Below are 57,043 nucleotides of genomic sequence, written 5' to 3'. Positions count from 1 at the left end.
GATATCCGCGATGTCGTAGACGAAGCTCAATGGCTTGCCGGTATGCAGAAAGCCAATAGCCGGGGCGTAGCCCGCGGCCAGAATCGCTGCTTCGGTAATGCCGTAGAGGCAGGCGGTGGCGGCCGAGAGGCACTGGTTGGCCACATCGGCAGAGTCCCACTGCTTCGGATCGTAGCGCCGCCCCTGCCATTTCAGGCCGTGCTGTTTGGCCAGCACTTGGTAGGTCTTGCGTACCCGTGCGCCTTCTATGCCGCGCAGCTGTTCGACACTGCGCCGAGAAGGTGGCTCCTCGCCAAAGCGCAGCTCGAACATCTTGCGAACGACCTTGAGCCGCAGGCTTTCGTCAAGTGCTAGCTGGGCCTGATAGAGCAGCTTATCCGAGCGCGCGCCACCTGGCTGCCCGGCGCTGTAAAGCCGCACGCCCGCATCGCCCACCCAAATCAGCAGCGTGCCCACCGTGGCGGCCAGTTTGACCGCCGCATGCGAGACCCGCGTGCCGGGTTCCAAAAGCAGGCAGGCCACCGAGCCCACCGGGATGTGCATACGCTCGCCGTTGACCTCGTCGATGACGACGAACGCGCCGTCGCGCACGTCGATCTGGCCCATGCCGACGAAGATCATCGACATGCGGTCCTTGAGGGGGATAGGCTTGAGGGGAATGAAGCTCATGAGTCACTCCGGTACGCGACGTAGCAGCAGCATTCCGCAGCCAAATGCCCTAGCGCGGCCGATGCCTTGCTGCAGAGCGTGACCGAGACGCTCGGGATCGACCACCTCCAACAGGCCTTCGTAATCCACGCTAGAGTAGCGGATAGGTTGCCCGCCCTCTTTCTTGCTCAGCGCGTGCTGGCGATAAGCACCTACTTCTGGCTTGACCGGCAGCGTGAAACCGAAGCTTTCAGCACGGCTTTTGAGCCACTGGCGCGCCGCAGCGTCCATCGCCTCGACGCAGACCTGGCTCGTGCGCTCCCCTTTGGGGAAGGGGTAGCGCGCATCCATCAACACATCGGCGCGGCGAGAGCGACGGCCCTCGCCCACCGGTTTTGCGATGGTAGGGTTAGCACGCAGACGAAAGGCCAGTCGTTCACCTGCAACGAGCTGAGGCGAGAACGCCTTGCACTGCACCTCAAACCCATCCATGGTTTCCGGAGCTTGGGTCGAATAGACATAAAAGCGCGGCAGCCCGGCACTCTTGCCATTGGCGTCTTCTTCCATTTCCTGACGAAAGATGAACGGCCGCTCGCCTGGGGGCACATCGGGAAACAGCCGCCAGAGCAATTGGTGGGCGGTATAGGCGCCGCCTTCCAGCACGTCGAAAAGCTCGGCGCGGTTAAGACAGTTGAGATCCAGCCTGACACTTGAAAGATACATTAGCGCTCTCCTTTCAGCGTTTCGATGCGCCGGTTTTCCAGGCGAGGGCCGAACTGCCAGCGACGGCGGTGTAGCGGCTCGTCCCATACCTCGCTAGATTCGTTGGCTGTATCGCTGCCATCGAGTGCATCGGCATCGCCTTCCCAGGCGTAAAGCACTTGCTCGGGCAGGCACAATAGTTGCTGATCCTTCTTCTCGTTACCGACCATCGCAAGCCAGGTGCGCTCAGGATCCAATGCGCTTTCAAAGCGGTGATCCAGCGCCTGGCGCCAGTGGCTGGCCTCGACCACTGTGGGTAACAAAGGCGCGGCTAAGGGGCACGCCTTGCGGCCGAGATAGAGCGGAAAACGGGGTTTTTCTAGCGCCGCCTTGAGCTCATCGAGCGACCAGAGGGCGTTAGCGGTGAGACGCACCGCCACGCTCCACAGTCCATCGCAGCGGTAGTCTCTTGAGGAGAGAATGGTATTGAGCGCTTCTTTAGGCACCGCCAACTCCTCGCGGCGGGTGCGGTGGGTTACCTTTGATTGCGAAGAAGGCATCTGCACGGTGTGATAATCGCGCATTAAAAGCCCCGGCGAGCGCTGCTTGACCGCTACCTGAAGGCCTTCGCGCAGGCGGCGCTGACCGTCATCGTCGTCGCGTTTGATACCCAGCGCCGCCCCGATCAGCCCCAGAATGGCGCTACGGCTTGGGTAGGTGGCCGTCGGCCGCGTCTCGCCAACGGCGGCCTCGCCCCAGCTCGCCATGGGCGCATAGAGGCGAAAAACCAGATGGTGTGGCATATCGCCTCCGCTTAGTCGTCGCCCTTGAGGAAGGTCAGCAGCTCTTGGAGGCTGCCTTTGACGACATTGCCTTCCAACTTGGTGCTGTTATATTCCGGCGTCGCCGAGAGGATAAAGCGACGATCTGCCCCCGCACCGTAAGCGTCATCGAACGCCTGGGCTTGGGTTTCTAGTTTGTTGATGGCGCTGACAGCCTGCGCTTCGCCATTGATCGGTTGCAGGAAAGACGCTGACAGTGAGCGCGGTTGCTGATCGCCCTTTTCGGCCAAGACGTAGCTGGCGTGGGCGCGAGAGCCGTAGCTGTTCTGCTTACCCTTGGGCGAGATCTTGACGGCGGATTCCACCAGTGCGCCGATAGCGCGGTCGGCCAGCTCTGTATTGCCTTGGAGGTTCTCGACCAGCAGATCCCGGTCGATACAGAGGTAGAGGTAGAACAGCCCGGCGGCGAACCCGGCCTCGCCGATATGCGCTGCCCCGCGGTCGCTGTCGCCGCTATTGAGGTCATCGACGGCGGTGAAGTAGTCGTCCTCGACTTCGGCGGCGTGGACGGTGATGGCGTGGGCCACCTGGCAGGCGGCTTCGACACTAAATTGGGAAATCTTGTTTTTATCGCCGGTTAGCATGCGTCCAAACAGAGCGATATCAACAGCCGTCGGGCGTCTTGCAAGAACCTCAATAATTTCTTTTTCATTTGGTAAGCGATTCTCGCTTCCCAGCACATCTACCAATTTTTCTAAAGCTGCTAATTCCTCGGGACCAATATGGACTAGCTGCTCGGTCTCATATCCATGACTTTCTTTGCCGCTCGCCTTCCCAAAAACAGCAACGATCTGCTTTACACTATTTTCAGCGGTTTTGTCGTCAGCATTTGCTTTTTTCATACGTTCATACAGCTGCTTGCCCAGGCGCTTGGTACGCGTGCCCTTGTGGCCGTCGACCGCCGATTCGAACAGCTCGGAGGTGCGCCAGTTGCGCTTGAGGCTTTGCGAAGAGATGCGCAGCCGCCGCGCGCCGCCCATGAAAGCCGTTTTGGGACGGCCCAGGTCGTCGCGGTTAAGGTTGGAGGGCGGGTAGGAGGTCAACAGGTGAAGCTGGATAAAGTGGCTCATGGCAAGTTTCCCGAATAAAAGTGTGCTGAATAGTGAAAAGTGACTGTTGTCAGGTAGCGGCCGCCGTTCAGTCGCCCTCGGCCGGTTTCCGAGCGCGCGCCTGAAAGTAGGCGTCGCTCATGACAAAGGCGAAACGCTGAGTGGCCTCGGCGCGGTACTGGCCGCGCTGCTCGCGATCCCAGAGCGCGACCATATCGGCCAGGCGAACCACGCTGACGGCCTCATTGCCTGCCAGTTTGAGCGCGCGGCGAAAGCGGCGAATCAGCTCTTCTGAGGTATGGCAATCAAGCAGCTGCTGAAAGCGCAGATCACTCATTCGCGGGGTATCACCGGTACTGGGGCGCTTCTCGCCCAGGCGTTTGCCCAGCGGGGCATCGAATGTCTCGGCGCGCAGCTCGCTCGCGACGGCGGCGATGACCGCCCAGGTTTCGATGCGCTGAGCACGTGACGTTTTGGGCGGAGTCTCCTGCCAGGCCTTCGATTCGAGCGCCTGCCAAAGATGGCGGAACGCCTCGGTCAGCATGGCAGATTCGATGGTATCGCAGCGGCGCAGTACGGCGCGTACGGCGCGCGGATAGCTCGGTGCCTCGGTGATCTTTTTCAACGCAGGAGGGTCGAGCGTCAGCCGCTGCCACCAGCGACGCAGCACATAGGCCTCATTAGAGGTAAGCGCGTAGCAGTAACCTTCTACCGCATCGCCTTTTATGGCCTTCTCTTCTGGCGCTTGCGACGGCGTTTTTTCTACCTCACTCATGCGGTACTCTCCTCATTACGTTCAATCTTGGGCGCCTTCAGATCGAAACCACCGACGTCGGCAAATGCCTGTATCGTCTTGCCGACTTTCTTGCCACTGCCGTTCAGGTACGCCAGAAGGTAGCGCCGCGCGCTGGTGATGCGTTCGAGCTGCTGCATCTTCATGCCTTCCAGCGGGCCGCTGATGGCTTGGGCATCGAACAGCGCCACTGCTTCACGCTTGAGCGCTAGGTACCACTGGCGATGAGTCTCAGGCGTGAGCGTCGGCGTCGCCGTTTCATCGCGCAGCGCCTCGCCCATCTCGCGCAGGGCGGTGAAAAAGGCAAGCTCGGTTGCCTCGAAAAACTGAGCATCGATCTGGCTCATATCGCCCTTGGCATCTTCCGGGCGCTTGAACCAGGCGCGCTTGAGCTGATTGCGCAGCGTCCAACTGATATCCGAGGCCAGATCGACGAAGCGCTTGGCCCAACCGCGCAGCGTTTCCTGATGCGCTTCGGGCACGCCCACCAGCGGCATTTCCACGCTGTACCAACCGCGCGGCTTCATGTTGTCCATGTCATAGCCGAACACCCAGAGCCGGGCATGTTTGAACAATGCCTCGAATGCTTCGCCGTCTTCTCGCGCAGCCTCCACTTGGCGATACTTTTGCAGGTGGTGAGTGACCACGCGCGCGGGCAGCGCGCCGCTCACGGCTTCATCTTCCAGCACCAATCCCGGCCAGTGACGGTAGCCAAGCCCCCCGGGCTGGCCCTTGCTGGAAAGCGGTAGCTCATCGAGCTTTTTAGGATTAAGGCGGCGATAAGGTGTGAGCGGGTGGCGCCAGGGGCCATCATAGTTGGCGCCCTGCTTTTTGGCGCGCAGGTGGCGCACCGGGTGCGTCGCCTCGCGGCCGCAAAGGTCGCACTCGCCCGGCGTGTCGTCGAATAGCAGCCTATAGCGCCTGGGCATCGACCAAAAAGCGTGCAAGGGGTGCACCTGCTCGGGCAAAACCTCGGTGCCTTTCTTGTCGCTGACGCGGGTATCCTTCATCCAGAAGAACAGATCGCTATCGCAGGCTTCAGGCGCGCGCCATGTCTGCCCCGGCTGGCCCACCGCATCCGCGGGCATGACGTTGGGCCAAAGCCGCGCCCACAGCGGTTTGCTTTCGTCTTCCGGCAGAATCAGCGTGGTTAGCGGCCCGCCGCCACGCAGGCCTACGCGAATGCCCGCGCCACCGGCGGGCGCGTTGATCTGCATGGTATAAAGCGCCAGCGCCGCGCACTCCGGGCAAGCAGTCTCCACCCGGCCGCGTTTGACGAAGAAGTCGGTGTTGTTCTTGATGCCGTTGGCGCCGGGGGAATCGATCAAAAGGCCCGCGACCGGCGCGTCCTTGACGTCGTCCAGCGGGTCCAGGTCCTGCATGAAGCGCGGGCCCTCGCCATCAAGCTCGAAGGCGGAAGCAAAGGGAACCAGCAGATCGTCAAGCTCAGCTACGCTGGGCGGCTTCTGATAACGATCCAGCCAGGCATCAGTATTTCTGGGCGTCATCGCCGTCTGCAGCAGCGCGATCAGGAATTGCCAAGCCGCACCCTGGAAGTCGGCGCGGGGGAGTGCCAGATCGAGCACGTTCGGGTCGGCGAGAGCCGAGGGTGGCCGGTATTCAATTCGGCCGCCTTGATGACGAAAGGGCAGCCATTTCGATATCAGCAGGTTCATTTATTATCCTTCTTTTGAAAAAAAATCGTCCTGAACAGCTGCACGCATGCGCCGCCAGCAAATTTCAACGCAATTCCTGCCCAATCCCAATCATCGATTTTCCAGAACATATCCCGAATCCAATCACGCATGTTTTCTTCCTCGAGCCAATTATTTCCATCAGCTTAGCCGAGAAAAAAAATAAGTTACTAGCGCAAAATGATTGTAGTGATTTTTTTTCTAGATTAGTGGCATAGTTACATTGTTCCTCTAATTCAGAGGATGAACCGTTACTGGCGCAAACAGCCAATCGTTCCCCGCGTCAGCGGGGATTTTATTTTTCAAAACTAACCCCCCACTGCTCATCGTAACCACACTGGTCGTCCTCCTCAGGCAGCCAAGGCTGAACGAAGCGCAGGGCACGGTGGCGCTCCTGCAGCGCTTCCCACTGCTGGGTATAGTGCCCCGGAAGTTGAGCCAGTTTCTTGACCTGGCTCTCCCTCAGGCGACATCGGCTCAGTCGGTCGGCGTGGCGGTGATCTTCTACCCAGAGCACCAGTTCATCTCCCCGGCGCTTGAGCAGCACGACCTCGACACTTTGCTCGTCGCTGAGCCGGGTGCCCATCTCGCGCTCCTCCTGCCACGGGTCGAAGTCGCCGTTGAGGTGGTAGCCGTCTTCCAGATTCAATGCGTTGTGGGTGGCCATCGAGATCGCCTGCTTATCCATACCGGTGCGCTCGAAGTGCGCCAGATCAAACGCTTCGGGGAGGTCATCCGTCGAGGCAGCGTAAACGCCTTCGATCAAGGTACGCGCCTCACCCGGCATGGTGATGGCGCCCTGCTCGCGCAGCACACGCTGGGTCAGCCAGATCAGCGAGGTGTCCTTGTAAACGGCTTGGGTGCCGCGATGCGCCTGGCTCAGCCAATCAGCGCCGGGGGTATCGCTCCACGCGGGGGCGAGTACCTGCAGCACGGGCGCGGGGCGTTCGCCGCGCTGGTGGCGCTGCAGCCGCCCGGCGCGCTGTATCAAGAGGTCGATGGGCGCGATGTCGCTGACCATCTGGTCGGCATCACAGTCCAGGCTTTCCTGGAAGACTTGGGTGGTGACAATCACTTGTCCACTTCTCAAAGGCGGCGTGGAATCCTTGCCGAAGCGACGAATGACCTCGGACTCGATCCGCTGGCGGTCCACCATGGCAAAGCGGGCGTGGAAGAGCAGGCACCGCTCCGGATCGGGGTGGCGCTCGCGTAACGTTTGATAGGCGCGGATCGCATCATCGACGGTGTTGCGCACCCAGACGATGCACTCGTCCGCTTCCACAGCGGCCAGCACGCGCTCGATGGCTTCGTCTTCGCTTTCAAGCCATGCGATGGCCACGCTGCGTGCGACTTCCGGACGCGTCTTGACGGGCACCTCGTGGGTAGCGCCCTTTCCACAGTGGGTCAGCATCGGGTAGTCGTGTGCTTCAAGCGGACGGGGATCAACGCCCAAGCCGTGGCGCCACGCGACTGTCAGCGCCTCGCGCATGGCGTGCGGCAGCGTGGCCGTCAGCAGAATGGCGCTGCCTCCTTGGCGGGCGTGGTGGGCCAGCAACTGGTGCAGCAGGGTCTGCATGTAGTGATCGAAGGCGTGGACTTCGTCGATGATCAGCACCTTGCGCGCCAACCCCAGCAGACGAAGCGACTGGTGGCGAAACGGCAAACCACCCATTAGCGCCTGGTCAATGGTGCCCACACCCACATCGGCCAGCAACGCCTTCTTGTTCGAGTCTGCCAGCCAGCGGTTGCACTGGGTCGAGGCGCTGGCGTCTATCGCGTCATAGTCGTCGTGGTCGGGCTGTACGATGGTTTGCTCAAACGCTTCATTAAGCGCCCGCGCGCCGTGGGCTAGTACCAGCGAGGGCCTTGAGGCAGCGCTGTAGAAGCGGTGATGAAGATCCCCTAGGCGGGTGTACATGGCGTTGGAGGTTGCCATGGTAGGCAGCGCGAAATAGAGCCCTTCGCCGTGGCCATCGGCCAGCAGTCGCTGGGTCAGAATACAGGCGGCTTCAGTCTTGCCCGCGCCGGTCACGTCTTCGAGGATGAACAGCTGCGGCCCAGCTTGAAGCGGCAAGTCTTCCGCCTTCTGCTGCAGCGGGGTCGGCGTCACCTTGCCTGAAAACCACTGTGCCAGCCCGGCGTAGGGCACGGGCTCCGGCGGGCATGCAAAGCCGGTGGCGTTCAGCACCGCTTCGGCCTGCTCGAGCGCTCGCGGCCAGTAATCGCCCAGCGGCATCGCCTTCTGGCAGTAGGGAAAGTAGTCGCGGTGCGAGCCCAGCCAGTCGCTGAGCGTCGCCCACCCGGCTACCGTCCAGCTAAGTGTCTTGAAACGCGCCAGCCACTCTTCATCCAGCAGTTTTTCAACCGGCCAATCGGGCTCGACCAATGCGGCCCAGTCGGCGACGAAATCACCCGCAGCGGCGGCATCATCCAGCTCGCCATCATCGACGAAAAAGTCCGCAAATGTGAGTTGGCCGGTTGCTACGGGGCGGCCATGGTGGCCGAAAAACGGTGCCATCAAACTATCCATCGGCGCCAACAGCTTTCTGGCCGGCGCCTCCCCTTCTGGCCAGTGTAATAGACCCTCCTTGCGCCAAGCTTTCCAACAAGCGTCCCAGAGCAGCACTCCTAAACGGTCGTGACGCTGCTTATAGGGTTTGCCTTGCGGCGGGGCCATACCATCGAGCGCGAGCTTCAGCACTTCCTGAAAGGCGCGGGAGAACTTGCCGAGGTCATGAAGCCCTAATAAAAACACCATTAGCCGCCGCAATGGCTCGGGCTCAATACCCAGCTGCGCCGCCAGCTGCTTCGTCAGCGGGCGCTCCGGCGCAAGCAGGTGCCAACCAACGGCCGCTACATCCAGGCTATGCCAAGCCAACAGATGGCAAGCATCTTCTGTCTGCCCCGGCAGGGCCTTGCCGGCATAACGGTGATAGGCCTGCAGGCGTGAAGATCGAGTCGGCATGGTCAAAACATTCTCCCTTGATCTGGATGGCAGCCACGCCAGCTCAGTAAAATTAGCGAAATAACCAAAACCGACGGTAGCGTGTCTGGAAGTTGAAAGGAAGGTCCAAAACGACCAATGGATGAACGCGTTGCGTCATCATGAAAAAACCCGCTCTTGGTCGAGAGCGGGTTTTCCATTTGGCCGGCGGCTTCAGCGTCGCCACATAAATACGCCTTCCTCTTTGAGCCAAGCTATTCGTTACGTGTGGGTCAGCTTTTCCAATGCCGCCGAGGCAATGAACGCAGAGCGGCTTTTAATACCGTGCGTAGTAACGTATTTGTCGATCTGGCGGATGACGTGACCTGGCAACGTCACATTCACCTTTTCGGTTTTAACCAGGTAGGGCGTGATATTAATCTCGATGATTCCCCAGCCGTTCTCTTTCTTCTACCATGACTTTGGCTAGTGAATAGGCCTCATACGCTATCTGCCCATGGTCGAAATCGATTGCAAGTTCATTGTCGTTCGCCATTATCTAGTTCCCAAGCAAAAAAGCCCAACGGCACGATCCGTTGAGCTTTAGACTGGTGAATTAGTAACTTACCCATTCAAACAACAGCGATTCTTTCAATATGATTTTGCTCTTTATGCTCGGCTTGCCATAGGTCGTAGTTGGTCTGCATGGTCATCCAGTGCTTAGCGTTACCAATACCGCCATGCTCAAGCCTAACCGCAAAATCAGGGGAAATGCTGGCATGCTCATGCAAAACGCGGGATACCGCTGTGCGGGACATACCTAGCTTCTTGGAAAAATCAGTGACATTCAGCCCCAGCGCGGGCACGATCCGGCGGCGTAACAAGCTGCCTGGGTGCGGCGGATTCATCATCGTCATCACGTTATCCTCATCATAATCATCATCGTCATGCACAATATTTTTAATCTGTATATTTAGAGGCTGTGCAATCGTGGCTACCGCTCAAGTGGCGAAACCATCCGGTGGCCCTTGATAACCGTATCGTGTCGGTTATCAAGGAGCGCCGCCGTCAGTGGTAGTCTAAATAGTCAACAAGGTGTGCATCTTCCCCATCAAACGTAAATATCACTACCCAATTACCGTTTACATGCACTGAAAAAAAGCCCTTCTTATCACCTTTCAAGCCATGGAAATCAAAACCTGGTAAATCCATATCGTTTGGCTTGGTTGCGGCATCCAGTGCTGCCAGTATGTCTCTTAAATCGTCTACATGGTTAGGCTGTACTCCTTGGGGCTCCCCCCGCTCATAAAGCCGTTTCAGGCCTTTGTGTTTGATTTTCTTTATCATCGCATCGCTTTGCCTCCCTTGCCGTCGAATCTACACACATTGTAGCGCGTAACGCTACGCGTTACAATGTGTGTAGGCATTATGGGTACACCCCTTATACCCCTCCTTTTTATATATACGGTTCATCCCCACGCCTGTGGGGAACGGATCAAGCACTTCGGACAAATTCCGGGCGCCATCGGTTCATCCCCACGCCTGTGGGGAACGGAGGGTGCATGCATGAACGCAATCAGCAAAAAGCGGTTCATCCCCACGCCTGTGGGGAACGGGTAGGCCTGCTTTCCACGGCATCGCTCCTGTTGCGGTTCATCCCCACGCCTGTGGGGAACGGGGCTTGCATGAGTGATCGGCCAGCCGCCTTCTCGGTTCATCCCCACGCCTGTGGGGAACGGGATTTGTGGGGTGATGCAAAACAGACGCTGGGCGGTTCATCCCCACGCCTGTGGGGAACGGCACATCTGAAAGCCCAGGCTCAACATGCAGGCCGGTTCATCCCCACGCCTGTGGGGAACGGGATCTGTTGGGTCGCCGCTTCCTGCAAGGGTTCGGTTCATCCCCACGCCTGTGGGGAACGGTACGATGACCGTATCACCGTGGCACACCACCTCGGTTCATCCCCACGCCTGTGGGGAACGGCAATTGCTTTGGGTTATATGTGGCTGGCTAGGCGGTTCATCCCCACGCCTGTGGGGAACGGTGATTTAGATCGTGAAAGTAGCTGCGGCGCGTCGGTTCATCCCCACGCCTGTGGGGAACGGTCTGACCAATGCGGCGCTTCGGAATGAGCAGGCGGTTCATCCCCACGCCTGTGGGGAACGGCACACTACACGTGGTAGTAAAATCAATTTCGACGGTTCATCCCCACGCCTGTGGGGAACGGCTGAACTGCGTCTATTCCGCCAACGATCCAGACGGTTCATCCCCACGCCTGTGGGGAACGGATTGACACACATTCCTGCGGATGACCGTGATACGGTTCATCCCCACGCCTGTGGGGAACGGGACCAGCAAAATGCCACCAGCGGCACGCCGGGCGGTTCATCCCCACGCCTGTGGGGAACGGGATCGTCGTTAATGCTGTCGGTCATCGCGTCAAGGTTCATCCCCACGCCTGTGGGGAACGGGGTTACTTCGAGTGCACTAGGTGACAGAACCTCGGTTCATCCCCACGCCTGTGGGGAACGGCGTATCACGCAGGTAGATCTGTATGGGATTATCGGTTCATCCCCACGCCTGTGGGGAACGGGCCTCACAGCAGAAGCTTCAGATAAAACATACCGGTTCATCCCCACGCCTGTGGGGAACGGGCAGGAAGAAGCCCAGCGAGTAGCAGACAGAGCCGGTTCATCCCCACGCCTGTGGGGAACGGTCTAATTGTAGATGACTGTTCTGCAAGATAAAAATAGGCAGTAGAAAATCCACCAGCGATTTAGGTCAATTTTTGATCAGAAAGATATTCTTAAAGAACAGTAAAATCAGAATGTTGCAGGAATCTATAAAAATCGCACCAAGCCTCGGCCAAAGGTATAAGTATGCATCGTTTTTATGAAGAGCGACCTCTCTTATGGCATATACATTCGCCAACGGCGGGTTACTCGTGAAGGGCGCTCGTTAGTAGTGCGTATTGGATGATTCATTGGCTCAGCTACGCTCTCAAATATGCGCCCACCGCGAACGTAGCCGCCGCCAGTTGCTGACACTTGATGACCGGCTGCTAAGAGATATTGGCATCACCCGTGCCCAGGCACAAAGGGAGGGCCGTAAATCCTTTTGGAAACACACAACTTGAAGAGACCAGTATGAAAATCGCTGAATATTACTTACTCGATGTATTTACTCATCAGCCTTTCACGGGCAATCAGCTGGCGGTATTTTTAAACACCGACGGGCTGACAACAGCCACCATGCAGGCAATCGCCAATGAGCTTAATCTTGCCGAAACGGTGTTCTTAAGTGCGCCCATTGAGCCAAACCACTACCCGATGCGGATCTTTACGCCCACCCAAGAGCTACCATTTGCCGGCCACCCGACCGTCGGCACCGCGCAGCTTCTAGCCGAGCTTGGCTTGATTAGCCGTACGCAAACGCTGGTGCTTCACCCGCCGGTAGGCGAGTTACCCATTCGCTACTCAGGTGAGAACGCCGTGTTTACAACCGCAAGGCCCGCCAGCATTACGCCAAGCACACTGGACCAGCAATCGGCGGTGGCATTACTCGGCTTGCAACCCCATCAGGTCATCGGCACGCCGGTTATCTCATCCTGCGGGCTGGCGTTTCATCTGATCGAGCTGAGCGCCCCCGCAGCCCTAAAAAACATACACATTTCAGCAACCATATGGGCAGAGACCGTTGCCCCGAGCGGTGCGGAGCAAATATATCTTTACGCAACAGAAGCGGCTGACCGCTCAAAAGCTACGCTTCGAAGCCGCATGTTCTCCAGAGAACATGGCCTTTGCGAAGACCCCGCAACCGGCAGTGCCGCAGCGGCATTAACCGGGTATTTGGCAGCCCTTAACGAAACGACGCACTGGACACTCTATCAAGGCGTTGAAATGGGCCGCGCCAGCGTTATTGAAACCACCCTGTATAACGGCCTGGTTCAGGTAGGCGGCAGTGCTGTACTGGTGGGCAAGGGGGAGCTTTACTTGAGAGATTAACAAGCGGCTTGAAAGCCAACTAATCGTTCACTGATTGATCCAAGCATCGTTATCCTACCCAGCATTAAGATCAGCAGCGTATCCTCTATAACGCTATGGCAGAGACCCAAAAAGCACAGCGCAAGCGGCATAAGTTTGATACGTCGGTACCGCTCATCGGCCAGCGTCGCGAGTAGCTCCACGGCCAAGACGGTGTGGCTTCAATAGCAGCACCAACGCCACACAACAAAGCAGCGCCACGATTAGATCAAACGTTAGCGCGGTGATTTGTTGACCGGCTACTATCCCCAGTAGGCCGATACCGACGACGGGCAGCGAGATCGCCACATAGGCAACAACGAAAAAAGACGATACCGTTGCCGCTTTGTGCTGAGGGGAGCTGGCCGCCGATATCGCGCCCATGCCCGCCCGGAAGGTAATGCCCTGACCAATGCCCGCAACAATGGCGCCCAGTATGAAACCCAGCAGTTGCTCGTAAGCAATCCCCCACGCAATGATGAGCACACCGACAAGCAGCACAGCACACCCAATCGGCAATCTTCCAGGCTCAGGCAGCCGCCCCTGACACATTTGCCCAACGGTCGAGGCGATAAACGGCAGCCCTGCCACACACCCTATCAGTGCATGATTGGTGTAGCCCATTTGCTGGCCCAGGAAGGCGGGGGTTGCTGCGGTATAAAAACCGAACACCATAAAACCAGCAAACGCTGCGATAGCCGCGGGTATAAAAACGCTGCGCACCTCAGGAGGGATTTTAGGTGTTTGAACGCGAAGCTTGATATTCGCTGGGCGCGTAACCGTTTCAGGCGCTCGCCAGATACACACCACCGCTACCAGCGCTAACGCGAAGTGAATAGCAAACGGCAGCACCAACGGTGCCGCAAACAGCACGGCCAGCGCCCCCGCAAGTATCGGCCCGACACCTAACCCGACCATATTGGCGGCGGTAGCAACCAACGTGCTGGAGCGCCCCCAGGAACGTGGTGCCAGCTCCATGACAGCCACGGTGGCAGTACCCGTAAAGATGCCCGCCGAAAGCCCCGAAAGTACGCGGCCGGTAAGCAACATGCCTAACCCATCGGCTTGCCAAAATACGATATCGCTTACCGCTGACAGGAAAAGCCCGGCAAGCAGCAGCGGCTTACGCCCTAGCTGATCAGACCATTGCCCGGTAATCAATAACGCTGAAATGACCCCCACCGCATACGCCGCAAAGATGACCGTAATCATCAGATCCGAAAAACCAAATTCATGCTGATAGATCGGATAAAGTGGCGTGGGCAGCGTGGTGCCCACCATGGTGATCATGAAAGCGAGCGCCGCCCCTAAAAATACGCCTGCGCGCCGCGTATCCGGCGCTTGAGAAGAGCTCATAAATGTCCTTATCAAAAATAAAGAGATCCACCTTCTCAGAAGGCGAGTCGAGAATGGAAACTCACATAGCCAACGAACGTTAATGGATGCGTTTTACATCACCGCCAACTGCTCTTGGGCCAGTTTGGCAAAGTGCGTGCGTGAGGGCTTTAGCCCTTTCACCGAGGGCCACGCCAACCATGCATCGGGCACCATAAAGCCCGGCAGCGCCTCGCGCACCCAACGGGCCAGGGCCTGATCTTCGCCGCTTTTCGCCTGCCAATCAATAAAGGCAACGGGGCGCTCACCCCACTCGGGGTGTGGCACAGCAACCACCAGCGCTTGGGCGACGCTAGGGTGATCCACCAACCGCTGTTCGATGCTTTCCGGCTGAATGTTCTCACCGCCGGAGATAAAGCCGTTATCCAGCCGCCCTTCAACCACCAGTTCCCCCGCAGAATTGAAATACCCCTTGTCCCGCGTGGCAAACCAACCCTCATCATTTAGGGCTGGGTCCAGCGCACCATTATTTAAATAGCCGCTAAACAGGGTATCGCCCCGCACCTGTATTTCATTGTTGATAATCCGAACATCGCGCCCCGGAAGTGGCTTGCCGACAACACCTGGTGCCGAGGGAGCACCGGTACAGACCTGGCTTGCCATTTCAGATAGCCCATAACTAACTTTTGGCGCCAGCCCCAGCGAGGTCATGTGTGCCACCAGCGGTGCGGGGATTGCCGCGCCGCCCAACAGCAGTTCGCGCAGCTGTGTCCTGGCGGGGTCAAAGCCCGCTTGTAACAAGCGCCAGAGCTGAGTGGGTACCAGTGAAAGGTGCGTAATAGGCTGTTGTTCCAGGCGTGCAGCCAGCGGCGCATCACCATCATCCAGAATGACCCGGCCACCTGCGAGAAATACGCGAAAGGGAATCGCGTAGCCGCCAATATGAAACAGCGGTAGCGACAAGAGCCAGCCGCTCTGTTGGTCAACAGGAATTAAGGCTGCCGAACCATTGGCCGAGGCCAGATGATTCCCCAGCCGATGCAGTACCGCTTTAGGCATGCCGCTGGAACCCGAGGTAAAAATCGTGTTACAGCGCTGTTCGGTATTCAGCTGCACCGCTTGTTCGGTAATTAGCTCTTCGGAAAAATCGAGGGTAATCGGCGCTGGAGCAGATGACGTTACCTGCGCGTCGCCCTGCTCACCTTCCGTATAACAAATGCGGCTGGCCTGCAGGCGCTGGGCAAGCGCGTGCTGCTGGGCGCTTGGAAAGGCCGGGTTAAGCGGGCAGAAAACCACCCCGACACGCAGACAAGCCCAGGCCAATAATAGCGAGGCCAATGCGCCTTTGGCCGGGGCCATTAATTTGTCCCCAGGCTGAAACCCCTTTTGCGCCAGCTGTCGCGACAACGCGGCGATACGCCTGTCGAGCATTCGATAAGTAAGCGTCACTGAGCCACTGTGTAGCGCAATATGCTGCGGAGTTTCGGTGGCCCAATAGTTAACGGGGCAAGGCTGCATCACTCGGCACGCTCCTGGTTATTCCTGCATAGCTTGATAGAGACACGTCGCTTGATAGAGGCACGTTAAGCGCCCGGCAACGACATCACCTGTCGTGGTGGTTACCCGTTCAGCCAGCCAGTTTCCGGTATCCAGCCCCGGTGGTTCTTCGGGCGCCCATTGGCAGGCCAGCCGAGCCAGCAAGCCCAGGCCAAGGTCAGACTCGAAACTTGAGGAAATAACCACCCGCAGATTATCTGCCCGCGCCCGCTGTACAAGTGCCTCGCAGGCGCTTAATGCGCCTATCAATGTAGGCTTAATCACTAGGGCGGCAATATGAGGATGGGAATACCAGGGCGCGTTACGTGACAACGTTTCATCCAGCGCAATCTTCACACCCGCTGCATCGGCCACGGCAATGGTGTCAGCAAAAGTGGAGCAAGGCTCTTCCAGGTAGTCGATCTTTTCACGTGGTAGCTGTCGACAAAACCGCGTGGCCTCTTCCCTTGTCCAGCCGCCGTTGGCATCCAGAATCAGTTGGGTAGCGGGCAGCTTTTCAGACAGCCTGGCAATTAGCGCTAGCTCGTCGCTCATGGCGTAACGCGCTACCTTGAGCTTGAGACGCGAAGGTGGCGGCTGCCCGCCCTTCAGTATGTTGTCTAACGCGCGATCCAGCATCGCGATCAGCGATACAGGTTCGCCTTGTAATAGTGGGTAAGGCGCTAACGCGGCGGGACAGTGTTGGGGCCAAACGTGCTGTGCACAGCCGAACCCGAACTGTACCGAAGGGAGCGTGGGCACTGCTTTTTCACCGCGCTTCAAGGCGGTTAGGCAGGCCCTGCTTTCAGTCTCGGCATCGGTTAAGGTTTCAACTGAAAAGCCGGGCAGTGGCGCAATGTCACCCCACTGCCCGTTAACCGACACCAACAGCCCTTCACGCTGCGTGATCCACTGGCCGTTAAGCAGCAGCGGCTGGCGAAGTGGCAGCGCGTAGTGGTAAAGCGCTAATGGCATTAAGGGTTACGCGGATAACGTGAGAAATCCGGGGGCCGCTTCTCATTAAACGCGTTACGCCCCTCCTGGCCTTCATCAGTCATGTAATAGAGCATAGTGGCGTTACCCGCTAGCTCCTGCAGCCCGGCCTGGCCATCGCAGTCGGCATTCAGTGCCGCTTTCAAGCAGCGTAACGCCATGGGGCTGTGCTGCAGCATCTCCCGGCACCAGCGCACGCTCTCTTTTTCAAGCTCATCCAGCGGCACCACGTGGTTGACCAAGCCCATCGCCAGCGCTTGCGCAGCGCTGTACTGGCGGCACAAAAACCAGATTTCGCGGGCTTTTTTCTGGCCCACAATGCGCGCCATATACGAGGCACCGTAGCCGCCGTCGAAAGAGCCTACCTTGGGGCCGGTCTGACCAAAAACCGCATTATCCGCCGCAATGGTCAGATCGCACATAAGATGCAACACATGCCCACCACCAATCGCGTAGCCTGCCACCATGGCGACAACCGGCTTGGGACAGGTACGAATATCGCGCTGAAAATCCAGCACGTTCAGGTGATGAGTGCCCTGCTCATCCTGGTAGCCGCCATAGTCACCGCGAATACGCTGATCACCGCCGGAGCAGAACGCTTTATCGCCTGCGCCGGTGAGCAAAATCGCGCCGACGCTACTATCGTGACGTGCGCGACCAAGCGCCTGAATCATTTCGCTAACCGTTAAGGGGCGAAAGGCGTTACGCACCTCTGGGCGGTTGATGGTAATGCGCGCAATGCCCTCTTTGGAGATATGATACCGAATATCCTGGTAGTCGCCGGAGTGGTCCTGCCACTCAACCGGTTGATAGAGTTCCGCTTCTGTAAGTCCGTGGATCATTCAAAGTTCCCTGATTTATTAGGTATTGGCGTCTTTCGGGCTTAGCGCAACATACCTGCCACGACCAGCCCTAGTGCCAGAAGGCTTAACAGCGCCGCAGCGCCATACATCAGCTTTTTATTGGTAGTGTCGCGGCCCAAAATAAGGTCAAACATTCCGTGGCGCAGGCGATGGGCGGCATGAAACAGCGGCAAACAGACCGCCGCACCAACAAATAGAAAGCCTGGCACGCTGAATAGCAGTGCCGATGCACGCTCATGGCTGAGTGCGTTGGCAGGTAGCCAGCCCAAGGGAAGCAGCACGGCAAAAAACAGGATGGCAGAGGGCAGCAGCACAGCAAAACAGACGCCACCTGCACTGAATAGCCCCCACCACAGCGACTCATCGTAGGCCTGGTGGTGGAGTGGCTGATTCGTGCGCTGGCTGCCTGCGCCTGACGCATTCATGGTTGGTTTAGTCATACAGACGCCCTCCCAAACAGCCAGATGAACAGCAGCAGTACGGCCAGAACGCCCGCCCACTGCCCCGCCACAATCGCCTTATCCGGCAGTTGGTAGTTACCGATACGCAGCGGCATAACGCGAGGAAACAGCACAAAAAAGGTCGCCGCGTGAAACAGGCTGGCGGCTAGCGCCAAAAGGTTGAGCAGCAAAACGATGGGAGATCCCATAAAGGCGATCCATCGTTGCCAACTCTCTGGGCCCTGGAGCAGCGCGACCATGCCCGCCAGTATGCAGAGCAGGAAAAAAACCAGCGGTAACACCGTCGCTTCACGCAGCATATAGAGTTTAAAAAAGCGGAGTTTCAGCCACCAGTTACGTTTTAACGGCACAAAGCGTTGAGATGTCGACTTATCCATACCCTTTCTCCTAGCCCTTAAACAGCGCAATTAGCGTGTGCTTAGCGGACGCCACTTTGCTCTGATTGATAGCCGCCGCTGGGTCAACGTGCTTGGGACACACCTTTGAGCAAAAGCCCACAAAGGTGCAGCTCCACACACCTTCATGGCGGTTCAATTCGGCCATTCGCTGCGTGCTGCCATGGTCCCGGCTGTCCAGGTTATAGCGGTGCCCCAGTGCAATGGCTCCTGGGCCAATAAACTCAGGATTAAGCCCAAACTGCGGGCAAGCGGAGTAGCAAAGCCCACAGTTGATACAGTTAGCGAACTGCTTGTAACGGGCAAGCTGTCTGGGCGACTGTCGATAGGTTTCTGGCGCCTTCGGATCAAAGGGCTTTACCGGATTGTCGTCTATCAGATAGGGCTTAACGGCGGCCAGGTGATCGAGGAATATCTCCATATCAACCACCAAGTCGCGCTGCACGGGAAAGTGCGCCAATGGTTCAATGCGGATCTCATCGTCGAAGTCGCGCAGGAAGGTCTTACAGCCAAGCTTGGGGACGCCATTCACCATAACGCCACAGGAGCCACAGATCGCCATGCGACACGACCAGCGGTAGCTCAGAGTGCTGTCGAGCTGCTCTTTGATGTGATTCAGCGCATCCAGCAATGAGGTGCTGTCGTCGACTGGCAGCTCATACTCCTGCCAATAGGGCTCGGTAGAATTGTCGGGTAAATAGCGTTTGACGCTGATGCGCCGGGTGGATACCTGCTGAGTACTCATGCCTTGCCTCCCTTGGACGCATCCCCGTAGGTGCGTTCTGCGGGCGCGGAAAAACGCACGTCAACTTCCTGCCATGCCAACCTAGCGTGTGCATCGCCCTGATAAAACACCTGGCTGTGCTTGAGGTAGTTAACGTCATCGCGCGTTTGCATGCCGTCATCCAAGCGCTGGTGAGCGCCGCGGGACTCACGCCGCTCCAGTGCGCCAAGGCAAGATGCCTCGGCAATATCCAGCCCGTAGCCAAGTTCAATGCACTCAAGCAACTCTGTGTTGAATATTTTGCTGGTGTCGTTGACACGAATCTTCTGGTAGCGCGCCCGCAGTTCACGAATCGTCTCCAACGACTGCCGCATACCCTCTTCGGTACGATAGATACCGCAGCCACTCTCCATGGCCTGCACCATGGCATGCTTAAGCGTCACCCAAGTCTCGCCGCTGCCCTCACCATCACAAAGATGCGCTAGCTTTGCCTGCTGATGGGCAGCCTGGGTTTCCAAAAGGTGCATGTCTGCCCACTCGGTTTGCGCCGCGAGCTGGCTTGCCTGCTCCCCCGCTAAACGACCAAATACCAACAGCTCGGTGAGCGAATTTGAGCCTAAGCGATTAGCACCATGTAAACCAACAGAGGCGCATTCGCCCGCCGCATAAAGCCCGGCAACCGACGTTTCACAGTGGGGATTGGTTTCGATACCGCCCATGGTGTAGTGCACCGCTGGGCGAATAGGGATCGGCTCTTTGACCGGGTCAACGTTAATGTAGGATTTGGCCAGCTCGCAGATAAAGGGCAGGCGTTCAAGAAGGTAGGCTTCGCCCAAGTGGCGCAGGTCTAGATAGACCACATCGCTATCGCCAAAGGTGCCGGTGCGGCCCGCCTGCTGCTCCTGCCAAAAGGCCTGTGAGAGCTTATCGCGAGGGCCCAGCTCCATGTACTTGTTTTCGGGCTTGCCCAGTGGGGTTTCCGGGCCCAGCCCGTAATCCTGAAGGTAGCGATAGCCATCTTTGTTAAGCAAGATACCGCCTTCACCACGACACGCTTCGGTAATCAAAATGCCGGAGCCGGGAAGGCCCGTGGGGTGATACTGAACAAACTCCATGTCCCTGAGCGCCACGCCGTGGCGATAGGCTATCGCCATCCCGTCGCCGGTCACGATCCCTGCGTTGGTATTAAAGCGAAACAGGCGCCCGGCACCTCCTGTTGCCAATACCACGGCTTTGGCGCGCAGCAGAATAAGCTCGCCGGTGGCCACTTGAAGAGCAATGACGCCAATGACAGCCCCTTCATGCACGGCAAGATCAAGGACGAAATACTCATCGAAGCGCTCAATCTGGGAGTATTTGAGCGAGGTTTGAAACAGGGTATGCAGCATGTGAAAGCCGGTTTTATCGGCGGCAAACCAGGTACGTGCGGTTTTCATGCCGCCAAAGCGGCGTACCTGCACATTGCCATCTTCCTTGCGGCTCCAGGGGCAGCCCCAGCGCTCCATCTGCACCAGCTCCTGGTAGGCATGATGCACAAAATAATCCACCACGCCTTGCTCAACCAGCCAGTCGCCACCCGACACAGTGTCGTCAAAATGTGCCTGATGCGTATCCTCCTCGCTGGTTACCGCCGCCGCACCACCCTCAGCAGCAACGGTATGGGAGCGCATAGGATAGACCTTGGAAATCAGTGCGATGCTTTGAGAAATGCCCTGTGCCTTGGCGCTTTCTGCCGCGGCGATAGCGGCACGCAAGCCTGCGCCGCCTCCACCCACAATCACGATATCGAAATCTCGATGCTGCATGATGCTCCCTTTCTGTAGCCAGGCCAAAGGCGGTAGTGACGACACGCTTCGATGCGGTGTCTTTGAACTTATCACACTCCAGGTACGTGCTATCCCCGCATGCCAGGCTCTATTGACGCATATCAAGAAATGCACCTTTAAGACAGGCGATGCTTTAACAAGAGTAGTTAAGTTTAATTTCTCATTTATTAATTTTAATAAAGAATTCCAACTACAATTTTTAACTATTAGTCGCTATCGCCATTCTCTGCAATGTATGTAACCGCAAGCAGATGAAAATCAACAGCGTTAGCAGTGAAGAGATTCGGCTGCTTTCGCAGCCAATAAGAGGGGGCAGCTTGATATGAACAGTAGCGTGCAATCGGCATTTGACTGGAAGTTGTTGGCGCCGCTTGTAGTGGCCATTATCGTTGCGTTGATACCCACGCCTGAGGGGGTTGCACCTCACGCTTGGTACTTCTTCGCTATTTTCCTGGGCTGTGTGGTTGGGCTGATTTTTGAACCCTTGCCAGGCGCGGTCATTGGGTTAATCGGCGTGACTCTGGTGGCACTGCTCTCCCGTTGGGTGCTGTTTTCACCCGAACAGCTAGCAACCGAAGGCTTTAATGCTGCCAACCAGGCCTTTTCATGGGCAGTTTCGGGGTTCACCAACTCGACTGTATGGCTAATTTTTGGCGCGTTTATGTTCGCGCTGGGGTATGAAAAAACCGGCCTTGGCAGGCGCATATCACTTTGGCTGGTCAAGGCCATGGGCAAGCGCACATTAACGCTGGGCTACGCGGTAATGATCGCCGATGCGGTGCTGGCGCCTTTTACACCTTCCAACACGGCGCGTAGCGGGGGCACCATTTATCCAGTCATTCGCAATCTACCACCACTTTACGACTCCCTGCCCAATGACCCCAGCATGAAACGCATGGGCAGTTTTCTGATGTGGACAGCGATCACCTCTACTTGTGTGACCAGCTCGCTGTTTCTAACCGCGCTTGCCCCCAACCTGCTGGCCATTGCTCTGACAGAAAGCGCTACCGGTATCCATATTAACTGGGGGCAGTGGTTTATCGCCGTAGCGCCCGCTGGCATTCTGCTGCTGTTGCTGGTCCCACTGCTCTGTTACTGGCTATGCGCGCCAGAAGTGAAAGCCGGTGAAGAAGTGTCCAACTGGGCGCGGGATGAGCTGAACAAACTGGGTGCGCTTACTCGCAACGAGATACTGCTGGTCATCATGGTCGTCACTGCGCTACTGCTGTGGATTTTTGCGGGCGATGTTGTGTCCGCATCCCTGGTAGGCCTGGTGGTGATTTGCTGCATGCTGCTGACCGGCATCGTGAGCTGGAACGATATCCTCGACAATCGAGCTGCCTGGAATACCTTTGTGTGGTTTGCAACACTGGTGGCGCTGGCAGGCGGGCTGAGCCAGGTCGGGTTCGTCAATTGGTTTGGTGGCATGGTGGGTGAACAAATCAGTCACTTTAACCCCGTCATGGCGATGGTGGCGCTCACGGTGATTTTCTATCTCCTGCACTACCTGTTTGCCAGCGTCACGGCCCACGTTACCGCCCTATTGCCGGTGATGCTGGCGGCGGCTTCCGGTATTGCAGGGTTGGATATGCAGATGTTTATCCTGCTGCTGCTCCCCACCTTGGGCTTTATGGGCATTATTACTCCCTACGGCACCGGCCCAAGCCCGGTTTACTATGGCAGCGGCTATCTGCCAAGCGCCCTTTATTGGCGGCTTGGGGCTATTTTTGGTCTGCTGTTCTTAGTGGCCTGGCTGGCTATCGGTTTGCCGTGGCTGCTGTTGATTAACTGAATCCAGGTGAGCGAGCCGTTTAGCCGAGGCGTTGATACCATCGGCTAATCGGTTCGGCGATGCTTTTCGCTTGCTCTGTATGCAGGTTATGCCCACCTTCCAGCGCCATAAGGTGCACACGAGGGGCTACGTTAGCCAAGCGGTCGGCAAGTGCATGAAATTTAGTATCCTGCCGACCTGAAAAGTAACCAATGGGAAGTGACGTTTCAGCCAGCCACGGCCACTGAGATGACTGCCTGCCGAGCGACGTGCTTCGCAGCATTGTCGCCACGGACGGGCCATGATTGGCCAGCCGTCGTTCAATCTGCCGCGCTCGCTGCGTATGCGTAAGGTCAGCAAAGACGGATTGCCGATACCAGTCGGTAAGCACGCGTTCAAGAGGTTCCAGTGCAAAACGTTGTGCCCAGCGTGCATCATGAGCAATACGCTCATCGCGCTCGCTTTCCGGCAAGCCTGGATGAGCGCTCTCCAGCCAAAGCGCCTCAAGCCCCGCAGGTTGGCGGCTGGCGTGATCAAGCGCCAAACGCCCTCCCAGCGAGTAGCCCAGCAAGCAATAGCGGCGAATATCCTGCGCGGCCAACGTATCGGTTAGCCAGTGATGAAAAGCGGAGAAAGAGTTGACCGCCACCTGGTGATTTTGGCCGTGGCCCGGTAAATCCAACGCCAGGCACGGCACATCTTTCAACGCGGCGATGACCTCCGCCCAATCGTAGCGATCACCTAACAAGCCGTGCAGCATAACCAGCGTTGGGCATGGCTGGGCGTGCTCTTCATGTTCAGTCTTCATGGTTATCGAGCCTACCCAGCGTTGCCGCCAGCGCCACAAGATCGTCTGCAACCTGCTGATGCGGCACGTTAATCTCAATCAGTGTAACGCCACTTTCCAAGGCTCGGGCATAGGCCGCATCGAAACTTTCCAGCGAGCCAGGTGCAGCGTAGGCAAGCCCAAACATTTGCGCCACGTACTCAAAGTTCAAACCGTGTGGCTGACGGAAATAATGCTCAAGTAGCTCACCTTCCTTAGGCACTGGCAGCATATGAAAGATGCTGCCGCCGTCATTGTTAAGAATGATCACCACCAGCGGTTGAACGGCCTGCTTCAACAGCGCCAAGCTATTAAGATCATGCAGCGCGCTGATATCGCCCACGATCAGTGTGGTGGGCTGGTCACTGGTAGCACTGGCGCCGTAGGCCGTGGCGATCAGCCCATCGATACCGGAAGCCCCGCGGTTGGTAAATACCCGCAAAGGCGCTGTGCGGTACGTACCCAGCATGTTCATCAGCCTTGCGGGCATACTGTTACCGACAAACAGCTGCCCGGCTGCCTGCTGCAACAACCGATGACAAATGCCCAGCTCTGAAAAGGTGTTACAGCGTTGATTCACGATATCGCTGATGCGCTGTTGGCACTGGTTAAGCTGGTGCCAAGGCGTGCGCTCAGCACCTGTCCCAGTCTCACGCTCATGGTTATTTTCAGGTTCAAGCGCGGCCACCACAGCCTCGGGCGGGCAAACGAAGCGGCGCTTAACGCTGTAATCAGGGTCGAGCCGCTGGGGGCGCGAGTCCACCAGCCAAACATCCTGCCACGAATGGCGAGCAATAAACTGCGTCAGGCGCTTGGAGATAAGACGCCCACCAAATTGCAGCAACACATCGGCCCGCTCCAACTCCTCGACAAAATGTGGATCGTGCAGCGCCAGGTCAAAATGAATCACGTTTTGGCGGTCAAAACGTATCTGGCTTTGTAGATCCGCCAACAGTGGCCAGCCTAATCGACGTGATAACGTCACCACCTGCTGCGCCTGGTGCGGGTCATCTATACATCCCGCCACGATAACGCCTCGCTGACACGAAAAATCTGCCCACTCGGTAGAAAACACAGGCGCTTGCGTACTGGATACCCACTGGCTCCACGGCACTGAAGAGGCCAACCAGCTTCCGAGAGGCGCCAGATAATCCGAGGCATCCTCTCTCTGGTGGCCGGGGTAAAGAGGCTCGCGGTAGCGGCAGTTAAAATGCACAGGGCCTGGCGTACGCTGCTGTTGATCAATGGACTGATCAATAGTGCTGAGTAGAAACGCGGCGCTCAGTTCAGGGCCTGGGGGCGGAAGGTCGTGATGCACCACGGTATGACGAGCAAAGATATCGCGCTGGTCGATAGCCTGATTACTGCCGTTATCCAGTAGCTCAATAGGACGGTCGGCTGAGAGCACTACCAGCGGCACACCCATTAATTTGGCTTCCACAACGGCAGGATACAGATTGGCAACCGCCGTACCCGAGGTGGTGATAACCGCTACCGGGCGGCCGCTTCCGCGCGCAAGACCCAGTGCCATAAAGGCCAGGCCACGCTCGTCAAAATGGCAGTGGCAGCGAAGTCCGGCATGCTCGCTGGCCGCCATGGTGAGCGGCGACGAGCGCGAGCCAGGCGCCAGCACAATGTCGCGCATGCCCAAGCGGTAAAGCTCCTCAAGCAGCAGCGCGGCCCACACATGGTTAAAGGTAGCGTGCTGAAGCGGAAAGCCGCGCGGCATGGCGTTCGCGGTCATTGGTATTACCCCATGTTGAGCAGCGACATAATGTCGGCAATTTTGTTGTCCAGCTCGCGCCACTCTGCATCAGGCTGAGAGCCCGCGACAAGGCCCGCACCGGCATAAAGGCGAATTTCATTAGCGCCGATATGAGCACACCGGATCGCCACCGCAAGCTCCGTACTGGCCAGGCTCACCCGGCCAAACACACCGGCGTACCAGCCCCGCTGGTGGCGTTCGTGCTGTCGAATAAACGCCAGCGCCAATGCGCGAGGAACACCGCCTACCGCTGGAGTAGGCGGCAAACTGGCAAGCAGCGCCTGGTCCGTCACCGTGTGATGTAACTCAGCATGAATAAGGCGGCGGATATGCTGCACAGAGCGCAGCTTGAGAACATGGGCCTCCCCGGTTTGAACAACGTGAGACAAGGGCTCAAGCCGGGCAAGAATATCCTCATAAACGCACTGGTTCTCCAGGCTATTTTTCGTATCTGCCAGCAGTGCCTCGGCAAGGTATTGGTCCTGCTGTGCATCAGCGCCACGATGAGTGGTACCTGCTAGCGCCTCGGTTACCAGCTGCGTACCTTCTCGCTGATAAAGGCGCTCCGGTGGGCAACCGATAAAGGCGGTCTCTGAATTCCACTGAATGCCCAGTTGAAAGCACGCCGCCGCCTCTGCCTGCCAGCGGCCCAGCAGTGCCCAGGGCGAGGGTGTTTTCGATGCGTCGTCCGCGATGACCAAGCGTGTCTCTCGTGATAACACCACTTTGGGCGTATGGCACAGCTGATCAGCGTGGGTCACTTGGGACACCCATGCTGACCACGCCTGCTGGGCAGGGGCGTCATAACGTAAATAGGCATGCGGACGCAGAGGGGGTAGCGGTTGTTCTTGCTGGAGACTGGCTAAAAAGGCGCGGGCTTCGGCTATTTCGTGATCGCCGCAGCGGTCGTCAAAACGCAGATTGAGCGTCAATAGCGTCCCCTGTTGTGAGCGCTTGAGCTCAACACGCGGCAATATAAAACAGCAGTTTTTGAAATGCGCCCAGCCGGGTGATGTAGCATCAAACGCCATACCGCCGAAATAGTCCGGCTGCTCACCTGGCAAGGTCGCGAGTTTGGCAAGGTCGGCCTGCAGCATCTCAAGCGAGTCGGCCGCGCTGACCACACCTAACGTAGCGTACTCAGGTGCACCGGCGTCACGCGCTTTCCAGTAGCCGCGCGGAAAAACCGTTTGCGCTTCCAACCATCCCATCAGGCTATCAACGCGGTAAGGCACGCTCAGACGTATAACACCCTGAAGGGACGACACAGACAATGCATCAAGCCGGTCCATAAGCTCAGCGACAGCGCTTTGGCTGTTCATATGCGCCAACCCGTAAGCGACGCTGCTGCCTGTTACCCAGCGCATATGTTCAGACAATCAGTGGCCCCGCGTCTCAGGTAAACCGGATGCGGCGCGCAATGCCCAGCCTCTGCTTGATATAGGGCAGAACCCAACGGTCCCCCCCAAAATGGCCAGCGTTCGCGCCCGCTACCAGTAAGAAAAAGGTTAACGCAATCATCCATGGATTGGTGGAGACCGTACCCGCCATCAGAAACGACATATTCATTACAATAGCGAAGAAGCCTGCAAAGGAGGTCAGCACCCCCACGATCAAGCCCAACCCCACGAGTATTTCGCCCAGTGGGATCACCACATTAAACATACCCGCATAGGGCAGCGCAAAATGCTCCAAAAAAGCAACGTAGTTGGGATACACCATGCTCCCTTCCCGCATCACAGGATTCGCCACCGCGTTACTCAGGAACCCTTGCGCATCAAAACCGCCCGTCAGTTTGCCGATTCCCAAACTGAGCCAAGTAATCCCAAGATAAAGCCGGAAGGCTAGCCAAACAAGCGCTGCATATTTGCTTTGTCTAAATAAGTCGCCGATCATCAAATTAACTCCTGTTAAGAGGGATTAACAATAGTTTGCGATAAGACACCGCTGCTTCTTTTGACGCAGGTCTGCTTTTTAGCACTTAATAATACAGTGACACGCACGCCCTTTTAGTCATTTAACGTCATCACGACCAGGACACCCAAGCAATGGATCAACCCGACAAGCACCGCCCGTTCCAGGTTTGGTTATTAGCGGCCCGGCCTCGTACGCTTCCCTTGGCATGCGCCTCTATCCTACTTGGTTCAGGCCTTGCGGCGCACGCACAGGGGTTTAATCCGAGCGTGCTACTACTTGCCCTGCTAACGGCGATTGCCCTGCAAGTGCTTTCAAACCTGGCGAATGATTACGGCGACGCGGCGACGGGAGCGGATGATCACCAGCGCATAGGCCCTGTTCGCGCTGTCTCGTCAGGGTTACTGAGCCCTCGCGCTATGCGCGGTGGAATGGTGGTGATGGCAGTCGTTGCCGCCCTGTGTGGGCTGTTGCTACTGCTGACGGCTTTTGGCAATCAGTGGGCGTCCATTCTCATCTTTATTCTTCTGGGTGCTGCCGCGCTGCTGGCCGCGGTCACGTATACCGTAGGGCTGGGCGGTACGCCGTATGGCTATCGTGGACTGGGAGATATTGCGGTCTTTATCTTCTTCGGCTTGTTAGGGGTACTCGGCACGTACTACCTGCATGCACAACAACTGGACGGGCTTACACTACTGCCCGCGGCCGCTTGCGGGTTACTGGCAACCGCTGTATTGAACGTGAATAACGTGCGCGATATCGAAAGCGACGCGCGCAACGGCAAGATCACCCTGGCGGTGCGCTTGGGCCGCGCTAACGCCATTACCTACCACTGGATATTGCTGGCAATGGCGCTGCTGCTCACCGTGATTTATCTGGTCGCACTGCCCGCCCCCTGGCTTAGCTGGAGCTGCCTGCTGGTTGCCAAACCGTTAACAGACGCTGCCAGAACGCTACACCACACCACCGACGGTGAAACGCTTACCGGCATGCTGAAAAAAACCGCGCTATCGACGCTGATTTACAGTGTACTGCTCTCGCTCGGCCTGGCGCTCTATTAAAGAGGCCAAGCCGCTTGCCCCGTGCTTAAAGCACGACCTCATACCCTTCAAATTTGGGCGGGCCCAGATAGATACCTTCCGGTGACTTGGCGCCCGCATGAGCCTTGCGAAACGCCTCTGACTGGGTCCAGGCGCGGAAAGCCGCTTCCGACTCCCATACACTGTGAGAAATAAATACGGTGTGCTCTTCCTGGCTTGCGCCCTGCAACATCTTGAACTGCTTGAAGCCGGGTACTTCACTCAAGTGCGAATCACGCTTACGCCACACCTCTAGAAAATCCTCTTCGCGGCCTGGGGCAATCTGAAAACGGTTCATGGCGATATACATGACAACTCTCCTGCTGGGTTGATCCTGCCAAGTTAGTTACCCGGCGACAACTTGATGGTAACGTCACCATCAAGTAACGAACAGCTTAGGCTTTTGAAGAAAGCTGCTTGCGCTGCTGATAGTGCCCACGCTCTATTATCTGCCAACACCAGCGGATGCCAACAAGCTTGAAGTGCTGGATTAACCTTCTCGTTGCCTGATCGGCAGGCGGCAGCCAGTGGATTGGCTGTCGCTTGTTGATGCCCTAGCCCGTCCCCCAGCAAGCGAATGCTGTTGGCGGGGGCAGGCTATAGATACCTAACGCGGCGTATTAGCTAAGCGCTTCCAGCGACTGCTCGATAATGCTTAAGCCTTCTTCCAGCACCTCGGACGACACGGTCAACGGCACCAGAATACGGATGCTGTTGCCATAGAAGCCACAGGAAAGCAGGATCAACCCTTTCTCGCGCGCTTTCGCACAAACTTGCTGGGTCATCGCAGTGTCGGGCTTGCCGTTACTATCCAAAAGCTCGAACGCGGCCATGGCGCCCAGCTGGCGGCCGTGCGCCGCGGAGGGGAAGCGCTCTTCCCAGACGCCAAAACGTTCAGCCAGCAGGCGGCCCATCTGCGCGCTGCGCTCAAGGATATTTTCTTCCTCGATCACGTCAATGACCGCCAGCGCCGCGGCGCAGGAGAGCGGGTTACCACTATAGGTGCCGCCGAGCGAGTTGGGGCCAGAGGCATCCATCACCTTGGCACTACCCACTACGGCAGACAGCGGCATGCCGTTGGCCAGGCTCTTGGCAGTCGTCAGAATATCCGCCTCGATGCCGCTATGTTCCAGCGCAAACAGCTTGCCGGTGCGCGCAAAGCCGGACTGCACTTCGTCAGCAATCAGCAGAATACCGTGTTCGTCGCACAGCGCACGCAGCGCTTTCAGGTAATCCGGTGAGGCAATGTAAAAACCTCCTTCGCCCTGTACCGGCTCAATCACGATCGCCGCCGTGCGGTGCGGGGCGATATCGGTCTTGAACAGCGTGCGAATGGCATCAAGTGACGCTTCTTCGCTGATGCCGTGCAGCGGGTTCGGGAACGGGGCGCGGAATACGTCACTCGGCATCGGGCCGAAGTCGTTCTTGTAGGGCAGCACCTTGCCGGTCATAGCGAGTGTCATCATGGTGCGGCCGTGGAAGGCGCCATCGAAAGTGATGATGCCGGTGCGGCCAGTGGCGGCGCGGGCGATTTTCACGGCATTTTCCAGCGCTTCGGCACCGGTGTTGACCAGCATGGCTTTACGTTCAGGGCCACGTACCGGGGTCAGTTCACACAACTTCTGACACAACTGCACATAAGGCGCGTAGGAGATGACCGCAGCGCTGGTGTGCATGACCTTGTGCAACTGCGCTTCAACGGCGGCAACGATTTTCGGATGGCGATGACCCAGGTTGAGCACGCCGATGCCGCCCGCGAAGTCGATCCAGCGGTTACCGTCGGCATCCCAAAGCTCGGCGTTTTCAGCACGCTCGGCAAAGGCCGTATTCGGGGTCGCTGCGCCGTTGGCCACATAGCGGTTTTTGAGTTCGTTCAGTTCGTGATTAGTCATGTTCATTCCCCTTATAAGCCGCCGACGCAGACGTATTTCAATTCAGTAAATTCATCGAGACCGTGATGGGAGCCTTCACGGCCAAGGCCAGACTCCTTCACGCCGCCAAACGGCGCCAGCTCGGTCGAGATCAAGCCTTCATTAACGCCAACCATGCCGTACTCAAGCGCTTCCATGGTGCGCCAAATACGGCGGTAGTCAGTGGCGTAAAAGTAGGCTGCCAAGCCAAACGGCGTATCGTTGGCCATCTGGATGGCCTCTTCATCGCGCGTAAACCGGAACACGGGCGCGACGGGGCCAAACGTTTCTTCATCGGCCACGGCCATGGCGGTGGTCACATCGGCGAGTACCGTAGGCGTAAAGAAGCGCTCGCCGGCTGCATGAGGCTCGCCGCCGCACATAAGGCGGGCGCCATTGTGCATAGCGTCGTCCACGTGGTGCTGCACTTTATCGACCGCGGCCTGATTGATCAGCGGACCAATCACGCTGCCGTCTGCCAGACCATCGCCTACTTTCAACGCTTTCACGCGCTCGGTGAGCTTACTGATGAACGCATCGTAAATGCCGTCCTGGACCAGAAAACGGTTGGTGCACACGCAGGTTTGCCCGGCATTGCGGAACTTGGAAGCGATAGCACCGTCCACCGCAGCGTCCACATCGGCATCGTCAAACACGATAAACGGCGCGTTGCCGCCCAGCTCCATGGCGGTCTTCTTCACGGTGCTGGCGCACTGGGCCAGCAGACGCTTGCCCACCGGCGTGGAGCCGGTAAACGACACCTTACGCACGCGTGGGTCGGTGGTCAGCACTTCGCCGACTTCTGCGGGTTTGGAGGCGGTCACCACGTTGATGGTGCCCGCGGGCAGGCCCGCTTCCAGCGCCAGATAAGCCGCCGCCAGTGCGGTTAAGGGCGTCGCTTCAGCGGGCTTAATCACCACGGTGCAGCCGGCGGCAAGAGCCGGGGCGCACTTGCGGGTAATCATTGCCAGCGGGAAGTTCCACGGCGTGATCGCAGCAACAACGCCGACCGGCTCACGCAGTACTAACAAGCGCTTGTCGGCGCCGTGGCTAGGCAGGGTTTCCCCGGCCATGCGCTTGGCTTCTTCAGCGAAAAACTCGATAAACGAGGCGCCGTAAGTGACTTCACCCTTGGCCTCTACCAGCGGCTTGCCCTGCTCAAGCGTCATCAAGCGGGCGAGATCATCGGCGTGCTCGATGATCAGTTCGAACCAGCGACGCAGCAGGGCTGAGCGCTGCTTGACCGGGGTGGCGCGCCAAGCGCTACCTGCTTCATAAGCAGCGGCGACCGCATCACGGGTATCTTCCGCGCCAAGCTCTGCCACACGGGCGATGGTTTCGCCGGTGGCAGGATTATCCACGGCAAAGGTCTCTGTGCCCTTGCGCCACTCGCCGCCTACCAGGGCGGGGACGGCTTCGTGCAACCACTGTTCGATAAAGCTCATGCAATGCTCCTGTGAATGTCGTAGGACGGCTTACAGATCCGCCATCATGTGTCGGTCGCTATAGGCGCGGCCATAGGTGAAGAGCGCATGGATATACAGCGCGATGCCCAGTACCGACCAGCCAGCGAAGATGCTCCACTCTGCACCACTCAACGCGGCCGGGCTGCCCGGCAAGTAGAGACAGGCCATGCCGAAGGACAGAATGATGGCCAGGGTGCCGCAAAGCTTGCCGTGACGGATGCGGAACGGTCGCGGCATATCCGGCTCGCGAACGCGCAGCACCATAAAGGAGATGGCTACAAAGAGGTACGCGATCACGATGCCTAGACCTCCGGCGTTAACGATCCACACTAGCGCCGGGCGGCCGAAGAATGGCGCGATGCAGGAAAGAAAGCCCATCAGAAAGATAGCATTGGTAGGCGTTTTATAGCGTGGATGCAGCTTGCCAAAGGGGGCCGGCAGCATGCCGGCTTTAGCCAGCGCATAGATGGCCCGCGAGCCGCCAATGTAGAACGCGTTCCAACTGGTAATGATACCCGCGATACCGGCCATGACCATCAGATTGCTGGCCCAGGGAGCGTTAAATAGCGCGCCCATGGCGTCCGGTACACTTAAGGAGCTTGCGGCAAGCTCAGAACTGTCAAGCGCAAGGCTGGTCGCCAGAATGATCAGCGCATACCACACGACCGCCAGAATGACCGAGAGCATCAGCACCTTGCCGATGGCCTTATAAGGCAGATTGATCTCTTCTGCGGCCTGGGGAATCACGTCAAAACCCACAAACAGAAAGGGCACCATGACCAGCACTGCAATGATTCCGGCTACGGTACCGTTATCGCCATGGGCAAAAAGCGGCAGCATGTTGATGGTTTCGCCTTCAAACAAGGCACCGGTCACAAACATCACGCCTGCCAGGAGAATCATGCCGGTAACGACTTTCTGTACCAGCGAGGCGGTAGTAACGCCAAAGTAGTTGATCAGCATCATGGCAAGCGAGCCACCCACACCTACGGCCACCCAGGTGGCTTTTACTTCCCAGCCGGCAATCGTCCACAGGTGCCCGACGGCGTAGTTAGGCGCTAAGTGTTCGATAACCGTGGGCAGTGCGACGGCTTCAAACGCCACCACGCTTAAGTAGCCAAGAATGATCGCCCAGGTGCATAAAAAGGAGGGCAAATGACCCAGAGCGCGATAGCTATAAACGTGCTCGCCGCCCACTTTGGGCATGGCGGAGGCGAGTTCGGCGTAGGTCAGGCCCACGAGTACAATGGCTAAACCGCCCACGATAAAGGCTAGAATAGCGCCCAAGCTGCCAGCCGATTGAATCGCCGTGCCGGTAAGAACGATCCAGCCCCAGCCAATCATGGCTCCAAAGGCGAGTGCCAATACATCGCCACGGGCGAGTACCCGTACGAGCTTATCCTGTTCAGAAGAGGGAGTGTTCATGGCAAGATTCCTGCAGGTTATTGGATGTTGTCGTTGGCGCTCTATGGCGCAGTATCCTGATGCCGTTTCAACGGTATCTAAACACGCTAGCAGGCTGGACGCAGAACGCGTACACACCACTTTCGTGTTTGACTAGACCACTTTTCACGCGCACCAGCTTGGTGCGCAATTGACTCGCGTTAATCGTTTGAAAGCTTGCGCTATTAGGGCTTTTGGAGGAGGTAAAGGAGCTTTTCATGGAGCGTGAACAGGTCGTGCACCAACTTGTGCATCTTTATGCACTCCAGCCCGAACGGCTAAGCAAGCAGGTGCGTATCGAACAGACACTGCGCTATGCGATTACCCAGGAGTGGCCTGCGGGGATGCGCTTACCGGCTCACCGCAAGCTAGCGGAAGGCCTAGGTGTCGCCCGTCAGACACTGGCATTAGCGATCAATACGCTACTTAACGAAGCCTTGCTTAAAACGGCCCACGGCCAAGGCACCTGGTCCCGCAAACCAGCAACCAAACCTGCTGTTTTTACTCAGGAGCGTCCACTTTCCCAACGCGCACAGAAAGTGCTCCAAGGCCCAGGAGCCAGCCTTATCCAAAGCGGGGCTTTTGTGCCCGGCATCCCGGATATCGCCCAATTCCCCATGCGTAAGTGGCGCCAGCTGTATGCCAGCGTGACCGTGCCGCAAAACGCTTTGCTGCTCTCCTACTCGACCGGCGGCTATGGGCCGTTAAAGCGTGCGATACGTGATTTTCTGGAACGCTGGCGCAATATTCGCTGCGACATTGATCAAATTATTATTACCGATGGTACGCACAACGGTATTGAACTGTGCGCCATGGCCTTGGCGGATGTTGGGGATACCGTGGTAATGGAATCGCCCTGCTACTGGGGGGCACGCAACGTATTTACCGCCGCGGGTTTAAACATTGAAATGTTGCCGTGGCAGCCCGGCCAGGGCCATAGCCTGCCCGCAACGTCTGGCCCTGTGCAGCTTACTTATCTCACTGGCTCCCACCACTATCCGCTCAGTGTGCCTACCAGTGCCCACGACAAGCAGCGCCTATGCGATGCATTAGCGCCTGCGTACATCATTGAAGATGATTACGAGTTCAGCCGCGACGACCATACCAATCTGCTGTTTGATCCACAGTCTGAGCGTCACTTTTTGGTTGGCTCTTTTTCCAAAATGATGTTCCCCGGACTACGGCTGGGCTATTTGGTAGTACCGCGTCAACTATCCGAACCCATGAATCGTCTGCGTAGCGAGCTGTTTCGTGAGGGGCGCATGCTGGACCAGGCGGTGCTTGCCCAGTTTATCTTCGATGGTGATCTTGACGCTTGGTGCCGCCGTATTCAGCGCGACTACCTAGGCCGCCAGCAGGTGATGCATGATCAACTGCGTACCTTGCCGCAAGTGAAGCGTATTTCACCGCCCAGTAGTGCCATCAGCCTGTGTGTAGAATTTGAACCGCCTATTGATGACGTACAGCTTGCCCAAGCGCTGCTTAAGGAGCATTTGATCGTGCGTCCTTTAAGTCCGGTATGCGCCGCGAATGATTCACGCGCTGGCTTGGTAATGGGAGTGGGTATGCTTTCAGGTGAAACGCTGGCCCGCGAGGCGCAGCGGCTGCGCCGCTGTCTGGAAAACCTGTTACCCTAGCCGCTTATAAAAGCCTGATATTAATAATCATAAAAAAGTCAGTGACGACAATATTATCCACAAGGAACTCATCATGCTGCGCCCTGTTGATAGTTTTTCCGCTGCGACTTTATCTTGGTGCATAATATTACGCACCTGGGGACTGGTAGGCATCGTTCTGCTGCTCTCTGGCTGTGCGACCTTTGCCCCCAACCCACCACAAGACCAGAGTAATATTTGCGAAATTTTCCGCGAACAGCCCACCTGGTACGACTACGCGCGCGACTCTCAGGAGAAGTGGGGAACACCCATTGCGACACAAATGGCGTTTATTCAGCAGGAGTCTTCCTTTAAAAGCCACATTCGTCCTGACCGCAAGTATTACCTGGGCTTTATCCCCGGCCCCCGCCCCTCTTCGGCAAAAGGTTATGCCCAAGCGCAAGACCCGGTATGGGGAGAGTACCGGGAGCAGGCAGGTAGCTTGTTTGCGCGCCGCACCAGCATGAAGCACGCCACCGACTTCATCGGCTGGTACAACCACCGATCTCAGCAACAAGCTGGCATTTCATTAACCAATCCTGAGCATCTCTATTACGCCTACCACGAGGGCGCAGGCGGGTATCGACGTGGCACGTACCGAAATAAGCCTCAGGTAATCAACGCAGCACGGCAAATCGTCACTCGCACAAACCGTTATCAATCCCAGCTCAATGCCTGTGAAGCCGAGTTTCAATGCCGCCGCTTTTATCAAGTCTGGCCCTTTTGCCGTAGCTAAGAAGTTTTATTATGTCCCTACTAATCGGTTCGTTCTTTGTTTTTGTAGTTTTTTTTACCTCGATGTTATCGGGTATCTTCGGCATGGCGGGCGGGCTGGTACTGATGTGGTTTCTGCTGCTCGCGTTCCCGGCGGCCAGTGCCATGGCCGTGCATGGGGCCATTCAACTGACCGCTAACGGGTCGCGGGCATGGTTATCGCGGCGGTTTATTGTCTGGCGAACGGTCGCGTTTATGACGCTAGGCGTAATAAGCGCCGCCGGGCTACTGATGCTGCTCGGCTATAGTGCTAATGCCGCCACGGTGTCACTGTTAATTGGCTTGATGCCCATTCTGGTGTGGATGCCCAAACGTTGGTTCCATCTCAACGCCAACCGAACGAGCCACGCACTGCTTTGCGGCATGGCATCGGGTGGGTTAACCATTGCCGCTGGGGTGTCCGGACCACTGATCGATATCTTCTTTGTACGCTCTCGAATGGACCGTCGTGAAGTGGTGGCCACTAAAGCAATGATTCAGGTGGTCGCCCATAGTATTAAGATTCTCTTCTACCTGAGTGCTGCGTTGGCACTGGGCGCTGGGGATTGGGGCATGGTATTGCTGGCTGCGCCGTTGGCTATCCTGGGCACTCAAGTAGGGACACATGTGTTACATCGCCTTACCGATGCCAACTTCCGTACATGGACACGCTGGATTGTGACCGGTATTGGCATTTTCTATTTTGCCCAGGGGGCATATTTGTTGAGTCAGTAAATTGACCGTTCCGGCGTGAGTACATTAAGGCGCATACCATTTATTGACACCTCCATTAACTGGCGCTATCGTCTCGATAGATGAAAATGAGAAACACTCTCTTTCTCTTATCGACGACTTGTTGACGAAGTGCAGGCAAATGACATGACCAGTGAGCAGCGACAGCTTCGCCAAACTCTTGGGTTCTTACGAACCTCGTTCGAGGCGATTCAACACTCAATTGCAGGCCGCCTAAACGACCCGCTGCCCTGCTGGCTGGATACAGGGATGCTTTCGATGCTGGCCGGAGAACTTAACCGCTGCTGCAAAGAGGCCAAACCGCTATTTTCCCCTCAGGTAGTTGAGCAAATTTTTCTCGCCGCCCAACAGTGCGAGCTACTGCTGAAACAGTGCCCTGGTGTACTCAGTAGCGCTATCTGCCACCGGCAGTTAGCCGCGATTATGCTCCCGCTCAACAATGCCCTTCAGCTAATCGTCATGCCTCCTAAGCGGCGCTGGCCTTGGCAACGAGATTGAGTACATCACTACTCAGACACTTCATTAGTCCGCCACGCTGTTAATCGACTGCGCCATCAATGAGTCATTCAAACCCCATCTTTATCAAGGTGGGGTTTTGTTTTGTGCCTGGTGGCCTCATAACAAACCACACAGAAGAGTGGTTGGCGCTTACTAGTAAACTGGTCTATTCTGTCATCACTTTGAAGCAGTGCACGCAACAGGAGTTAGCTGAATGGCATTTGAAGCACTTTTTACCCCGGCCCAACTCGGTAGTCTGTCGATTCCTAACCGCGTCATCATGGCGCCGCTCACTCGCGCACGCACACCGGATAGCGTGCCTGGCAAACTGCAGCAAGCCTACTATGGGCAGCGGGCTGGTTCAGGCCTGATTATTAGTGAAGCAACCAATATCTCTCCCACTGCCCGTGGTTACGTCTACACCCCAGGCATTTGGACCGATGAGCAGGAAGCGGGCTGGAAGGAGGTCGTCAACACGGTGCATGCCAAAGGTGGCCGAATTGCTCTGCAACTTTGGCACGTTGGGCGTGTTTCCCACGAGATGGTGCAACCCAATGGCGAACAGCCGGTCGCGCCCAGTGCGCTTAAAGGTGAAGGCGCCCAGTGTTTTGTTGAGTTTGAAGACGGTAGCGCAGGCCAGCACCCCACCAGCACACCGCGCGCGCTGGAAACCGACGAGATCCCCGGCATTGTGGATGACTACCGCCAAGCGGCGGTGCGTGCCAAGCGTGCGGGTTTCGACATGATCGAAGTGCACGCGGCCAATGCGTATTTGCTGAATCAGTTCCTGGCCACCGGCACTAACCAGCGTACCGACCAATACGGTGGCTCGCTGGAAAACCGTGCGCGCTTCCCGCTGGAAGTGGTCGATGCCGTTGTTGGCGTATTTGGCGCTGACCGAGTTGGCATTCGTATGACGCCGTTTATCGAGCTGTTTGGATTAACCGACGACGAGCCTGAAGCGATGGCGCTCTATATGGCGGATCAGCTTTCCAAGCGTGGCCTTGCCTATTTGCATCTTAACGAGCCTAACTGGGCCGGTGGCGACATTCAGTTCCCTGACGGTTTTCGCGAGCAGATGCGTGAGCGCTTTAGCGGCAGCCTGATCTACTGCGGTAACTATAACGCCGAACGTGCCGAGGCCCTGCTCGATTCAGGTAATGCGGAAGCCGCCGCCTTTGGCCGTCCGTATATCGCCAATCCCGACCTGGCTGAGCGTTTTTATAAGAACTCACCATTGAATGAGCCTGATCACGCCACCTTCTACGGTGGCGACGAGAAAGGCTATACCGATTACCCATTTATGGATAACGGTTATGATCGTATTGGTTAATATGCCGACGTAAATTGCGTGTTCATAACAGCAAAAAGCACCACTTGTGTGGTGCTTTTTGCATATATCTTAGTGCTAGAACGCTGTTAATATACAAATTCTGGTTACCAGTTCACTTAAACGTCATAACTACCGCTGCTTTTTAAACAGGTTTGAATGCCGATGGATAATAATAACACCACTGTATTACTACTTTCTGTGGCCTCATTGCTACTGGCTGGCATTGCTACCGCTATTTTTATCTACATTGTGGTGCCTTGGCATAAGCGTCGGCGCGCCCGCGCTATCGCACGCAAAATAGCGGCTAAAGCCGCCGCAACCCCGCCAACGCCTGAACCTATCGTTGAGCCAGAAGCAGCAGCTAAGCCCGCCCAAACGTTTAAACAGCATTCGCTGTTTATTCTTTTTAATCAGCCGGGAGAGAGTACTGACCAGCGTTTGGCCGAGTGGCTGAAAAGCCATAATGCCCAGTACGATTCGCTCAAGCACGTGTTTTTGATTAGTGGCCAACAGCCTGCCAACCCCATCACCGTCACGAATGCTTTTTTGCCGGGTGAGCTGCCCGACTTGTACCGGGATGAGCAAGGCACTGAAGCGGTTCGGGGTATCAGCTTGATCGTTAAACCACCGCTGCACAAACGCCGTAATCAGCAGATGCACGTGTATGTGGAGCTTGCCAAAGAAGTAGGCAGCCTTTTAAACGCGGATGTATTGGATATCCACCACCAGCCGGTAACGGAAGCGACCTACGCCACCATTATCGGCTGATGAGTTCACGCTCAATACCTTAGCCGTTGATGAGTGCGCTGTTTACACCACGCCCTGGCTGCGCAGGTAATCGTCATAGCTGCCGCTGAAGTCGACAATGCCGTCGGGCTGCATATCGATAATACGTGTGGCGAGCGACGACACGAACTCGCGGTCGTGGCTGACAAACATCAGCGTACCAGGATAGTTTTCCAGCGCCAGGTTTAGCGCCTCAATGGACTCCATATCCAGGTGGTTGGTCGGCTCATCCATCAGCAGTACATTGGGGTTGGTCAGGGTTAACTTGCCAAACAGCATGCGCCCCTGCTCACCACCGGAAATGACCTTGATGGACTTTCCAATATCGTCGCTTGAGAACAGCATGCGCCCCAGCGCGCCGCGTACGACCTGCTCGCCACCCTGGGTCCACTGTCCCATCCACTCGAAGAGTGTCATATCGACGGCAAAGTCGTCGGCATGATCCTGGGCAAAGACGCCTACTTCGGCCGCATCGGTCCACTTCACTTCGCCTTTATCGGGGCGCAGATCACCTGCCAGGGTTTTCAGCAGGGTCGTTTTGCCTATACCGTTGGGGCCGATGATCGCAATACGCTCACCGGCTTCGACGGTCATGGAGAAGCGCTCAAACAGCGGCGCACCGTCATCGTAGCCTTTGGTAATCGCGTCAACATTGACCGCATTACGGTGAATCTTCTTGTTCTGGTCAAAGCGGATAAACGGACTTACCCGGCTGGAAGGCTTGATGTCTTCGAGCTTGATTTTATCGATCTGGCGCGCCCGCGAGGTGGCCTGCTTGGCTTTCGAGGCGTTCGCCGAAAAGCGGCTAACAAACTGTTGAAGCTCAGCAATCTGGGCTTTTTTCTTGGCGTTATCCGAGTGCTGACGCTCACGCGCGGCAGTTGCTGCCGTCATGTAGTCGTCATAGTTACCCGGGAACAGAGTGATCTCACCATAATCCAGGTCCGCCATATGCGTACATACGCTGTTCAGGAAGTGGCGGTCGTGAGAGATGATAATCATGGTGCTGTTACGCGCCGTCAGAATATCTTCCAGCCAACGGATCGTGTTGATATCCAGGTGGTTGGTAGGCTCGTCGAGCAGCAATACATCAGGGTCTGAAAAGAGTGCCTGGGCAAGCAGCACGCGCAGCTTCCAACCGGGAGCCACTTCACTCATTGGGCCGGTATGCTGCTCGATGGGAATCCCCAAGCCCAGAAGCAATTCACCGGCACGGGATTCGGCAGTGTAGCCATCCAGCTCAGCGAAACGCACTTCCAGGTCGGCCACGGCCATACCATCTTCTTCGCTCATTTCCGGCAGGCTGTAGATACGTTCGCGTTCCGCAGCAACCTTCCAAAGTTCGGTATTGCCCATGATCACGGTGTCGATGACCCGCTCATTCTCATAGGCGAACTGGTCCTGGCGCAGCTTGCCCAGCCGCGTGCTGTTATCCAGCATGACCTGGCCGGAGGTTGGCTCAAGCTCGCCACCCAGAATCTTCATAAAGGTCGACTTGCCGCAACCGTTAGCGCCAATCAGCCCGTAGCGATTGCCGTTGTTGAATTTGACGGAGACGTTCTCGAACAGAGGCTTGGCCCCGAACTGCATGGTGATATTGGCGGTTGCGATCAAGATGGTGACCCTGGTTAGCGGAGTAATTGCGCGTACAAAGGCTCGCGATTCTACGCGCTCTTGGACAACGTTACACCCTTCGCCTAACGCAGTGTGCTACCGGGCGCGGGCAGCTCCAGCAGAAAGCGTTGCCCATCAATCGCTTGGCATAGCCGAGAGTGCAAAATATCGACAATACCGGAATGTTCACCGACCAGCCTTGTGGCCACAACATTAAGCGCAGGGTGACGCTGTTGAGCGTCCTGGCAAATCTCGGCAATATCACCCTCTTCTCCTGCATGCCTGCCCGGCGAGAGAAACAGCATCGCCAGAACGACCGGCCCATCGTGAAAATCGGGATTATTCAGCAGGTTTTGCAACAGCGGCTCGTTAAAGCGATACGCCTCACCTTCACGCCGTTCCATGGACGCTGCGGCCACGCAAGCAACCTCATCCGCTAACAGCACGCTCAACTGCCCGGCCAGCCGATTGCGCACGGCCGTAACTTCAGGAATAGGGCTGCCATGGTCGACAAGCGCAACCCGGGGGCGCGTATCGTTAAGATGCTCGCGTACGTTGTCAGCCAACAGCCTGGCCAGCCGCAGATCGTTATCCCCCCGTTCGTCCACCAACGGCTGGGCAACTCGCGCACTCACGTTAGGAAAGCGCGCTTGTAGGGTCGCCATACGTTCGGGTAGATAGTCGGTCAAGGCCTTGCTTGGCCCAAAAAAGAACGGCAAAACGATGATCTCGGTAGCCCCTTGCTCCGCGCTGCGCTCGGCGGCTGGCCCAAGGGTAAGTGCGGGAGTGCCCCCTAGTTCATCAGCCGGGATTTTATGGGAGTGGAGCAGTGACGCGGCGCACACCGTCTCGCCTGTTTGTTGGCTGAGCAAGGCCGCTATACGGCGTAAATTGCGGGTGGCGGCCGGGCGTAATGAGCCATTATCGACCAGAAAAATAGCGCGCATGAGTGCTCCAGGGGAGAGTACCCGATCATGTTACCATGGCATTTTAAACCACGTGACGGGGCCCATGTTGATCGATACTACTGCCATCAACCAGCAGCGCCACTGCTTCGATGCAGATGCGGAAATCTGGATTTTCGGGTACGGATCGCTGATCTGGAAAGCGGACTTTCCCTTCCTGGAAAAACGCAGTGCTTATATTACCGGTTGGGAGCGCCGCTTCTGGCAGGGTTCCCATGATCATCGTGGCACGCTGGAAGCGCCTGGTCGCGTGGTCACTCTCACGCCTGTCCCAGGGGCTATTTGCCACGGCATGGCCTACCGCATTACTCCCGAGACGTTAGCGCCGTTGGATCACCGTGAGAAAAATGGCTACTTGCGCGAGTTAACGCCCCTGTTTTTTACGGACAATGTTACGGACAGTGACTCAAGCACTAACGAGGGTGATCAAGCGCAAACGCAAGGGCTGGTGTATCTGGCAACCGACGATAACCCCGCCTTTCTGGGCCCAGCGCCGCTTGATGATATGGCCCGCCAGATTGCTCACGCGTCTGGCCCTAGCGGCCCCAACCGTGACTACCTGGTTAACCTGGCCCAGGCACTGCGGCATTTAAACGTCGATGATGCGCATATTTTCGCGTTGGAGCAGCAGTTAAACCGCCTTTAGTTGCACTATCAATCGTACGGACACTACCAATAGCGCGGATAGCGGCGATGGCGTGCCAGGTTATTAACCAAAATTGCGATCGCCAGCATCACCACGCTGCCCATACCAATAGGAAGCAGCGGGTACCACCAGCCCAGATTATGCACACTGGCACCGCCACCTACCGCAATAAGCGCCGCAGCAGCGCCGGGCGGATGCACCGTATGGGTTAATTGCATAATCAGAATGGAAAGCGATACCGAAAGCGCCATGGAAAGAGGCGTTGCCCCCAAAAGCTGGTAACAGCCCACCCCAATACACGCTGACAGGACACTGCCAAACAGCACATGGCTGGGCTGCGCAAACGGACTTTCCGGTGCGGCATAGATCAGTACCGACGTTGCCCCAAACGAACCCACAATCAGCAACTGCTGGGAAAGCCATGCCGAGCTTAACCAGCAAATCACCGCCATACCGGTAAATGCGCCCAACCATGACCATACAGCATCCTGCCAACCTACCCGATTGCGCTGAATACGTTCGCCCCGCATTTTGCCAAGATACGTTTTCATCTCGCTCTCATTGCACTAAAGAAGTGCGAAATGATGGCAAATTGCACCAAATAGGCAAATGATAAATGGTCATAGCGTTATGAATACGTTTCAAAACATTAACGAGTGAAACGATTAACGCCATTAATACAGATACTTAGCAAGCTTACTTAAGCATCTTAATACTGAGACTGATTACATAATGAGCCAAGAAAGAATAAATAGCGCCAACAAAATCCGTACAATGGCGCCAAACAGTGACCCGCGCAGCAGCGCTCGTACACCACCCCACAATAGATAAAGCCCTATGATTAACACCAGAAGGCTAAAAAATGACGCGTTGATCCCCAGCGAACGACTGAGCCCATCGACAAACTCTTCAAGGGCACCGAAGAAATTGGTAAAAATAGCCAATAGGAACTCAACCACCGTACGAATTGCATCGCCGATGGTTTCCCCCACCCTGTCAAAAAAACCATTTGCCTGCATGCAATATCCCCAAACGTAACCATCGTGTTGGTTGGCATTGTCAGCTAAAACCCAGCAACGGGCAAAATAATGCGCTCGGCACATGCACATACCAACGACGTTGAGTCGCTGGCTGTGCTCTTATCTAGCCAGGCTGGCCGCGAAGATACAGAGTCAAATAGCCATTAAGCCTTCAAGAAGCCAAGCGAAACAGGCTACATTAGGACTGAATCTATTGTGTCCGCCCAATAAAGGAGTCTTCGCAATGCCCAGCGTTTTAATTACCGGTGCAACATCCGGCTTTGGTAAGGCCGCCGCCCAGCGTTTTGCAAAAGCAGGCTGGTCATTGATTTTGACAGGCCGCCGGGAAGAGCGCTTGAAAGCGCTTGAGAGCGAGCTTTCACAGCAGGTGCCGGTATTAACCCTGACACTTGATGTACGCGATAGCGACGCGGTCACCAACGCTATCAGCAATTTACCCGAGCGCTTTTTGCCGCTCACCTGCTTGATCAATAATGCAGGCCTGGCACTGGCGCCCGAGCCTGCGCAGCAGGTCGACCTCAACGACTGGCATACCATGATTGATACCAACATCACCGGGCTGGTCAACGTCACTCACGCCGCGATGCCATTGCTACTGGCGCATGGTAAAGGTGCCAGCATCTTGAATCTTGGTTCTGTAGCAGGCCAGTGGCCTTACCCTGGCGGCCATGTATACGGCGCCTCCAAAGCGTTTGTTCAACAGTTTAGCTACAACCTGCGCTGCGATTTATTAGGCACTGGCGTACGGGTTACCGACCTTGCCCCGGGCCTGGCGGAAACCGAATTCACCCTGGTGCGCACGAAAGGCAATCAGGAAGCCTCCGATGCTCTGTATCGCGGTACTACACCGCTTCAGGCCGAAGACATTGCCGAGCAGCTCTACTATCTCGCCACGCTGCCCGCGCATATTAATATTAACCGCCTGGAAATCATGCCCGTGCGCCAGGCATGGTCGCCGCTTAATGTTGACCGCGACCCTGTATAACATCGCAATCCACTAACACGCGTCTGCTTTTTATGCTGCTGCACGGGTGATACAACGCTTCTCCTTCACCAGTATTCACTCGTACAGCAGCCCTTTATTAGGCTTCTCTGCCTGTCCTTTTTTGCTGGCTAACCCGCTATTCTCACGCGCTTTTCTCCAAGCCTTCACCTTATGTCTACCCCTGCCACGCTTGACCTAAATATTTTAAACCTCTATTTGTTATATATAACAAGGCGCCTAATAAATTTCTCTACGCCGTCAAGCGTGCCCTGCCAAGGGACCGCCCATCCAGAGGTCGATGTGCATGAATGTGAACATGACGTTTCTTCAAGGGCTACTCTCCAATATCAGTACGCGTACACGTCTCTTGGGTAACGCGTCTAACACCGCACAAAGCAGTGGTGCGCACTTGCAAGCTCTCTCATCAGCCTGTGCAACGCTGATGGAGCGTGGCGGTGAAGCCTCCCAGATAATGACCGCCCAGCGTGCGCTCACTCATTATCAGCAGTTGGCGCCTGAAGAGAGACTGGCGTTCTTTTCGCTGCTGGCCAGCGACTATTCCGCTGAGCCTAGCGCCATCCATAGCGCCTACAAAGCGTACTGTGCGTCGGAGGATAACGCCGCGCTGGAACAACTGTTTAACGCTTGTGAACCGCGTCGTCAGGATTTATTGCGCCGTTTGAACCTTTGCCCAGGCGGCACCTTCGAGCTGGTCAAGATGCGTGCCGACTTGCTCAAGCAATTGCGCCATATGCCAGAGCTTGCCGCGCTCAACAGCGACTTCTCGCATCTGTTTAATTCCTGGTTTAACCGGGGGTTTCTGGTGCTGGAAAGCATCGACTGGAATACGCCCGCCGCCGTGTTGGAAAAGCTCATTCAATACGAGGCGGTGCATGCCATCAGCGACTGGCGCGACCTGCGCCGCCGCCTTGATCCAGATGATCGCCGCTGTTACGCCTTTTTCCACCCGGCCACCGGCGACGAGCCGCTTATTTTTGTGGAAGTGGCGCTTTGTAAAGGTATCCCCGACAACGTTCAGCGTATTTTGGAACATGGCGAAGAAGTGCCGCTGGAGGTAGCCGACACTGCGGTGTTCTACAGCATCAGCAACTGTCAGGCAGGACTTAAAGGGGTGTCGTTCGGCAACTTTTTGATCAAGCAAGTCGTACAGGAGCTTAGCCGCGAGCTGCCGCAGTTGAAGAACTTTGTCACGCTTTCGCCGGTACCCGGTTTCGCCGACTGGCTCGCCGAGCAGCGTGCCTCGCAGTCACTGGTACTGTCAGAGACGCTAGGCACCTTTTTACAGGACCATGAAGCAACCGAGCTGCCCGCCGCCGCGCATAAAGAGTTCATGCGCCTGGCCGCCTATTACTTAACCGAGGCCAAGCACCGTAGTGGCCAACCGCTCAATCCGGTCGCGCGTTTTCATTTAGGCAATGGCGCCAGCCTTCATCGGCTGAATTGGCTGGGTGACACCTCATCCAAAGGGCTGCAACAGGCCCACGGCCTGATGGTTAACTACCTCTATCAGTTGGAGCGTATTGAGCAAAACCACGAAGCCTATACTCGCAACCATAGCGTGGTATGTGCCAATGACATTCGCCGTTTAGCCAATCAGGCAGGCCAGTATTTCAACAGTGAAGCGAACGCCTAACAGCGAGCGCTTTGGATAATAAAAAGGACCCTTTCATGAACCACAATCTTTATCTCAAGTTCTATCCGCATTTTGAACGTCAGTCCAATAAGGTGCTGATGGATACGCTCAACGGCAAGCGCTACCGGTACAGCGATGTTCTCGCTACCAGTCGAAAAATGGCCAGCACCCTGCTTGAGCTGGGCGTTTCACCGGGCGACCGAGTGGCCGTACAGGTCGACAAAAGCCCTGAGATCGTGATGCTGTATCTTGCCTGCCTTCAGGTCGGCGCGGTGTATTTGCCACTGAATACCGCCTATACCGACAGCGAAATCGCCTACTTTCTGGAAGATGCCGAGCCACACGTTTATGTTTGCCGCCCAGAGGTGCTGCAACATGCCCGCGCTATCGCCAGCGGCGTTGCCCATGTAGAAAGCCTGGGCACCAACGCCGACGGCAGCCTGATGGAGAAGGTCGACAAGGCCTCCGAAACCGAACAGGTGTGCGAGGTGTCGGCCGACGACCTGGCGGCCATCCTGTACACCTCGGGGACCACCGGGCGCTCCAAGGGCGCCATGCTAAGCCACCAGAACCTGGCCTCCAACAGCCAGGCGTTGAGCGAGGCGTGGCACTATTCCGAGCACGATCATCTGATCCATGCCCTGCCGATTTTCCATACCCATGGGCTTTTTGTAGCGTGCAACATTACGCTAATCAACGGCGCGTCAATGACGTTCCTACCCAAGCTGGACGTGGATGAGCTGCTTGATCTGATGCCCCATGCCAGCGTGCTCATGGGCGTACCCACTTTCTATACCCGCCTGCTCGCTTCGCCGCGTTTAAACCGCGATATCGTTGCCAATATGCGCCTGTTTATTTCGGGCTCGGCGCCGCTGCTGGCGGAAACCCATGAAGCGTTTGAAGCACGTACCGGCCACGCCATTCTTGAGCGTTACGGCATGACCGAAACCAACATGAACACCTCCAACCCCTACAATGGGAAGCGTCGGCCAGGCACCGTGGGCAAGCCCTTGCCGGGCGTAGAAGTACGGATTGCCGACCGCGAAAGTGGCGCCGCACTTGCCCAAGGGGAAACCGGCATGGTTGAGCTACGCGGGCCTAACGTTTTTCAGGGCTATTGGCGCATGCCCGAAAAGACCAAGGCGGAGTTTCGTGATGACGGCTTTTTCATTACCGGCGATTTAGGCCTGATGGATGACCAGGGCTACCTGAATATCGTGGGCCGCGATAAGGACTTGGTGATCTCCGGCGGCTACAACGTCTACCCGAAAGAGATTGAGCAGTTAATTGATGACCTGCCCGGCGTAATGGAGTCGGCCGTTATTGGTGTGCCTCATAGCGACCTTGGCGAAGGGGTCGTCGCCGTGGTGGTCCCCAGTGCTTCAGACGCCATTAGCGAAGCACTGGTACTGGCCGCGCTGAAGGACCAGGTAGCACGCTACAAACAGCCCAAGCGGGTTTTCTTTGCCGATGCGCTCCCTCGCAACGTTATGGGCAAAGTGCAGAAGAATCAGTTGCGTAACACCTACGCTGACACCTTTAAAAAGGAGCACACCGCCGCTAACGCTTGATGCTGGATCCCGCGCCGCAGGGGAAGGGCTAAGCCCTGACTGCGGTTAAAGAAAGCTTCATACAACAACGATAAAACAGGAAGATTGCCATGGTGATTTACGGAGTTGCCCTGCTCGCAGGGTGTATGTTGGGTGGTCTATGGGCTGGTGATGTGCTGGGTATGCTGCTTGGCGTCAATTCCAACGTAGGCGGCGTCGGTATTGCCATGCTGATGCTGATTTTTCTGGGCGGCTACCTGATGGACAAGGGAAAAATGCCCAGCGGTACCGAAAGCGGCATCACCTTCTGGAACGGTATGTATATCCCCATTGTGGTGGCCATGGCGGCGAGTCAAGATGTTGCCGCTGCCTTCGATGGTGGGATGATCGCGCTCCTGGCAAGCCTGGTGGCCGTTGCCGCAAGCTTTGCATTGGTGCCCTTTCTCACTCGTCTCGGTCATCCGAAATCCTCATCCACGACAGCGGTTGCGTCTGCTTCAAGCGCCAGTAAGGCCAGTAAGTCTCGGGTCAAAACCTCTTCATCTTCTCCGGCGTCTGCGCGCACGCGCACGGCCCGCTAACCTGAGGCTATCGTTATGATTGAATCGTTCGTCACTCAGCTCGAAAAACAGCATCTAATCGCCGCCTTTGCGCTGGTAGGCGGTGCGATGTATATCTCTTATCTGGTCAGCGACAAGCTGACCAAGGGCCGCGTTCACGGCTCAGCCATTGCGATTATGGTGGGCCTGGCACTCGCTTACTTTGGCGGCATTCATACCGGTGGTAGCCGTGGGCTTGCCGATATCAGCCTGTTTGCAGGGCTTGGGCTAATGGGTGGCGGCATGCTGCGCGACTTGGCCATTATCGCCACAGCTTACGGGGTGCGCTTCCAAGAAATTCGCGCAGCGGGCCTTAGCGGTATCATCGCACTGTTTTTGGGCGTTATTGTGTCCTTCGTAGCGGGTGTTGCCGTGGCTTACGCATTTGGCTATCGGGACCCGGTCTCGCTCACCACCATTGGTGCCGGTACCGTCACCTACATTGTTGGCCCCATTGCCGGCGCCTCCATTGGCGCCTCTTCCGACATTATTGCGCTTTCGATTGCAGCAGGCCTTTTCAAATCGATTCTGGTGATGGTGCTGACTCCCATCGCAGCCCGCCATATCGGTCTGGACAACCCGCGCTCTGCGATGATCTTTGGTGGCTTGATGGGTACCACTAGTGGCGTAGCAGCGGGTTTAGCTGCCACCGACCCGAAACTGGTGCCTTACGGCGCGATGACGGCCACTTTCTATACCGGGCTAGGCGCACTGCTTGCCCCTTCGGTGCTGTACCTTGCTGTGCGCGCCGTTTTTTAAAGGCGTATCTAGCTGGCGATGGGCAACCGTTTGCGGCTGAAGGCCGTTAGCCCGACCAATAGCGCCGTGGTGGTAAAAATCGCCACGGCGCTCATCGCCATTCCCACTCCCGGTGAGCCCTGCTCGAATTGTCCAAATACGAATGTCGATACGGTGCTCATGCCTGCCGGCGCCACCATCAGTGATGCCACCAGCTCTCTGGAAGCGATGGCAAACACCAGCAGCATGGATACCAGAAGACTCGGCGCCAGCGCCGGCAGCAAGATACGCCGAAATGTCGTGACAAACCCGGCACCACACACTCTGGCAGCTGCTTCCAGGCTCTCCCCCATCTGCCGGAAAGCCGCACTGGCATAGCGCACAGGGTAAGGAAGCAGCAGGCACGCATACGCCAGCAGCAGCATCGCCCCGGTGTTGTACACCTGAATGGGCCAATGGCTCTGGTTCCACGCCAGAATCAAACCTACTGCGACAACGACCCCAGGCAGGGTGTTGGGCAGCAACGACAGTAAATCGAGCATCCCTTTGCCACGTACTTGAGCGCGCACCACCATATAGCCAACCAGGGCTCCCAATACACCTGTGAGCAAAGCGGCACCAACGGCCAGGCTCAAGCTCGTTCCCAATGCCTGCATGGCACCGCCACGATTGGCAAACAGCGCCTCGAAGTGGCGTAGCGACAGGTTATCCAGCGTAAGCCCGCCCGACAGCGTTCCCGTCAGCGCTGTCGCCAATACGGCCAGCAGGGGGACGGCAACCGAGATAAACGCCACGGCTGAAAAAAGCACTAAGGTCGGCCATTTCCATTTTCCAAGCTCGGCGCGCTCCCCCGTCGCTGGCTTGCCGGTCTGGCTGATAAACGAACGCCGCGTTACCAGCCAGTGCTGGACGTAGAAGGCGGCCATCGCCAGCATCACAAGCAACAGTGACAGCACGGCAGCGCCGGGGATATCGATTGGCCAGTCGGAAAAGCGCTGATGAATCCCGGTCACCAAAACGTGATAGCCCGCCTGAGCGCCCAGCGTGGCTGGCGTGCCGAACTCCTCAATCGTGAGTGCAAAAACCAGCAGTAGGCTGGCCGCAATACCGGGCGTCGAGAGTGGCAGCGTGACGCGCCAAAGCGCCTGCCACTTGCCTGCCCCACAAACGCGGGCGGCCGACGCGTAGCGCCCACCCACACTCATCATAGTGCGCGAAACGGCAAAATAGACCACGGGAAAGACGTTCAGAACCATCACGAACACAATGCCGTAGAAAGAGAATAGAAAATGGCTCGCTTCGATACCCATTAACTGCTGCGCATAGCCACGCGGCTGAAGCGTCAACATCCAGGAGAGCGCTGCGATATACGGTGGAATCATAAACGGAATCAGAAAAATCAGATCCCAAATAGCGCCGCCCGGCACACGGGTAAGCGCCCGCAGCGCGCCAAGCGGTATGGCCAGCACGGCACAGGCCAAGACCACGGCAAGGCCCAGCCGCAGCGTATTGCCCAGCAGTTTAAGCAGTGCAGGGTCGACAAGCGTTGGCACGAACAGTGTAAAAGCACCAGAGAGATCACCGCGCGACCATAGCGGAAAAATGGCCTGCAAAACGATATACAGTAGCGGCAAGCCCACCAATAAAAGCAGTATCAGCACCGTGAGCAACAGCACGATGCCTGCCCCGTCCAAACGGGGCAGGTTGAGGGCTTTGATCGACTTCATCACCCGCCCGTCAGCCCACGAAAGCGTTCCAGAATGACGTCACGCTGCTCGTTCATTGCTTCGCTATCGATATCAATCAGCGTCAGCTCATTCAGCGTCGGGCGCTGTGCTTCGATATCGTTACGTGCTGGCATCAGGTAGCTTTCAGCAACCCGCTGCTGGCCTTGATCAGAGAGCACAAAATCGATGAACTGCTCGGCCTCATGTTGCATAGCGCTGGACTCAAGAATCATCATCGGGCGCGGCGCGATAACCGTACCACTTTCGGGGAAAATGACTTCAATCGCCTCGCCGCTTTCCTGTTGGGTAAGCGCAATATAGTCGACGGCGCCAAACACAACAGACTTGGCGCCCTGCAATACGGGGTTAAGCGCGCGCGCATTAGGCCCGGGCACCACCATACCGTTGTCCATCAGTGCCTCCAGCAACGACCACGTTGCGTCTTCTCCCGTCGCCGTCAAAAGGCCGGCCACCAGCTCAAAAGCAGCTCCCGACTGAGCGGGATCAGGCATAGTTACCTGGTCGGCGTAAGCCGGGTCAGTCAGATCAGACCAGTCGCTGGGTGGCGGCGTATCACTATTTTGGTTCCAGACCAGCGACAGCGCCGAAACGCCTTGGGCGACGTAGTCATCCGCCTGCAGGAAATCAGGCACAGTGGCCGCATTAGAAGATCGATAAGCGTGCAAGAGACCATCTTCCGAAAGCGACGTAGCGCTATCCCAAGAGGCAGAAATGACGACATCTGCCAACGGATTGGCACGCTCGGCTTCCAACCGGGCCATTACCTGGCCTGTCGTACTTTGAAACACATTCACATCGATATTGGTTTGCTCGGTAAAATCGGCCGCCAGACGTTCAATCAGCGAGTTCGGCCCTGCCGAGTAGATCGTCAACGCCTGAGCATGAGCTTGACTACCCAGACTAAAAATTGCGGCGCCCGTAAGCGACACCAGCGCAGAGCGGGAAAGCAATCGAGAAAGCATGCGACATTCCTTATAGTGGGATAAATGTGTTAGCAAAGCTCCGCAGCATGCAGAGGGGAACAGGAAAGCGCCTCGCCAGTGGGTAGCCAGGCGCGTAGTGATGCGACGTCTACCGTCAGGCCAACGGATTCCGATGGCACCAGCGTGCCATGTACGCGCAGTTTTATATGGGTATGTTGATTAAGCGACAGCGTTAGTGCGGTGTGGTCGCCCTGAAACAGCCGACCTTTTACCTTGGCAATCACGTCAGCCTGAGTTGGCGACGTCAGTGTAAGTGCCCGGCGAGGTAGCAGAAGGCGTGCCGGGCCGGTGTAATCACGGTGAGCCATGACGCGTAACGTTTGGCCAGCAACATGAAAGCCATCTGCATCGAAGTGTCCATCAAGCACCGCACCGGCATCGATAAACGCGGCAATCGAGGGGGTAGCGGGCGCTTGATAAAGCGCTTCCGGGGAGGCTACCTGTTGCAAACGCCCCTCTTGCAACACTGCCACCTCATCAGCCAGGGCAAAGGCTTCGTGCTGATCGTGGGTGACAAAAACGGCCGTCAGGGCGAGCTCTTCTATCAGGGCTCTGATTTCCAGCGCCAGATTGTCGCGAAGCCCTTTATCCAGATTGGAGAGCGGCTCATCCATTAGCAAAAGCCTGGGCTTGGCCACGATGGCGCGTGCCAGAGCAACGCGTTGCTGCTGCCCGCCGGAGAGCGACCCCGGCTGGCGGTCGGCATAGTCGCCAAGGCCGACCAGCGACAGCGCCCAGGCTACCTGCTCTTCGCGCGCTTTAGGGTTAACACCTTGCATTTCCAGAGGAAACGCTACGTTTTGCGCCACGCTCATATGCGGCCAGAGCGCATAATCCTGAAAGACCATGCCGAGCTTTCGATCGTTGGGGCTCAAATGACACTGAGGCTGAGCCACAAGCTGCCCATTCAGGGAAATATGTCCGCTATCGATGCCGGTTAGCCCAGCGATACAGCGCAGTAATGTCGTTTTACCACAGCCAGAGGGGCCTAGCAGGGCCAGCACTTTGCCGCACGATAGGTGAAGGTCGATACCATCCAGCGCTTTTTTATCACCAAACGATTTCTGCAAACCTTCAATAGCAAGCGCAGGAATGGGCATAGGATTAGCACCGTCATCAAAGGAAATTATCCTAACCAAAAATGATGACAGTCGTTTGACAGCGGCAATGACCGTTAAAGCGGCACCAATGTCTCTAACGCTTCACGGCAAAGGTGCTGCGTTAACTCGGTTAGCAGGCGGCCTCCGCTGCGCCAATAGTGCCAGTAAAGAGGCACATCAATAGCACGCCCCGGCATCAATTCCACCAGCGTGCCTTTAATCAATTCATCTCGCACTTGAAGCTCTGGCACCATCCCCCAGCCAAGCCCGCTTTCCATTAGCCGTACAAAGCCCTCTGAAGAGGGGCATAGGTGATAATCAAACCCTCCCGTTACGCCAAGTTCCGCCAAAAAACGATGCTGTAGCTGATCATCGTTTCCAAACACGATTGCCGGTGCGCGGGCCAACGCCTGGGCATTGATGCCTTCTGCCAAGTAGCGGTGGACAAAGGCCGGGCTTGCCACGGCAAGATAAGGCATGGCACCTAACGCTACGCTGTTGGCACCCGCAACCGGGCGTTCGGCAGCACAGACACATCCCGCTACTTCACCAGCACGCATGCGCTTTAGTCCTACCTCCTGGTCCTCCACCACCAGCTCCAGCAACACGTTCTGGTTGGTACAGAAATCCCCCGCCGCTGATGCCCACCACGTCGCCAGGCTATCGGCGTTAATCGCCAAGCGCAGGCGTTCCGGTACGGCCTCACTTAATACCGGCACCTGCCCCTTTAAGTCGCGTTCAAGTAAGCGCACCTGCTGCACATGGTTAAGCAGTTGGCGTCCTACCTCGGTGGGCGCAGGCGGTGTGGCACGCACCAGAACGGGCTGACCAATACGCGCTTCAAGCAGCTTGATCCGCTGGGAGATAGCTGACTGCGATAACCCCAGCACCTGCGCGCCTCGCTCAAAACCACCCTGCTCTATGACGGCGGCCAGCGCCGCCAATAATTTGTAATCCAGCAATCACTTTTCCTAATGAGACATCAGCATTATTCGTTTTTCTTATACAGGTAATCTCTGCACACTGGCCAGCGATATTCATAACAGGAAAGAGAGCATGTGGCAGAGTTACAGCAATGGCCTGCTGGTCGGGATGGGGTTAATCATGGCGATTGGCGCTCAAAATGCGTTTGTGCTTTCGCAAAGTCTGCGCCGCGAACATCATATTCCGGTCGCTCTGCTGTGCATTGTTTGCGATGCCGTGCTGGTGACTGCTGGCGTGTTTGGTTTGGCGAACCTGCTGGCTCAGAATCCCCTTCTATTGGCCATTGCTCGCTGGGGTGGCACTGCGTTTCTGCTTTGGTACGCAAGTCAGGCACTACGCCGTGCCTGGCGCCCTAACGGGCTTGAGGCAGGCGGTACGCCCCCACGCTCTCTTGCTGCGGTCATACTGGCGACACTCGCGGTAACGCTGCTCAACCCGCATGTTTATATTGATACCGTATTGCTGATCGGCTCACTCGGTGCTCAGCAATCTATTCCCGGCGCCTATGCCATGGGGGCTGCCAGTGGCTCAGCACTCTGGTTTACGGCCCTGGCACTAGGCGCTGCCTGGCTGGCGCCTTGGCTGTCACGTCCCTTTACCTGGCGGCTAATCGATATCGGGGTTGCGATGATGATGTTGACGATTGCTGTCCAACTGATGATGGGTGGGCTGTAACCCATCCATAGTATGAGGGTTTTAAACTTTTAACGTAGATTAATACCACTTTCTAAAATAAAACATTTCACCACGCGCCCACTGACATTCAATTTAAAGCTTAACTTTTATAAACACTTGAGTGCCTAAATCCCTGCTAGCTTTAAATGGCTTCCGTCTTTCATTACGGACAATGCTGTATTAACCGAGAAGGAGCCGACTGATGGTTATTAAAAATGCCAAGGAACTTTTCATTCATCTGCTTTCCGATACGAACAGTGCTGAAAAGCAGATAACCAAGGCGCTGCCCAAGATGGCCCGCGCAGCTGACGACCCTCAATTAGCCGACGCTTTCAAACACCATCTTGAAGAAACCCAAGGCCAGTTGGAGCGGCTTGAGAAGGTCGCGGATAGCCTGTCGGATATCCGTATCAAGCGAATCAAGTGCCACGCGATGGAAGGCTTGATTGAAGAAGGCCAGGAACTCATTGAAGCCACCGAGAAAGGCCCTGTACGAGATGCAGGCTTAATTGGCGCGGCGCAAAAAGTAGAGCATTACGAGATTGCGACATACGGCACTCTTTGCGCCCTTGCCGAGCAGTTAGGCTATACAGACGCTAAAAACATCTTGGCCGAAACGCTGAAAGAAGAGAAATCGACAGATGACAAGCTAAGCAAACTGGCAGAAGCCAACGTTAACAAAAAAGCGGGTTAACGACTGCTTGGCAAACGGGTCTCAATAGCTGGCTCACCCCCATTATTACGACTATCAGATACTGTTCGTAGCAGGGGGAGCCAGCTATTAACGGAACTGCCCTGATGCTATTGATCGTCTATTGCGGACGTATTACGTCGTAACGGCTCGCTCACATCCTCTCCCCACGATTCCCATTCTGATCTCTGCCTGCCCTGGTTTGGCCTTAGCCAACCGATATCCGATGCTTGAGTTAACGCAAACAGGCTGATATCTTATCGATAATAACTATCATTAGCATAGGGAATTTAATCTCATGTGCAGCATGAAAAAAAGCACCTCGCGGGAGAAAACACCGCCACCACGTGAAGTGGAAAGTCGAGAGCTACTGGGGTCAGAAGGCCAGTTGGTGATTCATCACGAAAACCGGCGCTATCTGCTACGTTTTACCAAAAGCGGAAAGCTTATTTTAACGGCTTAACAACTGACCGTTACGCCCCCTTAGCATTTGCTATTAGTACGTCCCAAGCTTAATGCCAGCCAGGTAGCCGACGCACCCAGCCAGCACCTATTACCTTCTTATTGTTGGAATGGTCTGGCCCATGAAACGCGCTTACTCGCTTTGCCCGCTTTATCTTACGTTTTGCCCTCTATTGGTAGCACCTGCCTTGGCGCAACCAGAGATTGAGCCTCACTCCTTTGATCCTGTCACTGTCACCGGTACACGAGTGCCCACGGATCTTTCCCGTGCCCCACTCATCATCGATATTATTGAGCGTGATGATGCAGTGTTGGCCACCGCGAGCCGAGTGGAAGACGTACTAAGCCGTCAGCCTGGCCTACACGTTGCAGGACAAGGGCGCCGCAACGGCCAAACGCTGAGCCTGCGTGGCTTTGGCCGCGAGGGCGTACTGGTCCGCCTGGATGGTGTTCGGCAAGATATTTCCACGGGTCATATCGGTAACTTTTTCCTTGATCCCGCCTTGATTCAACATGTCCAGATTGCCCGCGGAGCGCTCTCTAGCCTTTACGGTAGTAACGCGATGGGCGGTGTGGTTAGTTTTAACAGCGTAGATGCCGAGGACCTACTTGCGCCCGACGAGGAAAGCGGTGTACGGCTTTCTGTCGGTGGCGCAAGCGCCAGTGACGAGTTACGTGGCAGCCTTACCGCTTTTGGTCGTCGTGATACGTCAAATGGCCGCGTCGATGGTCTTCTCTCAATAGGCCGTAGCAAGTCCGGTGATATTCGTCGCGCCGGTGGCGAGATGGCCGATGAAGATGCCTCGCTCAACAGCCTGTTACTAAAAGGTGGCTGGCAGCCGGATGACGACCAGCGGGTGTTTGTTAGCTGGCAACATTACGACGAGCACACCACCCAACCCGCTAATCCGCAACAGCGTTCTACAGATGCCAGCAACCCGCTGCGCGACCGCGACGTTCAGAGCAACAATGTGCAGCTCGGCCACCGTTGGCAGCCAGGTGCGGCTACCGAGATCACCTCACGACTCACCTTTAGCCAGCAAGATATTGATGAGCCAAGGGCCAGCCGCACTCTGGAGCGTGCGGGGCTGCAAAGCGACGGCTATCACCGAATGGAGCATGGCTGGCTTTCTCAAACGCTGGTATTTGGTGCTGAACTGGAGCAGGCCCGCCAACGTCCTGAAGGCGATGCGAATGGTTTCCCACGTGCCGACATTGATACGCAAGCAGCCTACCTGGATACAACGCTCACCGCTGGCCGTTACCTGACGGAGGGCGGCGCGGGAGCGTTCGACATTGGATTAGGCGCCCGCTATGACCGTTACGATGCCACCGGCCAAGGCGAGGCCAACAGCGTACATGACCAGATTTCCCCACGTTTTCGCGTTGCCTGGCGGCCCGACGACGCATTGATGCTATTTACCGGATACGCCGAGGCTTTCCGCGCTCCGAGTCTTTCTGAGCTATATGCTAATGAACGCCACTTTGCGGGGTTCTGTGCCGGGCCGTTCTTCTGTACGCCCGACAACTACTGGATACCCAACCCGGACCTTGTCCCTGAAACCAGTCATACCTGGGAGAGCGGCGTGGTTTGGCATCAGGGAGATTGGCAAGTGCGTGCCAGCTACTTTGATACCCGTGCCAATGACTTTATCGATACTCAGGTCGATATTATGGCAGGCACCACTCAAGCCGTGAACGTTCAGCGCGCCCAGCTGTGGGGCTATGATGCCCGCGTTTTCTGGCAGCCCAGCGCTTTTTCTTTCCTTACCAGTTTTGCAGGCCTTTCCGAAGTCTCCGGCAAAGACCGCGACACCGGCGCGCCGCTAGGCAATCAAACACCGCTGGAAG

General features: G+C 56.7%; 55 protein-coding genes and 1 CRISPR repeat array (2 of these 56 cut by a window edge). Of the genes, 21 read left to right on the top strand and 34 right to left on the bottom strand.

The window, feature by feature from the left end:
* From cas1e to casA, 6 genes are all read right to left on the bottom strand, one after another.
* Positions 1 to 669, bottom strand: the 5' portion of a protein-coding gene (cas1e, locus tag INT20_RS07205; RefSeq protein ID WP_193056676.1) for a type I-E CRISPR-associated endonuclease Cas1e. 252 nt of this gene lie to the left of the window's left edge; only the first 669 of its 921 coding nucleotides appear in the window; it begins with the start codon at positions 667 to 669; its stop codon lies beyond the left edge, outside the window.
* A 3-nt stretch (positions 670 to 672) separates the two neighbouring features.
* Complete coding sequence (gene cas6e, locus INT20_RS07200; RefSeq protein WP_193056675.1) at positions 673 to 1,371, bottom strand: type I-E CRISPR-associated protein Cas6/Cse3/CasE; 699 nt, start codon at positions 1,369 to 1,371, stop codon at positions 673 to 675.
* Entirely contained in the window at positions 1,371 to 2,153 is a 783-nt protein-coding gene (gene cas5e, locus INT20_RS07195; RefSeq protein ID WP_193056674.1) for a type I-E CRISPR-associated protein Cas5/CasD, read from the bottom strand. The genes cas6e and cas5e overlap by 1 nt, the downstream gene beginning before the upstream one ends.
* Before the next feature lie 11 nt (positions 2,154 to 2,164).
* Positions 2,165 to 3,262, bottom strand: coding sequence for a type I-E CRISPR-associated protein Cas7/Cse4/CasC (cas7e, locus tag INT20_RS07190; RefSeq protein ID WP_193056673.1), 1,098 nt, complete (start codon positions 3,260 to 3,262; stop codon positions 2,165 to 2,167).
* 67 nt (positions 3,263 to 3,329) lie between these two features.
* Positions 3,330 to 4,016: a type I-E CRISPR-associated protein Cse2/CasB gene (gene casB, locus INT20_RS07185; RefSeq protein WP_193056672.1), complete on the bottom strand. Its 687-nt coding sequence runs from the start codon at positions 4,014 to 4,016 to the stop codon at positions 3,330 to 3,332.
* Positions 4,013 to 5,710, bottom strand: a complete 1,698-nt coding sequence (gene casA / locus INT20_RS07180; protein ID WP_193056671.1) for a type I-E CRISPR-associated protein Cse1/CasA — start codon at positions 5,708 to 5,710, stop codon at positions 4,013 to 4,015. The genes casB and casA overlap by 4 nt, the downstream gene beginning before the upstream one ends.
* Between casA and INT20_RS07175 the strand changes: the two genes are divergently transcribed.
* Positions 5,644 to 5,946: a hypothetical protein gene (locus tag INT20_RS07175; protein WP_193056726.1), complete on the top strand. Its 303-nt coding sequence runs from the start codon at positions 5,644 to 5,646 to the stop codon at positions 5,944 to 5,946. The genes casA and INT20_RS07175 overlap by 67 nt on opposite strands.
* Positions 5,947 to 6,023: 77 nt before the next feature.
* On the opposite strand, the gene cas3 is transcribed toward INT20_RS07175, so the two are convergent.
* The 4 genes from cas3 to INT20_RS07155 form a co-directional block, all read right to left on the bottom strand.
* On the bottom strand, positions 6,024 to 8,693 hold the full coding sequence (gene cas3 / locus INT20_RS07170; RefSeq protein ID WP_193056670.1) for a CRISPR-associated helicase Cas3': 2,670 nt from the start codon (positions 8,691 to 8,693) through the stop codon (positions 6,024 to 6,026).
* A gap of 240 nt (positions 8,694 to 8,933) precedes the next feature.
* Positions 8,934 to 9,101 (bottom strand): type II toxin-antitoxin system HicB family antitoxin, encoded by a 168-nt coding sequence (locus tag INT20_RS18370; protein WP_193056722.1) that lies wholly within the window; start codon positions 9,099 to 9,101, stop codon positions 8,934 to 8,936.
* Between the two features lie 182 nt (positions 9,102 to 9,283).
* Positions 9,284 to 9,568 (bottom strand): HigA family addiction module antitoxin, encoded by a 285-nt coding sequence (locus INT20_RS07160; protein ID WP_222114781.1) that lies wholly within the window; start codon positions 9,566 to 9,568, stop codon positions 9,284 to 9,286.
* Between the two features lie 151 nt (positions 9,569 to 9,719).
* Positions 9,720 to 9,998 carry a type II toxin-antitoxin system RelE/ParE family toxin gene (locus INT20_RS07155; RefSeq protein ID WP_192528222.1) on the bottom strand — a complete coding sequence of 93 codons (279 nt, stop codon included), beginning with the start codon at positions 9,996 to 9,998 and terminating at the stop codon, positions 9,720 to 9,722.
* 118 nt (positions 9,999 to 10,116) lie between these two features.
* Positions 10,117 to 11,367: direct repeats of the CRISPR family, unit length 29 nt; unit sequence CGGTTCATCCCCACGCCTGTGGGGAACGG.
* Positions 11,368 to 11,622: 255 nt separating this feature from the next.
* On the opposite strand from INT20_RS07155, the gene INT20_RS18365 reads away from it, so the two are divergent.
* Both INT20_RS18365 and INT20_RS07145 read left to right on the top strand, forming a co-directional pair.
* Positions 11,623 to 11,787 (top strand): DUF1127 domain-containing protein, encoded by a 165-nt coding sequence (locus tag INT20_RS18365; protein ID WP_192528223.1) that lies wholly within the window; start codon positions 11,623 to 11,625, stop codon positions 11,785 to 11,787.
* A 10-nt stretch (positions 11,788 to 11,797) separates the two neighbouring features.
* Complete coding sequence (locus INT20_RS07145) at positions 11,798 to 12,655, top strand: PhzF family phenazine biosynthesis protein (RefSeq protein WP_192528224.1); 858 nt, start codon at positions 11,798 to 11,800, stop codon at positions 12,653 to 12,655.
* 153 nt (positions 12,656 to 12,808) lie between these two features.
* Here the strand turns inward: INT20_RS07145 and INT20_RS07140 are convergent, their stop codons facing one another.
* From INT20_RS07140 to frdA, 8 genes are all read right to left on the bottom strand, one after another.
* Complete coding sequence (locus INT20_RS07140) at positions 12,809 to 14,029, bottom strand: MFS transporter (RefSeq protein WP_192528225.1); 1,221 nt, start codon at positions 14,027 to 14,029, stop codon at positions 12,809 to 12,811.
* A 93-nt stretch (positions 14,030 to 14,122) separates the two neighbouring features.
* Complete coding sequence (locus INT20_RS07135; RefSeq protein ID WP_192528226.1) at positions 14,123 to 15,526, bottom strand: AMP-binding protein; 1,404 nt, start codon at positions 15,524 to 15,526, stop codon at positions 14,123 to 14,125.
* An 18-nt stretch (positions 15,527 to 15,544) separates the two neighbouring features.
* Positions 15,545 to 16,519, bottom strand: a complete 975-nt coding sequence (gene menC, locus INT20_RS07130) for an o-succinylbenzoate synthase (RefSeq protein ID WP_192528227.1) — start codon at positions 16,517 to 16,519, stop codon at positions 15,545 to 15,547.
* Positions 16,519 to 17,379, bottom strand: coding sequence for a 1,4-dihydroxy-2-naphthoyl-CoA synthase (gene menB / locus INT20_RS07125; RefSeq protein WP_192528228.1), 861 nt, complete (start codon positions 17,377 to 17,379; stop codon positions 16,519 to 16,521). Before menB ends, menC begins: the two co-directional genes overlap by 1 nt.
* A gap of 41 nt (positions 17,380 to 17,420) precedes the next feature.
* Positions 17,421 to 17,840, bottom strand: coding sequence for a fumarate reductase subunit FrdD (gene frdD, locus INT20_RS07120; protein ID WP_192528229.1), 420 nt, complete (start codon positions 17,838 to 17,840; stop codon positions 17,421 to 17,423).
* Positions 17,837 to 18,238: a fumarate reductase subunit C gene (locus tag INT20_RS07115; protein WP_087110953.1), complete on the bottom strand. Its 402-nt coding sequence runs from the start codon at positions 18,236 to 18,238 to the stop codon at positions 17,837 to 17,839. The genes frdD and INT20_RS07115 overlap by 4 nt, the downstream gene beginning before the upstream one ends.
* A gap of 10 nt (positions 18,239 to 18,248) precedes the next feature.
* Positions 18,249 to 19,001, bottom strand: a complete 753-nt coding sequence (locus tag INT20_RS07110; RefSeq protein WP_192528230.1) for a succinate dehydrogenase/fumarate reductase iron-sulfur subunit — start codon at positions 18,999 to 19,001, stop codon at positions 18,249 to 18,251.
* A complete protein-coding gene (frdA, locus tag INT20_RS07105; protein ID WP_192528231.1) occupies positions 18,998 to 20,785 on the bottom strand; it encodes a fumarate reductase (quinol) flavoprotein subunit in 1,788 nt (595 codons plus the stop codon). The genes INT20_RS07110 and frdA overlap by 4 nt, the downstream gene beginning before the upstream one ends.
* Before the next feature lie 343 nt (positions 20,786 to 21,128).
* Between frdA and INT20_RS07100 the strand changes: the two genes are divergently transcribed.
* Entirely contained in the window at positions 21,129 to 22,598 is a 1,470-nt protein-coding gene (locus INT20_RS07100) for an anion permease (RefSeq protein WP_192528232.1), read from the top strand.
* Positions 22,599 to 22,617: 19 nt separating this feature from the next.
* Here the strand turns inward: INT20_RS07100 and menH are convergent, their stop codons facing one another.
* The 4 genes from menH to INT20_RS07080 are packed head-to-tail and all read right to left on the bottom strand — an operon-like array spanning position 22,618 to position 27,064.
* Complete coding sequence (gene menH, locus INT20_RS07095) at positions 22,618 to 23,385, bottom strand: 2-succinyl-6-hydroxy-2,4-cyclohexadiene-1-carboxylate synthase (protein WP_192528233.1); 768 nt, start codon at positions 23,383 to 23,385, stop codon at positions 22,618 to 22,620.
* Positions 23,375 to 25,147, bottom strand: coding sequence for a 2-succinyl-5-enolpyruvyl-6-hydroxy-3-cyclohexene-1-carboxylic-acid synthase (menD, locus tag INT20_RS07090; RefSeq protein ID WP_192528234.1), 1,773 nt, complete (start codon positions 25,145 to 25,147; stop codon positions 23,375 to 23,377). Before menD ends, menH begins: the two co-directional genes overlap by 11 nt.
* 5 nt (positions 25,148 to 25,152) lie before the next feature.
* Positions 25,153 to 26,547: an isochorismate synthase gene (locus INT20_RS07085; RefSeq protein ID WP_225733896.1), complete on the bottom strand. Its 1,395-nt coding sequence runs from the start codon at positions 26,545 to 26,547 to the stop codon at positions 25,153 to 25,155.
* 16 nt (positions 26,548 to 26,563) lie between these two features.
* Positions 26,564 to 27,064, bottom strand: a complete 501-nt coding sequence (locus tag INT20_RS07080) for a DoxX family protein (RefSeq protein WP_087110942.1) — start codon at positions 27,062 to 27,064, stop codon at positions 26,564 to 26,566.
* 152 nt (positions 27,065 to 27,216) lie between these two features.
* Here INT20_RS07080 and INT20_RS07075 point away from each other — a divergent pair, with 152 nt between their 5' ends.
* A complete protein-coding gene (locus INT20_RS07075) occupies positions 27,217 to 28,143 on the top strand; it encodes a 1,4-dihydroxy-2-naphthoate polyprenyltransferase (protein WP_192528235.1) in 927 nt (308 codons plus the stop codon).
* Positions 28,144 to 28,168: 25 nt separating this feature from the next.
* Here INT20_RS07075 and INT20_RS07070 read toward each other — a convergent pair whose 3' ends face one another.
* The 4 genes from INT20_RS07070 to INT20_RS07055 all read right to left on the bottom strand — a co-directional run bounded on the left by INT20_RS07070 (position 28,169) and on the right by INT20_RS07055 (position 32,962).
* Entirely contained in the window at positions 28,169 to 28,471 is a 303-nt protein-coding gene (locus INT20_RS07070) for an antibiotic biosynthesis monooxygenase family protein (RefSeq protein ID WP_192528236.1), read from the bottom strand.
* Positions 28,472 to 28,781: 310 nt separating this feature from the next.
* The gene (gene gabT / locus INT20_RS07065; RefSeq protein WP_192528237.1) at positions 28,782 to 30,053 is read right to left on the bottom strand and encodes a 4-aminobutyrate--2-oxoglutarate transaminase; all 1,272 of its coding nucleotides are present in this window, start codon (positions 30,051 to 30,053) and stop codon (positions 28,782 to 28,784) included.
* 11 nt (positions 30,054 to 30,064) lie between these two features.
* Positions 30,065 to 31,516: an NAD-dependent succinate-semialdehyde dehydrogenase gene (locus INT20_RS07060; protein ID WP_192528238.1), complete on the bottom strand. Its 1,452-nt coding sequence runs from the start codon at positions 31,514 to 31,516 to the stop codon at positions 30,065 to 30,067.
* Between the two features lie 30 nt (positions 31,517 to 31,546).
* Entirely contained in the window at positions 31,547 to 32,962 is a 1,416-nt protein-coding gene (locus INT20_RS07055; RefSeq protein ID WP_192528239.1) for an APC family permease, read from the bottom strand.
* A gap of 236 nt (positions 32,963 to 33,198) precedes the next feature.
* On the opposite strand from INT20_RS07055, the gene INT20_RS07050 reads away from it, so the two are divergent.
* The 6 genes from INT20_RS07050 to INT20_RS07025 all read left to right on the top strand — a co-directional run bounded on the left by INT20_RS07050 (position 33,199) and on the right by INT20_RS07025 (position 38,740).
* Positions 33,199 to 34,617 (top strand): aminotransferase-like domain-containing protein, encoded by a 1,419-nt coding sequence (locus INT20_RS07050; protein ID WP_087110930.1) that lies wholly within the window; start codon positions 33,199 to 33,201, stop codon positions 34,615 to 34,617.
* A gap of 73 nt (positions 34,618 to 34,690) precedes the next feature.
* Positions 34,691 to 35,371, top strand: a complete 681-nt coding sequence (locus INT20_RS07045) for a transglycosylase SLT domain-containing protein (RefSeq protein WP_192528240.1) — start codon at positions 34,691 to 34,693, stop codon at positions 35,369 to 35,371.
* Between the two features lie 11 nt (positions 35,372 to 35,382).
* Positions 35,383 to 36,123: a sulfite exporter TauE/SafE family protein gene (locus INT20_RS07040; protein ID WP_192528241.1), complete on the top strand. Its 741-nt coding sequence runs from the start codon at positions 35,383 to 35,385 to the stop codon at positions 36,121 to 36,123.
* A 144-nt stretch (positions 36,124 to 36,267) separates the two neighbouring features.
* Positions 36,268 to 36,639: a hypothetical protein gene (locus INT20_RS07035; protein WP_192528242.1), complete on the top strand. Its 372-nt coding sequence runs from the start codon at positions 36,268 to 36,270 to the stop codon at positions 36,637 to 36,639.
* A gap of 214 nt (positions 36,640 to 36,853) precedes the next feature.
* Positions 36,854 to 37,972: an alkene reductase gene (locus INT20_RS07030; RefSeq protein ID WP_192528243.1), complete on the top strand. Its 1,119-nt coding sequence runs from the start codon at positions 36,854 to 36,856 to the stop codon at positions 37,970 to 37,972.
* Positions 37,973 to 38,134: 162 nt separating this feature from the next.
* A complete protein-coding gene (locus INT20_RS07025) occupies positions 38,135 to 38,740 on the top strand; it encodes a cell division protein ZipA C-terminal FtsZ-binding domain-containing protein (RefSeq protein ID WP_192528244.1) in 606 nt (201 codons plus the stop codon).
* A 42-nt stretch (positions 38,741 to 38,782) separates the two neighbouring features.
* Here the strand turns inward: INT20_RS07025 and INT20_RS07020 are convergent, their stop codons facing one another.
* A complete protein-coding gene (locus INT20_RS07020; protein ID WP_192528245.1) occupies positions 38,783 to 40,372 on the bottom strand; it encodes an ABC-F family ATPase in 1,590 nt (529 codons plus the stop codon).
* Between the two features lie 83 nt (positions 40,373 to 40,455).
* On the bottom strand, positions 40,456 to 41,319 hold the full coding sequence (locus tag INT20_RS07015; protein WP_193054691.1) for a sirohydrochlorin chelatase: 864 nt from the start codon (positions 41,317 to 41,319) through the stop codon (positions 40,456 to 40,458).
* A 64-nt stretch (positions 41,320 to 41,383) separates the two neighbouring features.
* Between INT20_RS07015 and INT20_RS07010 the strand changes: the two genes are divergently transcribed.
* On the top strand, positions 41,384 to 41,983 hold the full coding sequence (locus INT20_RS07010) for a gamma-glutamylcyclotransferase (RefSeq protein ID WP_172117873.1): 600 nt from the start codon (positions 41,384 to 41,386) through the stop codon (positions 41,981 to 41,983).
* A gap of 23 nt (positions 41,984 to 42,006) precedes the next feature.
* Here the strand turns inward: INT20_RS07010 and INT20_RS07005 are convergent, their stop codons facing one another.
* Positions 42,007 to 42,534 (bottom strand): HPP family protein, encoded by a 528-nt coding sequence (locus INT20_RS07005; protein WP_172117872.1) that lies wholly within the window; start codon positions 42,532 to 42,534, stop codon positions 42,007 to 42,009.
* 174 nt (positions 42,535 to 42,708) lie between these two features.
* Positions 42,709 to 43,002 carry a hypothetical protein gene (locus INT20_RS07000; protein ID WP_172117871.1) on the bottom strand — a complete coding sequence of 98 codons (294 nt, stop codon included), beginning with the start codon at positions 43,000 to 43,002 and terminating at the stop codon, positions 42,709 to 42,711.
* Positions 43,003 to 43,246: 244 nt separating this feature from the next.
* On the opposite strand from INT20_RS07000, the gene INT20_RS06995 reads away from it, so the two are divergent.
* The 5 genes from INT20_RS06995 to madM all read left to right on the top strand — a co-directional run bounded on the left by INT20_RS06995 (position 43,247) and on the right by madM (position 48,570).
* Entirely contained in the window at positions 43,247 to 44,008 is a 762-nt protein-coding gene (locus INT20_RS06995; RefSeq protein ID WP_172117870.1) for an SDR family NAD(P)-dependent oxidoreductase, read from the top strand.
* A 316-nt stretch (positions 44,009 to 44,324) separates the two neighbouring features.
* A complete protein-coding gene (locus INT20_RS06990; protein ID WP_172117869.1) occupies positions 44,325 to 45,662 on the top strand; it encodes a malonyl-CoA decarboxylase in 1,338 nt (445 codons plus the stop codon).
* 35 nt (positions 45,663 to 45,697) lie between these two features.
* Positions 45,698 to 47,233, top strand: a complete 1,536-nt coding sequence (locus tag INT20_RS06985; protein WP_193054692.1) for a malonate--CoA ligase — start codon at positions 45,698 to 45,700, stop codon at positions 47,231 to 47,233.
* A gap of 89 nt (positions 47,234 to 47,322) precedes the next feature.
* A complete protein-coding gene (gene madL, locus INT20_RS06980) occupies positions 47,323 to 47,793 on the top strand; it encodes a malonate transporter subunit MadL (protein WP_193054693.1) in 471 nt (156 codons plus the stop codon).
* A 15-nt stretch (positions 47,794 to 47,808) separates the two neighbouring features.
* Positions 47,809 to 48,570, top strand: coding sequence for a malonate transporter subunit MadM (gene madM, locus INT20_RS06975; protein ID WP_193054694.1), 762 nt, complete (start codon positions 47,809 to 47,811; stop codon positions 48,568 to 48,570).
* 8 nt (positions 48,571 to 48,578) lie between these two features.
* Here the strand turns inward: madM and INT20_RS06970 are convergent, their stop codons facing one another.
* The 4 genes from INT20_RS06970 to INT20_RS06955 all read right to left on the bottom strand — a co-directional run bounded on the left by INT20_RS06970 (position 48,579) and on the right by INT20_RS06955 (position 53,342).
* Positions 48,579 to 50,276, bottom strand: a complete 1,698-nt coding sequence (locus INT20_RS06970) for an ABC transporter permease (protein WP_087110902.1) — start codon at positions 50,274 to 50,276, stop codon at positions 48,579 to 48,581.
* A complete protein-coding gene (locus tag INT20_RS06965; RefSeq protein WP_176372234.1) occupies positions 50,276 to 51,259 on the bottom strand; it encodes an ABC transporter substrate-binding protein in 984 nt (327 codons plus the stop codon). Before INT20_RS06965 ends, INT20_RS06970 begins: the two co-directional genes overlap by 1 nt.
* A gap of 29 nt (positions 51,260 to 51,288) precedes the next feature.
* Positions 51,289 to 52,380, bottom strand: a complete 1,092-nt coding sequence (locus INT20_RS06960; protein ID WP_193056669.1) for an ABC transporter ATP-binding protein — start codon at positions 52,378 to 52,380, stop codon at positions 51,289 to 51,291.
* A 74-nt stretch (positions 52,381 to 52,454) separates the two neighbouring features.
* Positions 52,455 to 53,342 carry a LysR family transcriptional regulator ArgP gene (locus INT20_RS06955; RefSeq protein ID WP_193056668.1) on the bottom strand — a complete coding sequence of 296 codons (888 nt, stop codon included), beginning with the start codon at positions 53,340 to 53,342 and terminating at the stop codon, positions 52,455 to 52,457.
* A 94-nt stretch (positions 53,343 to 53,436) separates the two neighbouring features.
* Between INT20_RS06955 and INT20_RS06950 the strand changes: the two genes are divergently transcribed.
* From INT20_RS06950 to INT20_RS06935, 4 genes are all read left to right on the top strand, one after another.
* A complete protein-coding gene (locus INT20_RS06950; protein ID WP_193056667.1) occupies positions 53,437 to 54,039 on the top strand; it encodes a LysE/ArgO family amino acid transporter in 603 nt (200 codons plus the stop codon).
* Between the two features lie 202 nt (positions 54,040 to 54,241).
* Positions 54,242 to 54,733 (top strand): YciE/YciF ferroxidase family protein, encoded by a 492-nt coding sequence (locus tag INT20_RS06945; RefSeq protein WP_193056666.1) that lies wholly within the window; start codon positions 54,242 to 54,244, stop codon positions 54,731 to 54,733.
* 304 nt (positions 54,734 to 55,037) lie between these two features.
* A complete protein-coding gene (gene hemP, locus INT20_RS06940) occupies positions 55,038 to 55,193 on the top strand; it encodes a hemin uptake protein HemP (protein ID WP_226912078.1) in 156 nt (51 codons plus the stop codon).
* 121 nt (positions 55,194 to 55,314) lie between these two features.
* On the top strand, positions 55,315 to 57,043 hold the 5' portion of the coding sequence (locus tag INT20_RS06935) for a TonB-dependent receptor domain-containing protein (RefSeq protein WP_193056664.1). The gene runs 266 nt beyond the window's last position; only the first 1,729 of its 1,995 coding nucleotides appear in the window; its start codon is at positions 55,315 to 55,317; its stop codon lies beyond the right edge, outside the window.

This window comes from Halomonas citrativorans, from assembly GCF_014898005.1.
Classification (GTDB): Bacteria; Pseudomonadota; Gammaproteobacteria; order Pseudomonadales; family Halomonadaceae; genus Vreelandella; species Vreelandella citrativorans.
Note: the sequence above shows the minus strand (reverse complement) of the source record. Positions and strands in the feature narration are given on the sequence as shown.

Bases quoted from the DNA above. Each gene is read 5' to 3' on its own strand.
- INT20_RS07050 (WP_087110930.1), top strand. From the start codon at position 33,199: ATGGAGCGTGAACAGGTCGTGCACCAACTTGTGCATCTTTATGCACTC.
- INT20_RS07145 (WP_192528224.1), top strand. From the start codon at position 11,798: ATGAAAATCGCTGAATATTACTTACTCGATGTATTTACTCATCAGCCT.
- INT20_RS06970 (WP_087110902.1), bottom strand. From the start codon at position 50,276: ATGAAGTCGATCAAAGCCCTCAACCTGCCCCGTTTGGACGGGGCAGGC.
- INT20_RS07115 (WP_087110953.1), bottom strand. From the start codon at position 18,238: ATGGATAAGTCGACATCTCAACGCTTTGTGCCGTTAAAACGTAACTGG.
- INT20_RS07100 (WP_192528232.1), top strand. From the start codon at position 21,129: ATGAACAGTAGCGTGCAATCGGCATTTGACTGGAAGTTGTTGGCGCCG.
- INT20_RS07055 (WP_192528239.1), bottom strand. From the start codon at position 32,962: ATGAACACTCCCTCTTCTGAACAGGATAAGCTCGTACGGGTACTCGCC.
- INT20_RS07005 (WP_172117872.1), bottom strand. From the start codon at position 42,534: ATGAAAACGTATCTTGGCAAAATGCGGGGCGAACGTATTCAGCGCAAT.
- cas6e (WP_193056675.1), bottom strand. From the start codon at position 1,371: ATGTATCTTTCAAGTGTCAGGCTGGATCTCAACTGTCTTAACCGCGCC.
- casA (WP_193056671.1), bottom strand. From the start codon at position 5,710: ATGAACCTGCTGATATCGAAATGGCTGCCCTTTCGTCATCAAGGCGGC.
- gabT (WP_192528237.1), bottom strand. From the start codon at position 30,053: ATGACTAATCACGAACTGAACGAACTCAAAAACCGCTATGTGGCCAAC.
- INT20_RS07155 (WP_192528222.1), bottom strand. From the start codon at position 9,998: ATGATAAAGAAAATCAAACACAAAGGCCTGAAACGGCTTTATGAGCGG.
- INT20_RS06995 (WP_172117870.1), top strand. From the start codon at position 43,247: ATGCCCAGCGTTTTAATTACCGGTGCAACATCCGGCTTTGGTAAGGCC.
- INT20_RS07080 (WP_087110942.1), bottom strand. From the start codon at position 27,064: ATGATCGGCGACTTATTTAGACAAAGCAAATATGCAGCGCTTGTTTGG.
- INT20_RS07035 (WP_192528242.1), top strand. From the start codon at position 36,268: ATGACCAGTGAGCAGCGACAGCTTCGCCAAACTCTTGGGTTCTTACGA.
- INT20_RS07110 (WP_192528230.1), bottom strand. From the start codon at position 19,001: ATGAGTACTCAGCAGGTATCCACCCGGCGCATCAGCGTCAAACGCTAT.
- INT20_RS07015 (WP_193054691.1), bottom strand. From the start codon at position 41,319: ATGCGCGCTATTTTTCTGGTCGATAATGGCTCATTACGCCCGGCCGCC.
- INT20_RS06965 (WP_176372234.1), bottom strand. From the start codon at position 51,259: ATGCTTTCTCGATTGCTTTCCCGCTCTGCGCTGGTGTCGCTTACGGGC.
- INT20_RS07070 (WP_192528236.1), bottom strand. From the start codon at position 28,471: ATGTATATCGCCATGAACCGTTTTCAGATTGCCCCAGGCCGCGAAGAG.
- INT20_RS07030 (WP_192528243.1), top strand. From the start codon at position 36,854: ATGGCATTTGAAGCACTTTTTACCCCGGCCCAACTCGGTAGTCTGTCG.
- menB (WP_192528228.1), bottom strand. From the start codon at position 17,379: ATGATCCACGGACTTACAGAAGCGGAACTCTATCAACCGGTTGAGTGG.
- menD (WP_192528234.1), bottom strand. From the start codon at position 25,147: ATGACCGCGAACGCCATGCCGCGCGGCTTTCCGCTTCAGCACGCTACC.
- cas5e (WP_193056674.1), bottom strand. From the start codon at position 2,153: ATGCCACACCATCTGGTTTTTCGCCTCTATGCGCCCATGGCGAGCTGG.
- INT20_RS07075 (WP_192528235.1), top strand. From the start codon at position 27,217: ATGGATCAACCCGACAAGCACCGCCCGTTCCAGGTTTGGTTATTAGCG.
- INT20_RS07040 (WP_192528241.1), top strand. From the start codon at position 35,383: ATGTCCCTACTAATCGGTTCGTTCTTTGTTTTTGTAGTTTTTTTTACC.
- madM (WP_193054694.1), top strand. From the start codon at position 47,809: ATGATTGAATCGTTCGTCACTCAGCTCGAAAAACAGCATCTAATCGCC.
- INT20_RS07010 (WP_172117873.1), top strand. From the start codon at position 41,384: ATGTTGATCGATACTACTGCCATCAACCAGCAGCGCCACTGCTTCGAT.
- cas7e (WP_193056673.1), bottom strand. From the start codon at position 3,262: ATGAGCCACTTTATCCAGCTTCACCTGTTGACCTCCTACCCGCCCTCC.
- INT20_RS07060 (WP_192528238.1), bottom strand. From the start codon at position 31,516: ATGAGCTTTATCGAACAGTGGTTGCACGAAGCCGTCCCCGCCCTGGTA.
- frdA (WP_192528231.1), bottom strand. From the start codon at position 20,785: ATGCAGCATCGAGATTTCGATATCGTGATTGTGGGTGGAGGCGGCGCA.
- INT20_RS07140 (WP_192528225.1), bottom strand. From the start codon at position 14,029: ATGAGCTCTTCTCAAGCGCCGGATACGCGGCGCGCAGGCGTATTTTTA.
- INT20_RS06950 (WP_193056667.1), top strand. From the start codon at position 53,437: ATGTGGCAGAGTTACAGCAATGGCCTGCTGGTCGGGATGGGGTTAATC.
- INT20_RS06945 (WP_193056666.1), top strand. From the start codon at position 54,242: ATGGTTATTAAAAATGCCAAGGAACTTTTCATTCATCTGCTTTCCGAT.
- menH (WP_192528233.1), bottom strand. From the start codon at position 23,385: ATGAAGACTGAACATGAAGAGCACGCCCAGCCATGCCCAACGCTGGTT.
- frdD (WP_192528229.1), bottom strand. From the start codon at position 17,840: ATGACTAAACCAACCATGAATGCGTCAGGCGCAGGCAGCCAGCGCACG.
- casB (WP_193056672.1), bottom strand. From the start codon at position 4,016: ATGAGTGAGGTAGAAAAAACGCCGTCGCAAGCGCCAGAAGAGAAGGCC.
- INT20_RS07000 (WP_172117871.1), bottom strand. From the start codon at position 43,002: ATGCAGGCAAATGGTTTTTTTGACAGGGTGGGGGAAACCATCGGCGAT.
- INT20_RS06990 (WP_172117869.1), top strand. From the start codon at position 44,325: ATGACGTTTCTTCAAGGGCTACTCTCCAATATCAGTACGCGTACACGT.
- INT20_RS06960 (WP_193056669.1), bottom strand. From the start codon at position 52,380: ATGCCCATTCCTGCGCTTGCTATTGAAGGTTTGCAGAAATCGTTTGGT.
- INT20_RS07160 (WP_222114781.1), bottom strand. From the start codon at position 9,568: ATGACGATGATGAATCCGCCGCACCCAGGCAGCTTGTTACGCCGCCGG.
- INT20_RS07025 (WP_192528244.1), top strand. From the start codon at position 38,135: ATGGATAATAATAACACCACTGTATTACTACTTTCTGTGGCCTCATTG.
- cas3 (WP_193056670.1), bottom strand. From the start codon at position 8,693: ATGCCGACTCGATCTTCACGCCTGCAGGCCTATCACCGTTATGCCGGC.
- INT20_RS07135 (WP_192528226.1), bottom strand. From the start codon at position 15,526: ATGCAGCCTTGCCCCGTTAACTATTGGGCCACCGAAACTCCGCAGCAT.
- hemP (WP_226912078.1), top strand. From the start codon at position 55,038: ATGAAAAAAAGCACCTCGCGGGAGAAAACACCGCCACCACGTGAAGTG.
- madL (WP_193054693.1), top strand. From the start codon at position 47,323: ATGGTGATTTACGGAGTTGCCCTGCTCGCAGGGTGTATGTTGGGTGGT.
- INT20_RS06985 (WP_193054692.1), top strand. From the start codon at position 45,698: ATGAACCACAATCTTTATCTCAAGTTCTATCCGCATTTTGAACGTCAG.
- INT20_RS07045 (WP_192528240.1), top strand. From the start codon at position 34,691: ATGCTGCGCCCTGTTGATAGTTTTTCCGCTGCGACTTTATCTTGGTGC.
- menC (WP_192528227.1), bottom strand. From the start codon at position 16,519: ATGCCATTAGCGCTTTACCACTACGCGCTGCCACTTCGCCAGCCGCTG.